This is a genomic window from Acinetobacter brisouisimilis, assembly GCF_000368265.1.
Lineage (GTDB): Bacteria > Pseudomonadota > Gammaproteobacteria > Pseudomonadales > Moraxellaceae > Acinetobacter.
This window is the reverse complement of the sequence record NZ_KB851213.1, coordinates 57,672-105,440: the sequence shown is the minus strand read 5'-3', so window position 1 is coordinate 105,440 and position 47,769 is coordinate 57,672. Positions and strand designations below refer to the sequence as shown.

Genomic DNA, 47,769 nt, shown 5'->3' with positions numbered 1-47,769 from the left:
AACGACCAGCTTTACGGTGGAACAGGTCATGATGAATTAAATGGTGGTACTGGAGATGACCAACTCTTTGGAGAGGATGGAAACGACCAGCTTTATGGCGGAGTCGGAAATGATCAGCTTTATGGTGGAGCAGGTACTGATAAATTAAATGGTGGTGCTGGAGATGACCAACTATTTGGTGGAGCTGGCGATGATCAGCTTTTAGGTAACGATGGAAATGATATTTTAGATGGTGGGTCAGGTAATGATTTGCTACAGGGTGGTGCTGGTTTAGATACTTATGTCTTTGATTTAGCGAGTGGCCTAGACATTATTGATGACTTGGATAAAAGTAATATTCAGCTTAAAGGGATTTCGTCAGATTCAGTGAAGTTAAATATTTCCGGGAGTGATTTATATATCTATTACTCATCAAATCAGTATATTACAGTCACTGATTTTATGAATAGAGATAACCTTCAAAGTATTCAATTTGATAATGCTATTTGGGATTCAAGTCGTATCAAGTCAGAAATTTTAATTAAACAATCAGGAACATCAGGAGATGATACTTTAACAGCCATCTTGAATTTTTCGAATGAACTTACTGGCAAGGAAGGGAATGATATTCTTAGCGCTGGTAATACATATAGCTATTTATATGGTGGTGAAGGAAATGATAATCTTTTTGTAACATCCTTAAAAGGTAGCCTGCTTGATGGAGGGCAAGGCTATGATCAATATGGAATTTTCTCATCCAGAAATGTTTTAATCCAAGACGTTGACTTTAGTGGAAATATTTACATTAGTGGAAAAGATAGTTATTTTAAGTTTAATGGTGATACTATTATAGAAAAAACGAATGTTAAAGATTCTGAGTTAATTAATTCATATAATCAAAGTTTTGTCTATAAATATAGTACTGAAAATAAAAATATACTGTCTATTGATTATGATATTAATAGTGGAAATTTAAAATTTAAACAAGGAAATGATACCTATTTTGAATTTAACAATATATATACTCAGGCGGATTTTCAAAAAATAGTACAGTTTGATCTAACTATAGGGTCATATACATATTCAGTTTTTAATCCAAATAATAATTCGAGTAGCACAGTTGAGTATTTAAATACACAAACAAAACTGAATACATTGATAGAGGCAGTTGCTAATGCAAAAATAACCTATTCAGCTTCAGATGATACCATATATGGAATCAGTCGACTTGGGCTAGATACTATTTATGCTGGAGACGGTAATGATCATATTGATACTGGCCTAGGTGAAAGTCTAGTTTATGCTGGAAATGGAAATGATTATATTATTAGTCAAGATATATTAGCTAAAGATGAAATATATGGTGGTTCTGGAAATGATATTATCTATAATTATAACCCAAATATAATCAATCATAATAACTATTATCCAAATGATTTTATTTATGCTGGAAATGGAAATGATCAGGTTTATATAAAATATCAATTGGCTCAAGTTTATGGTGGAGATGGGGATGATATTTTAACTGGGTCTGGTCAACTCTTTGGTGATGAAGGAAATGATACTTTAATTGCAGGTGATCAAGGAGCATATTTAGATGGTGGAGACGGTATTGATCACTTAGTTGGAGACATGGGTGATGATATATTTATAGTCGATGAATTCGATACTTATGAAGAAAATGACCCTAATGGTGGCTATGATACAATTTATATTGCACAAGATTTTGATCTGGCTTTAAATAATTTTGAAGCAGTTACCCTGTTGGGAGATCAGAATCTCAATGCTTATGGCGATGACTTTAATAATAACCTTATAGGAAATGAGGGTAATAATATCCTTGATGGTCGTATGGGAAGTGACTACATGGAAGGTGGTTTAGGGGATGACTATTATGTTGTTGATACAACGGATACAGTAATGGTTGATGAATTCGGAAATAGTTATATTCAAGAAGGTGATCAGGTTATTGAAAATGAAAATTCAGGTGTTGATACAATTGAGCGTTGGCAAGATTCTCGATATATTGCTTATGATGAAAATGGTAAACTTGTATTAAGTAATAGTCATAAGCAGCTAGAAAATAATATTGAAAATTTAGTATTAAAAGGAAATGCTAAAACAGCATTTGGTAATGATCTTGATAATATTATTATTGGCAATAACCAAGATAATTATATTGATGGTTTAGATGGTAATGATACTTATGTCTTTGCCAAAGGTGGTGGTACAGACACCTATAACTTTGAAGATAATATTGATGCTGTTAACACTATTAAACTCGAAGGTTATGCTAGTAGTGATGTATTTGCTCAGAAACAAGGGAATAGTGTTTATTTAAGCTTTAAGAATAGTAGTGATCATATTTGGCTGTATAATTATAATATTGCAGATACTGCTACGACATCATATAAAGTTGATCAAATTATTTTTGATTCAGGTACAACATGGACGACAGCAGACATTGATGCATTGGTTAATCGGGCTGCAACAAATCATGCACCTACGGTAAATGCAGCGATCCCAACAATTAATGCTAATCAAGGTGCTAACTTTAGCTATAAGTTTGCAAATAATGTGATTGTTGATCAAGATAGCTGGGATTATTTAAATTATAAAATTACTTTAACAACAAAAGACAGCTCTGGTCAGTATCAGGCATTACCATCTTGGTTGACGTTTGATGCTGCGACTCAAACCTTAATAGGTACACCTCCCTCTAGTATTTCAGGGAATTTGAGTTTCTTTTATTGGGGTACAGATATGTATGGTTATGGTACAGGTACTTCATTTACACTTAAGATCAACTTACCAAATCATGCCCCTGTTGTTGCCAACTCAATCGCCGATCAGAATTTTACAGATGCCAAGGCTTTTAGTTATACCGTTGCTTCAAATGCATTTACAGATGCCGATGGCGATACACTCAGCTATTCTGCAACCTTAGAAGATGGTAGTGCTTTACCTACATGGTTAAGTTTTAATGCAACAACACGAACTTTGAGTGGAACATCACCAGAAAATTCACCCGCTTTAAATATTAAAATCACAGCAAAAGATACATCAAATCAAACTGTTTCAGATATATTTAAGCTTAGTTTTACGATTCAAAATTTGACCATAAATGGTACAAGTAGCGCAGATACATTATATGGTGGCTCTGGCAATGATACGATTACAGGTCAGGCTGGTAATGACACTTTATATGGTCAATCTGGAAACGATACTTTAAATGGTGGTACAGGAAGTGACATTATGTATGGTGGTAAAGGTGATGACACTTATATCGTTGACAATACAGGTGATATTGTCAATGAAAACCCGAATGAAGGTATAGATACTGTTCAAAGTAGTGTGACATATACATTGGGGAATAATGTTGAAAACCTAACTTTAACAGGAACATCTGCAATTAATGCCACAGGCAATGCATTAAACAATATCTTAATTGGAAATAGTGCTGTGAATACCTTAACAGGCGGAGCAGGCGATGATTATCTTAATGGTGGAGCGGGGAATGATAAACTACTTGGTGGTACAGGAAATGATACCTACATTGTAGATAGTACAGGTGATGCCATTACTGAAAATGCTAACGAAGGTATCGATACAGTTCTGAGCTCAGTTACCTTTACTCTTGGAAATAATCTAGAAAACCTAACTTTAACAGGATCCGCTGCAATTAATGCCACAGGCAATACACTCAATAATACCTTAATTGGCAATAGCGCTAATAATATTTTAAGTGGTGGTGCTGGAAATGATATTTTAGATGGAATGGCTGGAAATGACCAATTTACTGGTGGAACTGGTTCAGATACCTTAATTTATCAATTATTATTGAATTCTGATGCATTGGGTGGCAATGGCAGTGATACATGGTCTGATTTCACAGTTGGTAATACTACAACTAATCTAAATGCAGATAAAATTGATATTGGTGATTTACTTGTGAACTATACAAGTAGTTCTAGTGCTGTAAGCTTAGAACCATTTATTAAGACAGTTGTGAGTGGCAATAATACACAACTCTATATTGATCGAGATGGTGGAGATACACTTTATAATAGTACCTTGTTATTAACATTAAATAATGTAAATACCAATCTCAATGACTTAATAAATAATCAGCAAATTATCATCTAATCTTATAAGGTCTGTAGCTATTCAAAAATAGCTACAGACCTTTTTATTACAATAATTGTTACTTTAGAGTATACCCTAAAGATACATATTTTTATCCAAGCAAACAATGTCTCTTTTAAATGTTTTTTGATCATACATAACATGTTATTTTTAAATCTATTATCTATAATAGACAAATTGGGTTGTTTTTAGTCCATTTGGAGCGAAATGCATGAAAGGTCAAAAAGTCGGCTATGTCCGAGTCAGCTCAGTCGAGCAAAATACTGGACGCCAACTTGAAGGCATCGAAACTGACCGACTGTTCATAGACAAGGCTTCAGGTAAAAATACCGACCGCCCCAAATTTCAAGAAATGTTGAACTATGTTCGGGAAGGGGACATGGTGGTGGTGCATTCCATGGATCGTTTTGCTCGAAGTCTTAAAGACTTGGTTGAAGAAGTAGACAAATTGGTTAAGCGCGGTATTGCAATTCAATTTATCAAAGAAAAAATTACCTTTACTGCCCAAGCCACGCCGATGGATAACCTGATGTTGCAATTGATGGGAGCTTTTGCTCAGTTTGAACGTGAAATTATTTTAGAACGGCAAAAAGAAGGCATCAAGCTGGCAGCGGCTCAAGGTAAATATAAAGGTCGGGTACATAAACTCAAATCTGATCAGGCGGATGCTTTACGTCAGGCTTGGGCAGAAGGTAAATATAGTTCGAAGGCTGCTTTGGGGAAGGCTTTTGGAATTAGCCGACAGGCTGTTTATCGGTATTTGGCAAAGGAGTAAAAAATGAAGCATCTGAAGAAGCGTCAAAATGAGGCTACTTCATGTCTAGGATACTAGGAGCAGTTCATTTATCTGTGCTCAAGGCCTGGTGGACATTTTCCTTCTCGTTTTAACCGTGACAAAGCACCCACGTATGGAAGTGCTTTATTATTTTGGATAATTAAAGTTGCATTAAATTTTTAGATACCTAGTCTTTGGGTAGAGCAATATATTCATCCTGCATCTCAAAGAAAAAGTCACGGGCTTCATCATGGCTACAATTGAGCCAATCCTTCCGATATTGCTCTGGAATCACAATAATCGAGCGCTTTTCATCTTCAGGCTTATGAAATTGAGACATGAAAGGATGATGATCGGCATTAATGGTTAGCATACTCATGGAACGAACTTGCTGATCATCAATCACAGCATTCTCATAAAGCGCAGCGACAGTGAAGGGCTGTCCATCTTTGCGTTTAATCCCATACCAATGTGATTTTCCCTCAATGTATTTGGGTTCGAAAATGGTTTCCACCGGAATCAGGGCAAACTGATTTTTAAACCAGGCATGTCTAAAGCTAGGTTTTTGATCTACGGTTTCAGTCCGTGCATTATAAGTATGACGACAGATTTTTAAGTCCTTTGCCCATTTGGGCACAAGACCAAATTTCACTTCACGCCATTCTACATGCCCTTGATTGGAAAAAATAAGCGGGCAGTCACCACCAGGATAGATGTCATTCTGATATTGGAAGGTGGGTTCCAGTAGATCCAGCAAATAGACTCGATCACGACTAATGGGTTCGTAGTTGGCACACATAGAACACCTCCTAATTTTTCATTATTATTCTTTAAATGTCTCATTTAAAGCTTGTTGTACAGCATCAACACGTGATTAAGGTTGCAATCAATCATCCTAAACGATCACTACGTTTAGCAACTTCTGAGATAAGTATAACCATTCCAGCAGTGATAGCGTACCTAGTAATAAGTAATAAGCCAAACCATATGTATTTCCTAAACACATAGGTTTATAAAGTCCTATTTTACATACTACGGGTTTTATAAACGTCTTTTGAGTTTGCTATTTCATATGAAAGAATCTTTATTACTTTTACACATACCCTTATTCAATAAAAACCATTTTTAATTACAAGTAATTGTTATATTTTAAACAAAATATGTTAAGTGTATAACATGAAATTATCATTACTTATTTCATCTCTCCCCAGCCAAAGTACAACTGCAAGAATGAGAATTTGGCGCTCTTTAAAGTCAAATGGTGCAGCAACTTTGAGAGATGGAGTCTACCTATTACCAGCAATACATTCTGAAAAATTCGAGTCTATTGTTAATGATCATCTTAATGAACATGGTCAAGCTTATATCTTTCAGACTGAAGCTCCTGCAACTTTAAACCTTGCTCAACTTTTTGACAGGACTGGAGAATATGAAGAACTCAGAACCGAAATTTTACAAATACAAAATACACTTGAGGAAAACAAAAAAAAGGAACATCTCAAACAGATTCGAAAACTAAGAAAAACTCTTAATTCACTGATAGAAATTGATTTTTTACCTAATACTTATCAAAGCAAAACACTCAATGAATTAACCCGATTGGAACATGCGATTGCTCGATTAGATGAATATGATGAACCTAATAATTTTGAACAGCAATTAAATGTCCTATTCAAACAGGACTTTCAAAATAAAATCTGGGCAACCAGAAAACGCCCTTGGGTTGACCGTTTGGCATCTGCATGGATCATTCAAAAATTTGTAGATCATCAGGCAAAATTTATTTGGTTAGAGCATCCCAATGATTGCCCCAATGATGCTTTAGGTTTTGATTTTGATCATGCCCAATTTACGCATATCAATAACCTTGTCACCTTTGAAGTCTTGATAAATAGCTTTGAATTACAAAACCCTGCTTTAAATAAAATCGCTGAAATTGTTCATTTTTTAGATGTTGGAGGAAATGAGCCTGCCGAAGCTTTAGGAATTGAGAAAATTTTACAAGGACTAAGAAGTACGATCACAGATGATGATCAATTACTTCATCTTTCAAACCATATTTTTGATGGTTTATATGCAGACTTTCAAAGGAGTTTAGTATGAATAATAAGCCATCTTTAGTAGAGGAACTAGAAATTGAATCTATCAGCTTTTGGCAAGCATTCAAATTTTGGTTAAAGCTCGGATTTATTAGCTTTGGCGGCCCTGCTGGGCAAATCGCTGTTATGCACCAAGAATTAGTTGAAGAAAAAAAATGGATTTCAGAACAGCGTTTTATGCATGCATTGAATTATTGCATGCTTTTACCTGGTCCAGAGGCTCAACAACTTGCAACTTATATTGGATGGTTAATGCATAAAACCAAGGGGGGCATAATTGCAGGGGTTTTATTTATTTTACCATCTCTTTTTATCCTGATAGGGCTTTCTTGGATCTATGTGATATATGTGATATATGGAAACGTCCCCATCATTGCTGGTTTATTTTATGGAATTAAACCAGCAGTTGCAGCAATTGTATTCCATGCAACTTATCGTATTGGCAGCCGTTCGTTAAAGAATAAGTTTCTATGGGGGATTGCGATTGTCGCTTTCCTCGCGATATTTATTTTTAATATACCTTTTCCTTTCATCGTTTTATGTGCAGCTATATTGGGTTATCTGGTTGGTAAGAAGCATCCTGATTTATTTATTGTAAGTACGCATCAGTCCACTCAAAAATCTTATGGACGTGCAATTATTGATGACGATACCCCTACACCTGAACATGCTATTTTTAAATGGTCTCATCTTATAAAAATAACTGTAATCGCAGCGCTTTTATGGGTAATTCCACTGGCTTCTTTAACAGCAGTTTTAGGATGGAGTCATTCTTATACTCAACTGGCTTGGTTTTTTACTAAAGCGGCATTGCTAACATTCGGTGGTGCTTATGCAGTTCTCCCTTATGTGTATCAGGGGGCGGTTGGTTTCTATCACTGGCTAACTCCAACTCAAATGATCGATGGCTTAGCTTTAGGTGAAAGTACTCCTGGTCCATTGATCATAGTGGTGGCTTTTGTAGGTTTCTTAGCTGCCTATAACCACTCACTCCTTGGTGCTGAACATCAATTTATTGCAGGTGCATTAGGTGCAATCATTGTCACGTGGTTCACCTTTATTTTCTCATTTTTCTTCATCTTAGCAGGAGCACCTATTATAGAGTCCACACACAATCAAATTAAATTCACAGCCCCTTTAACAGCCATTACCGCTGCCGTGGTAGGTGTAATTTTAAATTTGGCACTCTTTTTATGTTACCACGTGCTTTGGCCAAAGGGTTTTGAAGGAAATTTTAATTATATCTCTGCCATCATTGCTATTTTTGCTGTAGCTGCATTATTTAAGTTCAATCAAAGTGTGCTCAGAGTCATCATCGGCTCTGCCTTAGTGGGCTTAACGATTAAACTTATACTATAAAAAATGAGCATTAAAAGCATGGATAAAAAAACCATGCTTTTTTTAAATTACTCAAATATATTCTTTCAGATAAAAAATTATTAAAGAATATTTCACCAATTTAACATAATGGTCGTTAGGAGAGAAATTCAACACAAGGAACTTTCAAAGTCAGGTCAATGAAATTCACGCACGTGTGGCAGTCCTGAATAGATTTACGGAATTAGGTAGACCTCACACCCAAGTTGTCACTTAAATTCGAATGGTTTGGGGAAAACTCAGCTTTTGAATGTTTATAGAACAAAGCCTGTGTAGGTTTATTCATTTGAGCATTATATTGCTTAATAAATCCTTAACGATAGGTTTGTGCAACAAAGCCTCTTAGAATTAAAACTAATAACTTAATCAATAAATAATCAAATTTTCATTTGCATAATCAGGCTTAAATTTTTCCTGCGACTGTTGATTTTTCACAATTCTGTTTGATTTTCAACACGATGTTTGACTGTATTTGTTGTAATCTCAACATATTGCATTCTTACCTTAATAAGTATTTGATTTTAAACAAAATAATACTTGGCATACTAATTGTTATAAATCCTTCTGATTAAGGCTTATGTTCCCTTGTGCAATAGAGTGCAAAGGAATCACATGAATCAGGAGGAAAAGACTTGGTATGTCAAATTCATCGTTTCAGCATTTTGTAAGTTTGCTGTTGAGTCACGCTCAGCAGAAACCTAAACAGGTTGCAATACGGCAAAAGCAGTTCGGCTTATGGCATACATGGTCATGGCACGATGTACTTGAAATAAGTGAACACTATGCTAATGCATTGCACGGGTATGGCTTTAAAAAAAACCAATCGATTTTGCTACTGAGTCAGCTGAATATTGATGTAATTGCCATAAGTCTTGCTGTACAGGCCTTAGGAGGAAAAATTCAGTTCGTTGACACTGATCTGGATACTTTAACATCTGAACAAATTTTACAGTATTTTCAGCAATTGCGGCCAGATTACGCTGTGGTGGAACATTTAGAACAATTAATCCCATTGCAGCAATTTGAAGATTTACCGCTTTATATTTTTTATCTGCAACAGAATCATCTGACTCCGCCCGAATATGAACATATAGTTTCCAGCCATCAACTATTGGCAAAACATCAAGATCAGAATCAGATTAAATTCGAAAATCTTTTATTTGAAAACCAGCAGATTGCATTTAGTTTTGAACGATTTTCTGAGTCTGAACATTTGCAAGTGTCCTATCGTCATCAGGAATTGATTGCTCAGGCACAGCAAATGGCACAGTTATATCAGCTAGATAGTTTGGAGCAAGCATCTATTGCAAGCGCATTTGGAAATGTACAGCAAATGCGCTATGTCTGGTCAGTTTGGTTGTATGTCGGTTTTACTTTGAATCTTCCAGAGACATTGGAAACGCTTGATCAGGATCAGCAGGTGATCGCACCTACGGTGTTATTTGGAACTCAATTTGATTATGAGCAGCTGTATCACTTGATATTACAGCGACTTCCATCAGAACGATCTATTTATTCTCGAATTTTTCAGCGGATATTCAATACACAAGATCAGGGGCAAGCTCTTTCTTGGTCAGAGAAATGGGTACTAGGTTGTTTTCGCCAAGTCATTTTGGAAGAGTATGGGTTTTCTTATTTGAAAACAGCAGTTGTTATTGGTGATCCTGTTTCTGATGCGGCACAGGCATTTTATGCGGCACTGCGAATCAATTTGTGTTTTTGGGAATCTGATCCAGTTTGGCATAGTCGGTCAAATCTCGCAGAAAGATTAACGTCTATGGGTCTTGAGCCTGTAAAAATTGATGGATTAGGAGCAATTTCATGACATTGGTTGATGCTCAAGCATTATTGGAATTAAAAGAAATTGATCTGGCCTTTGGAAAGTCATCGGTTCTCAAGAACTTAAGTTTTTCCGTAAGCAAGGGAGAAATTTGTAGCTTGATTGGCCCAAATGGAGCGGGCAAAAGCTCTGTAATTAATATCATTAATGGTCTTTATCAACCTCAGCGAGGGAAAATTATTTTTTCTGGTCAAATGCTGTCGGGGTATTCGGCAACACAAGCACCACATTTAGGTATTGCACGTACCTTTCAAAATCTCGCTTTATTTAAAAATATGTCAGTTTTGGACAATGTTCTGACGGGGCGAATACTCAAAAGCCAGTCCTCTTTTTTGGCGGTATTACTTAACTTACCTCAACAGAAAAAATATGAAAATCAACAACGTGATCAGGTTGAAGTGTTGCTTAAGCTTTTAAAGCTTGAAAGATATCGGCATAGCATTGTGAGTACATTGCCTTATGGGTTGCAAAAGCGGGTCGAACTGGCAAGAGCACTTGCATCAGAGCCGAAATTATTGTTGCTAGATGAACCTATGGCTGGAATGAATCATGAGGAAAAACAGAGTATTGCCCGATTTATTCAAAAGATAAATCAACGCTTGGGCATTACGGTGTTGATGATTGAACATGATATCGGGGTGGTAATGCAGATATCTGATCATATTGTGGTGCTGGATTATGGGAAAAAAATTGCTGATGGAACTGCACAAGACATACAGGCACACCCTGAAGTATTAAGTGCATATCTCGGTTCAAATTTGCTGCATGTTGGTTGAAAACAATTAAAAAACTGAAAAGTATTTAGAGGTTGAATATGTCGTTTTTTCTGGATGTGCTTTTGGGTGGAACGCTCGCAGGGGGTGATTATTCCCTTGTCGCCATTGGCTTTGTATTGATTTATCGCGCTTCTGGCGTATTTAACTTTGCGCAAGGCGCTTTGGTGTTGTTCTCTGCATTGACCTTTGTCAACTTGGTTGAGCGTGGAGTGCCATTTGTGGTGGCATTTGCTATCACCTTATTTGTCATTTTTGTTTTGGTGCTACTGATAGATGCCTTGATTCTCAGACATTTGATTAATCGCTCGGTCATTACTTTGTTTATGGCTACGCTGGGTTTGAGTTATATCATTGAGGGTCTGGCACAAATGTTATGGGGGACACAAGTTCATGGTTTGGACTTGGGGATTTCTGACTCGCCAATTCATTTTCATGGTGTTTCACTGAGCAAATTTGATCTATTTGCAACAATAATTGCAGGTAGCTTGGTACTCATCCTGTCCTTGTTATTTAGTAAGACTCGTTTTGGTATTGCACTGCGTGCAGTGGCAGATGATCCGTTGGCTGCACAATCAGTCGGCATCAAACTTAATCATATCTGGATTTTGGTCTGGGCAGTTGCAGGTTTTGTGGCACTGGTGGCGGGGTTGCTTTGGGGCGCGCGTTTGGGGGTACAGTTTTCGTTATCTCTCGTTGTGCTTAAGGCTTTACCTGTATTGATTATTGGTGGGTTCACTTCTATTACAGGTGCGATTATCGGTGGTCTTGTAATTGGAGCAACAGAGAAACTGGCTGAGATTTATTTAGGCGGAATTATTGGTTCTGGAATTGAGAACTGGTTTCCCTATTTGCTTGCAACATTATTCCTAATGATTCGACCAACAGGTTTGTTTGGTCAGCAAAATGTTACGAGGGTCTAGCCATGTTTCTATTTTCACAGGCAAGACAATTTGTTCAAAATTATCAGGATGAAAAACGTCTTTTTATCCTCAAAGAACATCGAATTTTATTTTGGTTTACGCTCTTGGTTGCATTTTTGTTTGTGCCTTTTGTGGGTTCTGAATATTTATTTAATGCCATTTTAGTGCCTTTTCTGGTTTTAGCATTAGCAGGTTTAGGGCTAAATATCCTGACAGGTTATGCAGGACAATTATCTTTAGGTTCGGCTGCATTTATGGCAGTAGGTGCATTTGCAACTTACAACCTTGAATTGCGTATTCCTCAATTTCCATTGTTACTCAACCTTGTCTTAGGCGGTGTGATTGCAAGTATTTTTGGCATATTGGTGGGTTTGCCAAGTTTGAGAATTAAAGGTTTTTATCTCATTGTTTCTACCTTGGCTGCCCAGTTTTTTGTGCCGTGGTTATTTACTCAATACAGTTGGTTTACCCATGAGAATTCATCGGGTGTCATTACTGCACCGCCATTACAGATTGCAGGGGTTTCTTTGAATAGCCCTGTTGGTCATTATTTACTGACGCTGAGTGTCGTGGTTTTACTGACACTATTGGCGCGTAATGTCCTCAACAGTCAATATGGGCGTGCATTTCGAGCTGTGCGTGATATGGAAACTGCTGCAACAACGATTGGCATATCTGTGGGGAAAGCCAAGTTAATTGCATTTGCCTTGAGCTCATTTTATTTAGGGGTTGCAGGTTCACTTTGGGCATTTGCTTATCTTGGAACGATTGAGGCAGATGGTCTTGACCTAAGTCGTTCATTTCAAATTCTTTTTATTATTATTATCGGCGGTTTGGGAAGTCTGGCAGGGAGTTTCCTCGGGGCTGCATTTATTGTTTTATTGCCAATAGCTTTAAGCATTTTGGGGACTTTATTGTTTGGTCATAGTCTGGATCAGGCACTTTTGCAAAATCTGCAAAAAATTATTTTTGGTGGACTCATTATTTATTTCTTGATCAAAGAACCTGAGGGCTTAATTCGCCTGTTCAGTATGGCATATCAGCGAATAAGAAAATGGCCATTACGTTATTAATCCAAAAATCTAACATTTAATCTTGAGGGCAAAATGAAATTTATCAAATCTTTATGGTTTTGGTTGATACTTATAGGGCTAATTTTAGTACTAATCGTATTTTTAACCACTAACAAAAAGCAGTCAACTCAGCAGGCAGTTACAAGTCAAACTCAACCAGCAACAGCTGAATCTGCCAAACTATCCGATAGCCGCGCACAGTATTTTCCATTACAGAGTTACCGTGTCGGGCCATATGCTGCTGGTGGTACGGGATTCTTTGGCGGTTTTATTGACTATATGAAATATATTAATGCGACGGGTGGTGTAAATGGCGTCAAGCTAGTCTGGTCAGAGTGTGAAACAGAATATGTCGTTGAAAAAGGCGTTGAGTGCTATGAACGTTTGAAAAAAGGTTTAAATGGTGCGCCTGCTGCGGCAACTAACCCGCTTTCTGTGGGCATCGCATATGCCACTTTGGAGCGATCAACCAAAGATAAATTACCACTGATTACGATTAATCATGGTCGTACTGATTCTACAGATGGCAGTGTTTTCCCTTATGTATTTCCATTGCAGCTGAATCCATATAGCGAAGTTTCTGCAATTATTAACTATATTGCGCAGCAAAGTGGTGGTCTGGATCACTTGAAATCTAAAAAACTTGTGGTGCTATATCATGGTTCTCCATATGGTAAAGAAACGATTCCAGTCATTGAAATTTTATCTAAAAAATATGGTTTTAGCGTAACCAATATTGAAGTGCCACACCCTGGAAATGAACAGCAGTCACAGTGGCTGAAGATTAAACAGATTAATCCTGACTGGGTAATTTTACGTGGCTGGGGTGTGATGAATCCTGTTGCATTAAAAACAGCACAAAAAGTAGGTTATCCAACCAATAAAGTGATTGGCAATATTTGGTCAAATTCTGAAGAAGATGCAGCTCCAGCAGGAGATGCTGCAAAAGGTTTTATTTCGATTACGACTCATCCATCAGGTGCAAATTTCCCTGTGTTACAGGAAATTAAAAAATATGTCATCGATCAGGGGCAATCTGACCTTGCGGATACAAAGCGTTTTGGAACCGTTTATTATAATCTTGGGGTTGTAAACGGGATTTTAAATGTTGAAGCGGTACGCGTAGCACAGGAAAAATTTGGCCATCGCCCGTTGACGGGTGAAGAAGTTCGCTGGGGCTTTGAGCATTTAAATCTTGATAATACCCGTTTAAAAGCATTGGGTGCGTTAGGTTTGGTGCAACCACTGAAACTGTCATGTGCCGATCATGAAGGTGGTGGAGCTGTGCGCTTCCAGCAATGGGATGGTAAAGAATGGAAGGTTATCAGTGATTGGGTTCAGGCAGATCGTCAATTGTTACGCCCGATTATTGAAGAGTCTTCACATAAATATGCAAAAGAACAAGGTATTACTCCACGTAATTGTGCTGCTGAGCAATAACCTGAGACTCATGCCTGATCATATCTGATGTAGAAGTGTATGTTGTTTATCTCGTCGCCAGTTATATGGCTGTATAAACAGCATACGCTGAGGTCATTGGAATATGGCAGCGTATATCAATCATCACTTAGCTTGTAGGGGAGACTCAATGGCTACATTGCTTGATGTCAAAAATATTGAAGTGGTCTATGACAAAAGCATTCTGGCAGTTAGGCAGGTTAGCCTATCTGTTCCAGAGGGTGCAATCGTTGCATTACTTGGTGCCAATGGGGCTGGCAAAAGTACGACGTTAAAAGCGATATCGCAACTGGTTTATGCCGAAAATGGTCAGATCAATCGCGGAGATATTGTTTATCAAGGACAATCAATTCTTGGGCAAAATCCAAGTGAGGTTGTGAAAAAAGGTTTGGTGCAAGTTCTTGAAGGGCGACATATATTTGCCAATTTAACCGTAGATGAAAACCTGCGCACAGGAGGTTTTTTACATCATGCATCTGCGTCGTTATTAAAACAGCAGCTTGATAAAATTTACAGTTACTTTCCAAGGTTGCTAGAAAAAAAGAATACGCTTGCAGGCTATACCTCTGGAGGTGAACAGCAAATGCTGGCAATAGGTCGGGCGTTGATGACCAAACCACAACTTATTTTGTTAGATGAACCTTCAATGGGGCTTGCGCCAAAAATAAGTTATGAAATTTTTGAACTGATTGCTCGTTTACGTCGAGAAGAGAAATTAAGTTTTTTAGTTGCAGAACAAAATATTGAATTAGCATACAAGTATACGGATGATGCATATTTGCTTGAAAACGGTCAAGTCAACAGCTTTGGTCAAACTCAGGCACTTTATCAAACTGGTGTGATTCAGAATGTTTATCTAGGGCAGTCAACTTCCACTATATAACTTTATCAATATTAGGTTTATTTCATCGGTCTATTTTATTTTTCTTATAATGTTTTCTTGAACAATATTTCAATTTTGCTCAAGAAAAAACAAAGAAGATGCAGAATATTCTAAAAAAAAATTATTGCTCAACCCTGTATATATTACAGGGTTTTTCTATTAAAAAGAGAATGGCTTTATTTTTGAATAAATATACGATGTTTAAAAATAAACATATTGTTTGATTCCTAGCTTTAAGATTGTTTGATTTACATCATTAATTCTTATTTTTAAAAAATAAAATAATAAAAACAATAACTTAAATTTTGGCATTAGCTTTGCAATAGGTTGATTATCCAAAATAGTCACTGACTATTTTAAATAATAAACTTTTGAGTTCAGGATTATTAACAGTGAAATTTAATTTGAAAATAACAACGGCAATATTATTAGTAGCTTTTGCATCACAAGCGAAGGCAGTAGATTTGGATGCGGGTGATTATGATGTTGCTCCAGCGGGGACAAATCTAGCTTTGCTGTATTTACAATCTGCAAGTCGCGATGCGCTCTATGCAGGAAGTGACAAATTGTCAGGTGATCCTAAACTGGATTCAAATGTTGGGATTGCTCGTTTTGTGCATTATACCGATATTGCAGGTTTACGTGTTGCTCCACAAATTTTATTGCCATTTGGTGAATTAAAAGCAAAAGGTGATATTTCTGCATTGGGTTCAGCCAGTGGGCTAGGAGATATTATTTTGGCTGCCCCTGTGTGGTTGCTTAATAACCCAGAGCATAAGACTTATTTTGGGCTTACCCCTTATTTGTATTTACCAACAGGTAATTATGATAAACATGATGCTTTAAATTTTGGTGAGAACCGTTACAAACTTGATCTTCAGGCTGCATATAGTCAACGCTTGACCGATAAATGGGCGTGGGATGCGGCCGCCGATATTATTTTTTATGGTCAAAATAATGATGCCGTTGGTGGAGGAACTTTAAAGCAGAATACGGGTTATCAACTGCAAACCAATACTCGTTATTTTATTAATGATCGCTTGGATCTACGAGCAGGGCTGTCTTATACTGATGCAGGAGATACCAAGAAAAATGGTATTAAGACACAAAGTTATCAGCAAACAAAGTTTTGGGTAGGGACAGCATATTCACCAACCGCAAGCACCAATGTGATTTTAGCGTATGGGCGTGATCTTGCCGTTGAAAACGGTTTTAAAGAAAATAATCGTATTAATGTTCGATTATTAAAAGTATTTTAATCTCTTTAGGCAGGTCAAGTCAGATTGACCTGCCTAAATTAAACTTGTGTTGACCAAAAACATAACAAGATATTGAATAAATGCAGTAGAAATAAGTATAAGCCAAGAATAAAGAGCATATTAATATGCTCACAATAGGCTTTGTTGCACAAACCTATCGTTAAGGATTTATTCAGCAATATAATGCTCAAATGAATAGGCCTACACCTAAAATCTATCGTACTTCCAACTGGCAAGCGTACAACCAAGCTTTAATTCATTGAGGAAATATCTCAATTTGGTTTGATTCTAATACTCAACGGTATGCGCCACTAAAAGGTAAACAAGGCAGAAACCCCACTTATTCCGATACTGCAATTCAATGTTGCTTGATAATCAAATCTTTATTCCAGCTCTCTTTACGTATGGTTACTGGCTTTGTTCAAAGCCTGATTAAACTTTGTGGTTTGAGTTGGACAGCACCAGATTATTCGACCCTCTGTCGCAGACAAAAGACTATTGATATTGCGATTCGTTATCAGAAAAGTCGTCATGGATTACATTTACTCGTCGACTCTACTGGTTTCAAATTTTTAGGCGAAGGCGAATGGAAATGTAAGAAACATCAGGCTGAATACCATCGCCAATGGAGAAAACTACATATTGGGATCGATGCTGAAACGCTACAAATACGGGCTGTTCAACTCACTACAAACAATGTCAGTGATTCACAAGTGCTTGGCGATTTACTCAAGCAGATCCCAGAAGAAGAGCGAATTGACTCGATCTATACGGATGGGGCCTATGACACAAAATACTGCCGACAAGTGATTGCTGATCGGCAGTCACATGCAATCATTCCACCCAGAAAGAATGCTAAGCTCTGGAAAGATTCTAAAAGCAGTTCAGTAGAATGAAATGAGTTACTTCAAACCGTTAAACATTTAGGCAGAACTATATGGAAAAAATGGTCGGGCTATCATCGTCGAAGTTTGGTGGAAACCAAGATGCATTGCATCAAATTATTGGGGGAAAAATTAAGTACACGGAATTTCCAAAGTCAAGTCAATGATATTCATGCTCGAATTGTAGTATTAAATAAATTCACGGAGTTAGGTAGACTGCAGATACGGATGCAGGTGAATTTTATCGTATCGAAATAGAGGCTGCACTGAATGAATTAAAAACGATCAAACCTGAACAACTGCATAAAACAGTTTCTTGGGATGGTTGTACTTATACTGTAATGAGATTTCTATGGATGACACTCACACACCATACTTATCACCTTGGTCAAATTGATTTACTCATGCGCCAGCAAAGGATTTATCCTTATGATGTGTTGTCGACAGATGCCCTAGGTACGGTGGAGTTGATAGGATAAGTCATCGAAAAATGCATACTATAGTGGATTGCTGAATTGGCTAGTGTAATTAAGGCAGCATAAGATCATATTTTGCAGAATCAACCATGTATGCAATTTATCGATGTTTGGACAGGCGATCAATTCTGAGCCTTTGCCGTTCATCAGTGATGGTCCAAGATGCAAAATATACAGACGCTACAGCTGAAATACAACTTCCACCAGTAAGTAAAAACATAAGTAATATTTGATACTTAACAGCTTCTATAGGATCAACACCAGCCAGTATTTGTCCAGTCATAATCCCCGGTAAGGTAATAATTCCTGCTGCTGACATTTGATTGATGATTGGAATGAGCCCCTTACGAATGGAATCTCTGATATGGGGCATCAATGCTTGATGGAACTTAGCACCAAGCGCAAGCTGAGCGTCAATTGCTGCACGTCCATTCGTAACGCCTGAAAAAAATGTATCAAGCCCCAAACTGGCAGAATTTAGAATACTCCCTAATACAATTCCCACCAATGGAATAGCATAGTGAGGATCATACCAAGGCGTTGGACGTATTGCGGTCCATAATGCAAGTAATACAATCGCCATTGTTGAGAAACTCACAACAACAGCAGAAATTTGGTAAATGACCAATCCTTTAGGTCTATAAAGGGGTCTAACCGCGATTTCCCGTGCAGTAGCCGTAATCATTAAAATAATCAGGCAGAGAATAAAGAAGGGAGAATTTAGGTTGAAAGCAATTCGTAGCACAAAACCGACTAATGCTAATTGTACAACCATTCGGATTGCGGACCATAATATCTGGCGGTGAATATGCAAACCTAACACCATTGAAATAGCAGCATTTAACAGTACTAATGAGGCAGCTATTCCCAAATCAAGGGGTTGGAGATGTATCAGAGTCATAACGATCCAAATTTCCCTTTTTCTATGTGTAAAATTCGATGACTTAGATGTTTTGCAAGTTCTGTAGAATGTGTAACAAGTACAATGCCTAGTCCTTTTTGAAGCTCTTCACTGAGTAGCACCTCGACGGCTTGCATAGAAGCATGATCTAAAGCAGATGTAGGTTCATCAAGAAGGAGAACTTTGGGTTGGTTAAGCAATGAACGAACCAATGCCAATCTTTGCCTTTCTCCAGTAGAAAGGCGAGTGATATCTGTTTCGAGTAATTCTCGCGAAAGATTCAGTCGCGATAATAATTCTAAAACAGCATTTTGATCTTTGTTAAAAAAATGCTTGCCAGCTGTAGATTCCCACCATGCTGGCTCTGCTGCTTGATAAACAACCTGATGTCGCCATTCTGGTGCCAACCAACTTGATCGGTTCACGCCATTTAAAAAGACATCACCACAATTTGGCTCAAGATCTGCGATCATGCGTAGCAAAACACTTTTTCCTGAACCAGATGTGCCTAAAATGGCAATACATTCTCCTTGGGCAAGGTCAAATGTAAAAGGCCCAGCATAATCTGATTGAAGATTTTGTACTGAAAGTAATGGGCAAACTGATGTCGTAATTTTTTCTTCTCCAAAATTATGTGCTGGACAGAAATACAAGACAAAAGGGTACACCCCTTTTCTCTTGTATTTCTGTATTTTTGATTATTAGTTCGATTTATTGTTTGATAAAGTTTAGGTCAGTCCTTGACTGATTAGGCTAGAAATACTCGAAAATGGTGCAAACCAATAGCGAAAATAATACATAGCTACTAGAAAAATTAAAGCAATTGTGTCTTTTAAGTTGGAATTCTTTCAGATTACTAAGTCGGATCTTTTCAAATTTTTTGTCCTATGTCTGTACTAAGTTTCACTGTTCATACTAATGGCATCACAACTGATGGAGCCATCTTTGCAAATCTCAACCCAAAACTTTGACTCTAAACCTATCAAAGTCCTCGCAAACAAGGTTCCAGAAGTCACACTGATTTTTTGGCTCATCAAAATTATGTCAACGACAGTCTCTTCATAGATTTGACCTAACGTGATCGAATGTGATCGAATGTGATCATGGCAAGCTAAAGCAGATCATCAGAACCACTAAAAAGCCCAGCGATTAAAGCTAGGCTTCTGGATAAATTAATAAAATAATTGAATATCAATTTCTAATATGTATATTTCACTTCCGCATAGAAAGTTCGTTCAGGAAATGGATGATATAAAAAATATTTAGAATTATTTAAATTATCAATCCCAGCAGCCGCACTCCAATTATGATTTAACTGATAATTGGTGCGAACATCCATGACAAAAAAAGGTTGAAAGCCCTGATAAGTTTTAGGGAACGTATCAGTATTGTCTACCGTTGCATATTGTCGACCAATATATCTTCCAGCAGTCGTAAAACTCCATTCATGGCTAATGTGATAGGTTCCAACTAAAGTGGCACGCCAAGCTGGAATGTATGGTGTATGTTTACCCACCGAAGTTGCACCTGCAATCGTTGGAACATAACTACCGTTTTCCAAAATTGTGGCATCGACATAACTGATACTTCCAGACAAGTCTAAACGATCAATAAGTGCATTCTGTTTTGCCGCAGTAAATTCAATCCCCCGTTGGCGGGTTTTGTCTATATTTTGGGTATATGAAACAGGCGTTGCATAACCTGAAATCATTGCAGTTTGTGAAATCAAAGCATCTTTGACACGTTCCTGAAAAATAGATAAACGCATTGAGCTATCATCTGTTTCGCGAGCAAGAGCTAACTCATGCGAAAGTACATTTTCAGGCTTTAAATTTGGGTTGGCTTGCGTATAAGTTGTCCCAGTTTGTACATTTTGATAAAGCTCACCAACCGTTGGGAAACGTAGTGCTTTGCCAGATGAAGCTGTCAGTGTCCAGTTCGGTACAAATGACCATGCTACAGAGGCTTTAGGCGAAAAGCCTGTTTTGTCTTCATTAGGTTGATTGACAGAAAAGAGTTTACTGTTTGCTGTGGACAAATTATATCCATTGGTTGCCTGCCAGTCTTCATAGCGTCCCCCGATTGTCGCTTTAACTTTCGGTGTAATCATCCAGACGTCTTGTAGCCATGCAGCCGTGGTTTGGGTTTTACCTTGAGAAGCACTGGTTAATGCATCTTTTGAGCCAAGCCAATCACTGGCACTATAGGTCTGACTATTTAGTCGATACCAGTCCCCATGTAGACCACCACTTAGAGTATGAGCGGATAGCAGATCATTTTGAAAATGATACGAGCTTTTTAAATCAAGAGTTGACCAACCTGTACCACTGGCATCGGTGATTTGCCCTAGCCCACCTGATTGTGAAGTTGCATAAGGACCATTAGAAAGGCGAGTTAAATCTTGTAAATAATCAAAATGACTGGCAACAACTTCCCAATTCAATCCATCTGACGGCTTACTTTTCAGGGTGAGGCTTTGCATTAAATGCTGTTGAGAGACATCATTTCGGGAAAATTGTCCTGCAATCGTGCTGGCATTGTATGCATATCCTCCAATATTTACTTTACCAGAGGTCGCTCCATAATATGCCGATTGATCAGCAGCACTGCTGAGATAACTCATTGAATGGGCATCTGCATCATTTCGCCAAAAACCAACAACATAATTGGCACTTAAAGTCGGGCTAAAATCATAAGCCAGTTTTAATTTGACATTATCCTGAATGGTATGGGTAATATTTCCTGCACCTAAAATCTGGATTGGACTTCCAGTCCGATTTTCTCCTGCAATTGCCCCATTAATCACGGGTTGAGTGGTTGCATGAGTTGTTGATTGGCTCGTTGTCGCAAAAGTGAGGGGTTGACTTGAGCTGTCTAAATGATTGGCACTCAACCACCAAGAGAAATTACCATTACGGTCACCCAGTGTGGTACTCAGCTCACCAGAACCAAAGTGATCTTTAGTGTCATACAACTTGAAATCTTGAATCGCACCACGCATGGTTGCCGTTGCTTCGAATTTATCTGGCATACGTGTTGTGATGTCAATGACAGCACCATAGGAATTTCCTGCATAAGCAGCAGAATAAGGTCCATACAAAACATTGATTTGGCTAATTTCTTCAGGCGACACCATAAACCACTGGGGTGAACCATTGCCGTTATTGTTATTAATTAAGGTTGATAACAATACGCCATCTGCAAAAATCAAGCTTCGCGCACTAGCATTAACACCAGTTGTACGGGTTGCTATCGGTGCTTGAGTATCGCCAATGTAACGTTTTCTGACCAGAAGATCAGGTAAATATTTCACCATGTCCTCTGTATTCATGACATTGGTTGTGGTTTCGGACTCTTTTTTGGTCACTGTTGCCACACTTGCAGGAAAACTTTTCACTGTTTCCGAGTCAGAATGCACGCCTTTTTTATGAGCGGATGCACTCACGACAATTGTAGGAAGATCACTCTCAGTCTTTGATGATGTTGAATTTGCTTGTTGATCTGTAGACGCTGCCATGACAGTAGATGCTGTCATACAAGCAAGAGTTAATGCTGTTAAACGAAATAATGGCATTGATGTGCTTAAAGGCAAGTGAAACATATATATTCCAAAAAATACTTATAGAGCTATCCGCACCATGACGAAATGAAAAATTGAGAGGCAAAAAAGCCTTTCATTCATTGTTCATGATATGGAAATTAAATGAATAAACTGAATTTAAATATTTTTATGGGATAGGAGGGGCTTGCGGAGGAGGAATATAGTAATCAGCACGCCAGTAAAACTGGATCTGATATCTAGAAACAATATAAGTACTTAGCTGCTTGAGCAAAACCAGAATGAATAATAGGCAAATCCCAGAAAATAAGACCAAGAGACCTCCACTTAACCCATGCGAACACAATGGGCAGTCTTTCATGATCTTCTCTGCAATTTTTTCTGTGCTATCAGACTGTTCTTGCTTTTGAGCAAGTATATGACCTTTATGATGATATTGACTCATCTCTGCTTGAGGCATGTCCATTGTTTGCCCAGCAAGCATATGACAATGCTCAGACATTCCATAAACTGCAGGTGCCCAACCAAGATTCATGATGGTTGGTAGCAGTAAATGCCAACAAAGACAAAAGAGAGCAATTATCGCAATCCTAGTATGCTTTGTTTGTTGTTGGGAAAAAGATCGGAGCATGAGCGAGATATCGAGTTAGTCATCATCCATGTTACTAATAAGAAATAATCATTTCTGAATAGAAACAACAATATGGCATCATAAAGCCACTGTATTTAACCCAAAGCTCATCACATTTATCTTTGATACACTAGATATAAAAGTTGATCATCGAACTGCTTGAGATACGAGGGTTAAATTCTGCTGTGCAATATACATGTTCATCGGATAATTTGCATAGATTAAGTACATTAAAATAATTAATTTTTTTAGAAAATAAGTTGATGTATGAACTTTGATAGAGAGTAGTGGCAATCCAAATTCGTCAGTTACCTCTCCATTCTTGCATAGACTAATACTTTAGGTAAGATTGATAAGAGAGTCTAACCAAAAATGTGGAACAATGCTCAAATATTAGGCGTGGAACGTGAAGAATCAAGTAAAAGCCGTTGCAGTGTGCTGAGATCTGCAAAGGTCTTGTATAAAATATTGAATTAAAAAGAATAAAACAAGAGATTTCGTATAAGCAGTATTATGGTAATTTTAGAAATTCTTCAAATTAATCCGAAAAATTTAATTTCTTTGATGTCTTTAATACATTACATATGTAATGTAACAGTAGTGAAAATTGAATAAATAATGGGGGAAAGGCAATGGGTGTTTTAACACGTTTTATTATTGAAATTATTATTACATTGTTAGTGAGCGGTGCTACTGCTTTTGTGATTACAACCGTTTTAAAAGACTTATTAGTTGATTTATGTGGAGATATAGTCCGCGCAACCTTTTGGTCACGATTTACCATCATTATGTTGTTCTTAACCCCACTCATGTTTGTGATGTTTTTTGGGGTGTCCTTTGATTCTGGGGCTGCGGACCATACTGTTGTGAAAAGAGCTTTAGGTTGGAGTTTATTTGGAGTCTTTTGCGCAATGTTAACTATAGCATTTCAAATTTCAAAATTTATCCCTAGTAAGAAAGCTTTAACTTTAAGGGAAGAACCCCTTCAAGAAAAAACATTACAAGAAAACTAATATAAAGCACAGTGAAAGAGGAAGGTCTAACTTCCTCTTTTTATGGACCTTATTGTACAAAAATTTAAAAGTTGAAGCTATGTCGTAATTATTCAAATTTAGGTTAAAACTTGGGTATAGGGTCGGCCTAATTCTGTAAATTTATTTAAGACTGCTACACATACATGAATCTCATTCACTTGGCTTGAAAAGTTCCTCGCACTGAGTTTATTTCCTAATAGTTGGACTCTCATTTTTATAAAAAAGTATCATGGCAACCAATATTGTGAACTCATAATTTAACATAAAACCTCTTATGCAAATTATTAAAACGACACTATATATGTTGCTGTGAATTACTTATAGTATTGAAATATAAATTTATTTATACAAAGCTCATAAAATATTCTATTTCAAGATTTTGAGGTTCAATATGGCAGTTTATGCTAACTCTAATGTTTTGAAACACATTCCAAATTGAGATGGATGGGAAAAAGTATATGCCCTAGTGATCAAGTTCCACATTCTGGGATATATAAATGTACTAGCTGTAATAAAGAGATTACATCAAACAAAGGAGATAAGTTTCCTCCACAGAATCATCATCAGCGTGGTTCAAACTTGAGTTCTATTCGATTGAAAATCATTATTTTTACAGATACTGAAGGGAAATATTCATTAAAAAAAGGGAGTTATTGCTCCTATTTCTATGAATGATTTTTTAGATCTTTCAACATTGCTTCACACAGAATTTTATTCATACGTGTTTGATAAGCTTTGCCTTGCGCTTTAAACCATGCAAGTACATCAGCATCTACTCCATCATTCTGCATAAGTCTTTTCCATTTAAACAGCAAACTTGGTGAGATGGCATACTGTCTAAAAAATAGAAGAAATAGATGAACCTAGTTGCATGGTGAGCGCAACAAACTGTGCTTTTTCTTGACCTGAATAACGTCGACGATGTTGGGCAGATGTAATAGTTTTGATGCGTTCCATAAGACATGCCTTAACCCTAGTGCTATGACTAGGTCTTAATTGTGAAGTATCCGTTTTAATTGGGGGCTAATACAATTAGGAGAAAAATCTTATAGCTTTTGAGCTTTGGGGATCTTCGCTTATTGTGGCTACTGAAAATTAACGCTAGAGTGGTAGATGTGGTCTGACCACGAAATACAAAGCTAAAAACTGATTTATAAAAATTGAACACTTTAAAATTTTGATTGGAGTTTTGCACAATGAAAGCATTGGTTTATCACGGTCCAAGTAATGCTAAATGGGAAGAAAAAGAAGCACCAAAATTGCTCAAACCGAGTGATGCAATTGTCCGTATTGTTAAAACAACCATTTGTGGTACAGATTTACACATTCTAAAAGGTGATGTGCCGGCAGTGACTGATGGTCGAACTTTGGGACATGAAGGCATTGGGATTATTGAAGAAGTTGGCACTTCAGTTCAGCAATTTAAAAAAGGTGACAAAGTCATTATTTCTTGTATCACGGCATGTGGCTCATGCAGTTATTGCAAGAAAAGTTTATATGCTCACTGTAAAGATGGTGGCTGGATTTTAGGTCATAAAATTGATGGTACACAGGCGGAATATGTGCGCATTCCACATGCCGATAACAGTCTGTACCATTTGCCAGAAGGTCTGGATGAAGAATCAGCTTTGATGTTGAGCGATATTTTGCCGACAGGCTTTGAAATTGGTGTGTTAAATGGTCAGGTACAACCGGGGCAAACGGTTGCGATTGTCGGTGCTGGTCCAATCGGGATGGCGGCATTGCTCACAGCTCAATTCTATGCACCTGGCCGAATCATTATGGTCGATACTGATGAAAGCCGTCTCGAAACCGCAAAACGTTTTGGCGCGACCGATACCATTAATCCTGCCAAGCAGGATGTGAAGTCGGTGATTGATCAATTGACTGATGGTGTGGGTGTAGATGTGGCGATTGAATGTGTTGGGGTTGAGCCGACCTTCGCGATCTGTCAACAGATCATTGCACCAGGTGGACATATTGCCAACGTAGGTGTGCATGGTAAATCTGTAGAGCTTCATCTTGAAGATCTATGGATTAAAAACATCACGCTCACCACTGGATTGGTCAATACTTCAAGTACACCAATGTTGTTGAAAAGCTGTTGTGCCAAAACCATTGAGCCAAATAAATTGGTGACTCACCATTTCTCTTTAAATGATATTGAAGAGGCATACAAAGTGTTTGGTTATGCCGCGCAAGAAAAAGCTATGAAAGTGGTGCTTTCTAACTCTTAATACCTACCTATTTAAGTTTAAACAAGACATTCCGAAAGGGGTGTCTTTTTATTGGTGATTTTTTTGGCACTGTTGCAAATAGCCATTGATGATAAGCTGAATAGTTTTTAGCTAAAGGTTCAGTATATGAATCCCTTCTATGGTCAGAATTTTCAGGGAGAAATCATTCTTTGGGCTGTGCGTTGGTATTGTAAATATGGCATTACAGGTAGCCATCATCACTTTAAACACCCCACAAAAAATGGATTGGTGATTGTACCTCACCCCAAAAAATACTTACTAGCAGGCACTGTAAAAAGCATTTTGAAACAAGCAGGTCTGGCATGATCTGCTACAAAATCGACTTTTTAAGCCTTAGACAATGAGGTAATTAAAAATGTTATATCCCGTTGCGATTGAGAAAGGGTCAGAGACCGAAGCCTTTGGCGTTCAAGTTCCTGATATAGCTGGCTGCTTTTCTGTAGGCTATACGTTTGAAGAAGCATTAGAAAATGTGAAACAAGCGATTGTAAGCCACTTGGAGATCTTGGCGGAAGATGGCGAGGAGATCCCTTTAGCCTCAAGCATTGACCGTTTTATGAATGCCGAAGATTACAAAGGGGGGATCTGGGCAATTGTAGATGTTGATTTCAGCCACTACTTAGGTAAAGCCAAAAAATCAATGTGACTTTACCAAGCCGTTTAATTCAGCTGATTGATGAACGTCTGAAACATGACCCGCGATTTGCATCTCGTTTTGCGTTCTTGGCAGAAGGTGCAGAGAATCTGTTACGTACACACTAAATTTTATATTGATCAAAACCGCCTCATCACTTGATGGAGCTTTTTTTCACCCAAAACACTCAAAATCCCCAAACAGATCAGCCTGACCCCGCGCCGCGCAGTTGCCCATCTGCCAGTGATAATAAAACGAGGTGTTGAGGTGCTGTGGTTAAGCCTTTCAGCCAGTCTAAAAGAATTTAAAATAATTAAAAATAGAACTTTCCTGTGGATAACTTTTGTTTTTTATGTTGTTTAGCAATTAAACAAGGAATTTATAGTGATATAAAATTGGGAAATAAAAATGGACTATTCATACGGAGAACAGTCCAAATGCGTAACCTGAATAATGATTAACCCAATTAATAGCCTGTTACACGATCAACAAATTTAGGAATAGTGCCTTTCATACGATATTCATTAATATTTTGAGCAACAATTGCAGATGCAGTCTTTCGGTTTGTTGGGGCGGAAATATGGGGGAGTACAGTAACGTTTTGATTAGTCCAATGCCATGAATTTGGAGAGAGAGGTTCTTGATTAAAAACATCCAGTATGGCATGAGCTAAATGTCCACTCTCTAAGACTTGTTGCAAAGCATGATCATCAACAATAGGCCCTCGACCAAAATTAATAAACGAGGCATGCTTTTTTAAAGCTGAAAAAACATTTTTATTGATGAGGTTTTTAGTTTGAGAGGTGAGTGGTAATAGACAAATGAGAAAATCTGTCTTTGCCAGCATGTCCAGCAGACCATCATCACCATGATGACATTGAATATCAGGTATAGACTTTGCAGTCCTACTCCATCCACAGACCTTAAACCCTGCTGTACTTAACTTAGAGGCCGCAGCTCGACCAAGTTCACCTAAACCAAGGATTGAAACAGTTTTTTCTTCGGCTGGAGTGTATTCATGTTCTAACCAGTGCTTTTCGCGTTGTTGTCTTGTATAGCGTGGCATATCTCGATGTAAATATAATGTCCAAGCAAGCACAGCTTCAGCCATGGTCGCTGCGAGTTGTGGATCAACCAATCTGACCACTTTGAGCTGATGATCACTTTGCAGATCTGCCATGAGTCGTTCTACTCCAGCCCAAACGCTATGAACCCATTTTAGATTGGGTAACAGCTTAAGGTCATTAGGGGCTGGATTGGCAACAATTGCAACTTCACAGGCTTCACGTTCAGCCATATCGAGTTCATCGAGTAAAACTACATGTTCTTCAGGCATTACGGCTTGTAATGCTGAGACCCACGATTGAGCTTGTGGCCAAGAATGAGGACAAACAAATGGAAGTACATTTTTCATTAAGCAAACACTTTATTCATATTTAGAAATTTTGTCATTTCGATAGAGTTAGTTTATGTCATGCAAGATTTGATTCTATCGAATGACCAATATTAAGCTATCAAAAGCCTATACTTAAAAAAGAAAATGATCGTTTTTGCTTTTATGCTATCAATAAACTATCATTTAAATCATGAATCATGCGATTTATGAATTTTATTATTTTACTTTCAATTTTAAGTCTAAATGATTGCTTATGACCATTAGAATCTATGTAAGAGCATCTACCAAAGACCAGGATGCAGAAAGAGCCTTGGATGACTTGATCCTGTTTAGTCAAAACTATGCGGATCATTTTATTGCTTACATCGAAAACTTTTCTGGGACAAAGCTCAATCGCCCTGAGTTGAGCAAATTGCTGAATGAATCAGAGCAGGGGGATATTTTACTGGTTGAAAGTGTTGATCGCCTGTCACGGCTCTCTCAAGACGATTTTGATACGCTCAAGCAGCAAATCAAGGCAAAGGGCTTAAAGTTGATTGTGGCGGATCTGCTAACTACACACGGTATGATTCAGGATGGTATGACCAACGAGATTTTACATGTGGTGAATGCGATGCTGATTGATCTACTGGCAACGATGGCACGATTGGACAATGACAAGCGTCGGGAACGCATTAAACAGGGGTTATTGCGTTCAGGCTATAAACCTTCGGGTAAGAAAGCCAACACAGCCAAACATGAGCGAATCAAGCAGTTATTACAGGTAGAAACCATGACCCGTGAGGAAATTGCAAAAGCGGTTGGGGTAGGGGTGGCAAAGTTATCATAAAATAGAGCTATAAATCTTAAAGGGCAGCTAAGAACTATAGATGGATTGTGAGGTTGCTTAAAAAAGGTAGAATGGTTGAAGTTAATTATTTGATATTAAGGAGTGTTTTTATTCTTGAACTTGCTGTGTATTAAGTGCCGAACTTGTTCCAAGTTACTGGCAAAAGTGAAGGGTTTTAGTGAATTAGAAATTAAATGCCCTCGTTGTAAAAACATCAATTCTTATATGAGCACCCAGGAGTACCTTACCTGATTGCCTAGAGCAACTTTCTGTATCGGGTAAAGCCATCGAAATGATGGCTTTATGTTTATTTACTACTACATTCCACGATTCTAATCGCTCTGTATCAATTTCATGCTCATCAGCATTTTGCGATTTCTCCACTTCTGACTGTCAGTTTTGTGTTGTAACTTAACCGATGGCTCTAGTCCTTCTCTTTTTCAAGTCAATTTCTTATCCGTGATGCTGATTAATTAGTAAACATTGTATTATATATGGAGCAAAAATTTGCTTTGGGATTATAAAACCTTACTTCACTCACTGTTTTTATATTCTCAATGTTTACAAGCTCTAATTTCCTCAATAAAGATCAGGATAAACGATTTCGAAACAACCATGCAGCCAAGGGTAAGGTCAGGCTTGCAAGCATAAACATCGGTAAAAAATCCCATTTGACCTGAGAAAAAGTTGCCCCTTCCAGATAAACTCGCTGTACAAGATCAATACCAAAACGTAGCGGATTGGCATAGGTTGCAACTTGTAATGCATGAGGCATATTTTGTACGGGTGTTAACTGACCTGACAAAAGCATTAAAGGCATGTTTAAAAAAAAGGTAAATAACATGGCCTGCTGCATGTTAATGGAAATCGCCGAAATAGATAAACCCACACCAACAATTGCAATATTAAAGCACAACAATCCAAAATACAGTAAAACTAATGAACCATTGAATGGGATTTTAAACCAGAACAAAATAATTAGAAAAATAATGCTCGACTGTATTAACCCAACAAAAATCGGGGGAAGTGCCTTACCAATCATGATGTGTATAGGCGTATATGGTGTGACCAATAGCTGGTCAAATGTGCCTTGTTCCCGTTCTCTTGCCACCGAGAACGAAGATAACAATAAAGTCTGCATCATACTCAAAGACGCAATTAAATAAGGCATTAAGCTCCATCTGGACTGTTGATTGGGGTTATACCAAGTACGTGTTTCGATATTGATATTCGAAGTTACCCCTAAGCGCTCCTGATTGACCTGTGTCACCACACTGCTGATGTATAAGCTTGCCAGACCTGCGGTAGAGGAGTTACGCCCATCTAAAATAACTTGTATGGGAGAAACCTGCCCCTGATTGAGTTTATCTTCAAAATCAGAAGGGATAGTAATGACGGCTAAAGCCTTTCGATCATCTATTACCTGTTTAATCTGGGTGTTATTGAGCAAGGTCGCAGTTCGGTTAAAGATGCCTGAGCCATCTAGATGGTTTAAAAATTGTTGTGAGACCTGTCCTTTACTTTGATCCAAAATTGCATAATCCACATGATTAACATCATAACTGGCAGCGTAGCCAAACAGTAATGCTTGCAGAAGTGCGGGAAGAAATAAAAGCGTACGGTTGGCAGGATCACTAAAAATCGTAAGAAATTCTTTTTTCACCAGCACCATGAGGTAATTAAACCAAGTAACAAAACTTTGAATCATGTGATTACCCCAAGCGCTTTTTCAATGATAGACAAGATGCAGTCATGAACACTGCGGCATACAGCATTAAGATGCTGCACTCTTTAAACCATAAAGCCCAATCATCTCCCCCTAAAAACAGGGTTTTAATCAGTGACATAAAATGCGTTGCAGGCAATATCTGGCTAATGACCTGTACCACCAAGGGCAAATTTCGTGTATCGAAAACAAAGCCAGAGAGCATCATTGCAGGCATAAAACTGGTTAATAATGCCATTTGACTGGCTTGAAACTGGCTTTTTACTGTTCCTGAAATCATTAAACCTAACGACAAGGAAACCATTAAATATAAAAATGACGCACTAATGATCGAGAATAATGAACCACGAATTGGTACATTGAACACCCAGGATGCGGCTATTAAACACATCCCGATATCAATCATGCCAATGACGATATAGGGGATCAGTTTCGCCAGTACGATTTCTAATGGGCGAACTGGCGTTACAAACAAGGCTTCTAAAGTTCCTCGTTCCCGTTCCCTTGCAATTAGCAATCCTGTTAAAAATGCGCCAATCAACGTTAAAACCAAGACAATTAAACCAGGTACTAGAAACCATGCACTGTTCGCTGATTCATTAAACCAGATGCGTTGTTCAATACTGACCAAACCACTCGATGAATTTGGATTACGATCTGCCTGAATGGATTGAGTCGTTGCCAAGGCTGCTGAAATATAACCTTGCAATGCAGAAGCAATACTGGTCGAACGACCATTGGTGATAATTTGAATCGAGGCATTAGACGATGCACTTTGCTGAGCAAAATCAGAAGGGAACACAACCATAGCATCTATTTCTGCACGCCCCATGGCCTGTTCGGCTTGATCAACACTGCGATAAGGCATCACTGTAAGATATTTAGTCCCGTTCAATCCCGAAATTAACTGGTTACTTTGCGGCGTGATATTCTGCACGACAATGCCAACACGCCCATTACTCAAATCAAAAGATAAGCCATAACCAAACAGTAAAATCAGGATAATCGGTAAAATTAGACCGATCGCCAAACTACTTTTATCACGTAATAATTGATGACTTTCTTTACGAGTCAAAGCGATTAACCGTAAAGTGAATGCAGGTAGTTTCATCCCTTATCCTCCTGAGAATGCGCACGTGCCTGTTCTACAATGGCAATAAAGGCGCTATTCATATCATGAGCTACAAGATTACCTGCCTGTTGCCGAACTTGCTGCGGTGAACCGAGTGCCAGAACTTTACCTGCATCCTGAATCGCAATCCGATCACAATATTCAGCTTCTTCCATGAAGTGCGTGGTGATAATAATGGTCATCCCTTGATTCGCCATCTCGCCAATGGTGTACCAGAAAGAGCGCCTTGCTAAAGGATCAATCCCGCTGGTTGGTTCATCAAGAAACACGATTTCAGGTTGATGTAATAACGCGGCTGCCATAGACAAACGCTGTTTAAAACCATGTGGTAAGTCACCACTTTTAGCATGTGGATGTAACTCAAATTGCTGTAAGGCTTTATCAATCTGTTGCTTGAGTTTCTGCCCTGATAAGCCATAGGCTCCTCCAAAAAATTTTAAATTCTCTAGAACAGTTAAGTTACTGTATAAGGCAAACTTTTGTGACACATAGCCAATCTTGGCTCTTGCCTGTGCCCGTGCCGTGCGTAGATTCATATCTGCAACTTGCAAGGAACCCCCACTGGCAGGCAATAACCCACATAACATTCTAAAGGTTGTGGTTTTGCCTGCACCATTGGGGCCGAGTAAACCAAAAATTTCTCCATGTCGGACATCAAATGACGTACTGGATACAGCGGTAAAATCCCCAAAGGTACGTGCTAAATCTTTGACAATAATTGCAGGTTGTTGCTGTACAGGATAATTAATACGCTTATTTACGAAGCTGGTTTCATGATTATTTTTGAATGCATACTGCTGTTGAGCCTGATGTAAAAACCACATAAATGCATCTTCGAATTCAGGCTTCCGACTTGAAACGACAGCATCTGCTGGTAACTGTGTAGCAGGTAATTGTGGATAATCGGGTTGAGTAATAAAACGAACAGTATTGCCTTTGGGAACAGCATCAATAATATATTGAGGCTGTTCCAATAGCCGTGCCTGCAAAATTCGCGCTTTCATGTCTTTGGGTGGGTCAACTTGCCAAGTCAAACCACGAACTTGCTCACTTAAACTTTGAGGTGTCCCTTGCTGTAAGATTTTTCCTTCATGCATGACATACACTTCGGCACAGCGTTCAGCTTCATCCATATATGCTGTACTGATAATCACGCTTAAGTTTTCTTCTTGAACGAGCTGTTGAATAATCAGCCATAAGTCACGCCGAGACAGCGGATCAACGCCAACACTCGGCTCATCTAACAACAATAGTTCAGGCGAACGGACTAAAGTGCAGGCCAAGCCAAGTTTCTGTTTCATTCCGCCAGAGAGTTTGCCTGCTGGGCGCTGAGTAAATTGGCTTAAGTCGGTGATTTCCAGTAACTGTGCAAAGCGTTTTTTCCGCTGATCTTGTGGCACTGCATGTAAATCTGCATATAACTCCAGATTCTCCTGAATACTTAAATCTTCATATAAACCAAATCGCTGTGGCATATAACTGATTCGATCTTGCACCGCTTGCGGATGTTTAGTGACATCAATTCCAAGTACTTCCAGTGAACCCGCAGTAGGATGATATAATCCTGCCATCAGGCGTAAAAACGTGGTTTTTCCTGCGCCATCTGGACCGACCAAAGCCGTAAGCTGCCCTGATGGAATCTGCATATTCAGCTCTTGAAGGGCACAAACATCCGCCATCTTTTTATTTTCAGATTGAAAGACTTGCCGCAAGTTTCGTGCAATGACCACATGAGAATCACGGTTTCGCAAGGCATCCATAACATGTTTACTCAATTGGCTTTGGCAATTCTGACGGTCACGGGTTGCCCCATTTTTAACTGATCATTGGGATCACTGACATAGATCCGCACTTCATAGACCAGTGTGGTACGTATATCCTCGGTTTGTACAGTCTTAGGCGTGAATTCTGCCACAGATGAGATATAACCAATTTTTCCTGTAATCGGCTGATTAGGCTGTGAATCTCGGATGACTTGAGCGGCAGCCCCCATTTTTATTCGACTTAAATCTTGTTCATTGGCATAGACCCGTACCCATTTGGGATCGGTCAATGCCAAGGTATAAACAGTTTTTTGCGCGGTTGTCATATCGCCCACTTCCTGCAATCTGGCTCGAACAACCGCATTTGCAGGTGAACGTAATTCACTTTGAGAAATCTGATATTGGATTAAATTTAAATTTGCCTGAGTTGCTTGATATTGCGCTTTGGTGGCAGCACGCTCTTCAGCTCTAACGCCTTTTTTTAATAATTGTAGATTGGCTTCACGTTCTTTGACGCTTGCCGCAGCAATCGCTTGATTACTCTGAGCTGAATCTAATTCCTGTTTACTAATAGCCTGACCTAATGTACTGTTATTTAAAAATTTTAAGCGTTGATAGTCTTTGTTGGCTTTTTCCAGTTGTGCCTGTGCAGAGACTAGCTGAGCCTTTGCCTGAACAATTTCTTCAGGGCGATTTCCTGCTTCCTGCTCAAGAATGGTTTGTTCTTGCACATTGAGTTGAGCCTGAGCTTGCTGCTTCTGAATGTCTAAAGCATCAATCTTGAGTCGGGCCAAGATTTGACCTTGCTTAACTTTGTCACCTTCCTGCACATACAGTGCCTGGATTCGCCCGCTTTCTTCAAAGGCGAGAGACACTTGACGAATATCGACATTTCCGTAAAGTGTTAAATCCTGTTTTTTATTTTTATCTTTATAAAACAGCCAAGTAGAAATTGCTAAGATGATAATAATGATCACCATAACAGCAGCAATAATGCTCTTTTTCATGGAAATGATCCTTTGATTAAAACAAAGTTTAAATTCAATTTAAATTTAAACTATCTCAGATTTATAACAAAAGATAACATTAAAAAGTAAAGTTTGATTTAGAGTAAAAATGTCTAGAGCTAGACGAAGTGATGGTGATCTAAAAAAATCAAAAATTCTTGATGCTTTGGGTCGCTTGACGGCACTATTGCAAATAGCCATAGATGATAAGCTAAATAGTTTTTTAGCTACAGACTCAGTATATAAATCTCTTCCATAGTCGGTATTTTCAGGGCGAAATCATTCTTTGGGCTGTGCGCTGGCATTGTAAATATGGCATTAGCTATCGTGAGCTTCAGAAAATGCTTGCTGAACGTGGTGTGTATGTTGATCACACGACGATTTATCGTTAGGTTCAACGTTATGCTCCTGAAATAGAAAAACGCTTACGCTGATATTGGCGTAATCCTAAAGAGCTGAGTTCATGTCATATTAATGAAACTTATGTAAAAGTGAATGGACGATGGTCTTATCTGTATCGTGCAGTTGACCAACATGGCTATACGATTGATTTTTATCTTTCTTCTCGACGTAATACCAAATCAGCATATTGTTTTCTTGGAAAAATTTTAAATAATGTGAAGAAGTGGCAAATTCCACAAGTGATCAATACGGATAAAGCACCCACATATGGAAGTGCTTTGTCATGGTTAAAACGGGAAAGAAAATGTCCACTAGGCTTGGAGCACAAGCAGATCAAATACAAAAATAACGTGATCGAATGCGATCATGGCAAGCTAAAGCACATCATTAGGATTCAAATTGATGAAGATGGCCTAGCCATAATTAAAGATATTGAAGTCATGCGTGCACTACGTAAAGGACAAACTTCATCATTTTATTATGGTCAGCCTCAGGGTGAAGTATATCTAGTGAATAGAGTTTTTCGGTCTCTAAGTACTTTTTAAAGGGAACATCATTGACTCAAATCTCTATTTGCAACAGTGCCATAAAAATTACAATGTCTCAGGTTGCATACCCACAATACAGTAATAACTCGAACCTGTTCGTTTTGAAAGATACATAGCTTTGTCAGCTGCCTGCATTAATTCATCTACTGTTGTACCATGATCAGGAAACACTGCAATACCAATACTGATGTTTACTGTTAATAAATGCCCAAATATTTCGGCCGTTTCTTTAGTAATCTGGGTCAATATTTTATGAGCAACAATATTGATATTATCAGCAGCTTTGAACTCAGATAACAAGACAATAAACTCGTCTCCACTCTGACGAGCTACATGATCTGTATCTCGAATTGATTTTGTTAATTTCTTGGCAACCCATTTCAGCAATTCATCACCAGCATCATGGCCATAGGTATCATTCACAACTTTAAATTTATCAAGATCAATAAACATAATCGCAAACTGATGCTCATTGCGTTGTGCTAAACCAAGTGCCAATTCAGCATACTTATTCAGTAGCCTGCGATTTGGCAATCCTGTAAGCGTGTCATAGTATGCCAATTGTTTAATTTTTTCTTGGTATGCTTTAATGCTAGTCATATCTCGAAAAGATAAAACAGCACCTATTGTTTCTTGCTCATCAGAGGTTAGAGGAGTAACAACAACACTCACGGGTAATGGTGATTTATCTTTTCGATAAAAAACCTCATGCTCATTACGATATGTTTGACCAGTAAATGCAACAGAATTAATAGGACAGGGTATTGCTGAGTCTTTATCTTGGTTTGCAGGATTTGAATGAAAAAGACTGTGTGCATCATAGCCAAGGATTTCCTCCTTCTCCAATCCAAGTAATCTTGCAGCTTCCGGATTAGTTTCAGTGACAATCCCTTGTTGATTCAGGACAGCCACACCTTCGCCTAAATTATTGAGAATTTGCTCGTGCCGACGATTATGTAAGGATATTTCTCGGCGTAATTTTTGCCGAGCTGCAGCTATATAAGATAAATATCCTGCCGCTAGCAATAATAACAATAATCCACCTATATATAATAAGAATGTCGTGGCATTGCGGGTAATATTTGCAGAAGGTAGTTCTTGTTGTGGAATAAAAGAAATAATTTTCCAAAAATAATCGCGATTTTTTAAATTATTTTGACTGGTAGGAATTGTCAGAGCATGGTTTTGTGAAGATGTTTCCACCCAGTTTAATGGATAAATTGTTGTATATGTATAAAGACCTTCATCAGTAGTATAGTGTCCTGTCTGCTGATGAGACATCTGATGCCAAAGACTTGGATGTTTTTTAGCAAAACCTGCTGGATGACCAAACATGAACCCCCATTCCAATTTAGGATCAGGCGCAACTAACCAGTTTCCATCCTGATCAAGCAGCATGGTCTGACTATTTGTTTGGGTGTTCATCACTTGTCGAAAACGATCCAGCATCATATTACCGAAAAGATTAACAACAAGAATACCGTTCATTTCTCCAGTTTTTGTAAATAACGGCATGGCAAACCGAATCACAGGATCATAAGGTATTTCAATTTTGTTGTGTTCAACATTTAAATCTATTCGAGATATAAAAATATCATTTTGTTTTAGATGAGCAGCTTTCTTAAAATAATAATACCCGCTTTTATCCTGCAATTGGTCATCCGGAACGATATAGGATTTACCATTGCTAGTATCGACCCGTACAACTTCTTTACCTTTTTTATCTAGAAATCTGATGTCGTCAAATATTTTTTGTTCCTTGGAAAAAGTTAGAAATAGATCGCGCACATTGTGACGTTGTATTTCCTTATTTTCTGCAACCAAAAGTTGAACGGGGGGTGTATTGGCAATGGTTCGAACATCGGATACAACTCTCTCGAAACGGCCATCAAGTACGATACGAGCATTTTCAACTTTCGCTGCATGCGAAATTTTCAATAAATTAAGATCATCTTTTGCATCGATGTAAAGCCCGACTTTCATGGCTAAAGTAAAAAGTAATACCCCAGTAGAAAAACTGATTAAAAAAAACCTTAACGCTTGTTTCTTCATTATTTGAGATGATGATTTATTTATTTTTTTTGTTACCATTCAACAATCCCTTAATCGATTGAAAATATTTAAACTTTCAATAAATAACTGTATATCAATAACTAACAAAACTCTATTAACACATAACCATCTTGAATACCATCGATTTTGTAGATATTTTCAAAACCGTGGAACGTAATGATTCACATAAAAGCCATTGCCGTGCGTTGAGTTCTGCAAAGGTTTTGTATAAGATATTGAATTAAAAAGAATAAAACAAGAGATTTCATATAAGGTGTATTATGGTAATTTTAGAAATTCTTCATTATTCTCGCCATAAACTCTTGGGAATTTGTAGTTTATCTCTCTGATTACATTATTCGTTAAATTAAAAAACATCTGATAAAAAGTTTTAAGTATTCCTTTCTTTTTATTTCCTAATCAATAAGTTATTATTTATTCAATAATATTAAGAAGGTACAAAAAGTGGAAATTGTTATCGTATTTGTAGTTTGTATTATTTGTCTAGTATTAGGTTTTTGTATTTCAAAATTAATTTCTAGTAAAAAGAATACAGGATTAGAAATTCAAATCAAGAATTTAGAAAACCAAATATTAGAAATTCCTTTACTAAAGCAACAGTTAGAGGATTCTATATCAAAATCACATAAAAATGATATTTTACAACAACGTATAGCAACAGAATTGAATGAAAGAGAAAAAGTATTAGCTGATGTAAAATTCGAATTATCAAAAATAATAACTGAAAATAATGAGTTAAAAGAAAGTAAAAGCCAACTAGAGCAGGATTTTAGTGGGCTAAAAGCAACTTTGGAAAATTCTAGACAATCTTATATAGATCAAATAGCTATAATAGATCAACAGAATAAAGAAAAATTTGATACGTTAATAATACAAAATAATGATCTGAAAAAACAAGTTGCTTTAGAAAAAGCAACATTAGATCAAAAATCTAATGCTTATTTGGAATTATCTAAACAATTTTCAATATTAAAAACATCATTAGAAGAAAGAGAGAAAAATTTTTCTGAGCAAATTTATAATTTTAATAAGCAAAAAGAAGAATTTAGTATTCAATTTAAGGCTCTAGCAAATGATATTTTAGATGCAAAATCTATTGCGCTACAAGAAACAAGTAAGATAGGTATTTCTGCAGTTATTAACCCTTTTCAGCAATCAATAGATAATTTTAAAAAAGAAGTTCATGATATTCATCATCGTGAAACACAGCAACAAGGAGAATTAAAACAAGAACTTTTACAACTTAAAGAATTAAATAAACAAATTACGGAAGAAGCTCATCAACTAGCAACGGCATTAAAAGGTCAAAAGAAAATGCAAGGTAGTTGGGGCGAATTAATACTAGAAAATGTTCTAGAACGATCTGGTCTTCAATTAGGAAAAGACTTTAAAAGAGAAGTATCTGTAACTCAAGAAAATGGGAGATTACGACCAGATGTCGTTGTATATCTACCTCAAGGTAAACATTTAATTATTGATTCAAAAGTTTCTTTAAATGCTTATACACAATATGTTAATTCTGAAAATGAACAAGATCGTAAAATAGCTTTAATGGCTCATGTTAAAGCGGTTTCAGATCGCATCAATGAACTAGCATCTAAGGAATATCACAATATAAAAGACTTTAACTCTCCGGAACTTGTCTTTATGTTTATCCCTATAGAATCGGCTTTCGTTGAAGCATTAAAAGGGGATGAAACTATTTTTCAAAAAGCATTAGAAAAAAATATTCTAGTTGCAACTCCAACCACGTTATTAACCAGTTTAAATATAATTCGTCAATTATGGCGATTTGAAGATCAAAATAAACATACTGCTGCATTAGCAAATAAAGCAGATGATGTTTTTCAAAAATTACGTAATTTTTTAAATAGCTTCCAAGATATTAAAAAGCATTTAGATAAAGCAAATGACAGTTATCAAAAATCAGAAAATCAACTTATTAGTGGTCGTGGAAATTTAGTTAAACAAGTTAGTGATTTCAAAGCATTAGCTCCTTCAATTCAAGGAGAATTTCCTACGGAACTTTTAGAAAAAGCAAACTTAGAAATTGAATATCAACATGTCTTAGAATAAATATTCTTAACTCTCCCAAGTTACCATAGCCTTCAGAATACTGGTGAATGTTGAGAGTGAATCGTACTGGGTTTATCGGAGACTTAATATTTTGAGAGAATACTCTCAAAAATTAACCGATTTTAAAAGTAAAAAATCCCCTTATTTAACATAATGGGTGTTATACGAAATGTATTTGTTAGAAACCATTTAAAGTGTCTGTATTCTCACCAATAAAAATGTCTGGTCTATGATGTACATCAACATCATGGGCTGCACGAAACTCAAAGAATTTACATCGATCATTATCCAAAGCAGGAAGCAATGCATCCACCACAGCATCTTCTTTGTTCTGATTGGGAAAACCGGTTTTCCCCTGAAAAAATCCAATCAAGATACAGTAATCTGCTTCCAGACCTTTGGAGCCATGAAAGGTTCAGTAAGCAATATTAGAGTATGTTGACCGTACTCGCCCTTTGACGTTATCCAGCAAATAGCGATATCGTGCCAGGACGGCAATTGATGCCGTGGTATTTTCCTGTCTGATCTCTCTGATCAGTTGAACCACCTGATCTTCTAATGTCTGATTATCGGTTGTATGGCTATCCAGCAAATACACGGCTGATTGTTCAACCTGAGCTGCCGTCACGACATTTTTTTGATACTGCTCCGGGTTTTGCATCACAAAACGCCCTGCAGTTAAGGCAATACTGTTGTTGTAACGATAGGTCTTTTCCAGTTTGGTCAAGGAATGGGAGCCGACTAGATCTGAAAAACGTGTGGTGAGTTCAAGTTTTCCACCTGAGAAGCGATAAATCGACTGCCAGTCATCTCCAACCACAGTCAGAATAGGCGATGGACCTTGTTGGATTAATGCCTGCAACAGTTGCATCCGTGCCATGGAAATGTCTTGAAACTCATCCACCAAAATATGTTTCCATTGTGGGTGAAAAGCATCAGGTTGAATCAGGTCGGTTGCCTGAAGAATCATGTCATCAAAATCAATGCTGCAATCATCTTGCAGTTTCTTGCAGTAGGCTTGATGAATTTGATCCAGCAGATCAGCGTAACGCCCGGCAAAGGCGATATTTTGTTGTTGTAAGCGTTTTAAAATAGCAGCTCGGTCTAGACGTTCAACCCGAATCGCAGCCAGACTCTTGACGTAGCGCTTGGCGGTGCTACTGATCATGCCAGCTTGATTCAGCACATCAAAGATTTCCTGAGCCGATTTCTGAGTCACTGGTATCTGCTGTTGCTGCATCAATTGAGCTAAGCGCTTCTCGAGTCGATTCTCGGTCCAATCATAGTGATAGGTTTCTAATAAAGTGGTGCCGCAGCTTTGATGTAACTCACGTTTCTTTCGAATAATGGCATTGTATTCTTGTGATGGAATATCAACCCGAGTTTTCCCTTGCCGGTCAATACCAAAGTGTTCCAGATAAACCTTTGCATCCGTTAAATAAAAGTCTGGGCGATAGTCGAATCCGAGTTCAATCCGTCGTTTGGTGATATAAGGCGCTTCATACTGATACGTAATCCCATGCAGAAATAACCAGTTGGCAATCAGGAGTTCCTGATAACCTCGTACCCGTTCACCTTGCAAAGTACGATATTCATGATCACGCACATAGCGGTCATACTCCGCTTTCGTTTTAAAATCGAAGGCATTGACGGGCTGGTAACTTAATTCAATAAAGCGGCTGAGCCCATCTGGATCAGATTGGATATAGTTGCTCAGCCATTCAGTCATCCAGATTTCTAATTTGGTCGGATCTTCTGTAAAAACTGATAAATGGGTTGAGCTTTTTTCTTGCTGTAGAATACTGCGTCCTAGAGCATGGAAAGTCATGACTTCAGGACAATCTTCCGGGGCAATACCACAACTTTGACTGCGCTTTTGCAAGCGTTCTCTTAATTCTTTTGCTGCAGCATTGTTATAGGCCAGAATTAAAATCTCATGGCGACGGGCTAGGCCAGAATCAATCAAATCCAGTGCCTTTGCCACCATAACTGATGTCTTGCCTGTTCCTGCAGCGGCCAAAACCAGATTACGATCATCATTGCGAATCACTGCCAGACGTTGCTGTTCAGTGAGTGGATTTGACTCAATATGTTCAAAGAAGCTTTGGCGTTGCTGCAACTGCTGCTGTTCATATTGCTGACGGAGAACAGACTTGCCTTGATCTAAAGGCAGATAGCTCAGCATCTGATCCAGTTGTTGCAGCATTTCTGGGTGAAGCTGTTTCTGCCAAATGGACTGAGACGTCACATAATTTTGCAGTAATGGAACAAGTGTGTCCTGCAAAGTCGCTAGACTGGATTCACGTAAATATTGCTGTACGGCCAGTGTTTGAAAATTTTTCAGGGATTGAACGAGATTCTGATTTAGAGCAACTGTACTCGCCTGAACAATTTGCTCAAAGCAATCGTTTAAATCTTCCTGATTTAATAAGGAATAGTCTAAAAGTTGCCCTGCAACATGCCATGAAAATCGGGATCCCCAGAAACCTTGTTGACGCTGGGCAATCCCCTGACTCTGTTGATAGGAAAATTGACGTGTTTCCTGATTCTTATACTGAACTTCTACATAGTCTGTTGTCACAATCATCTGACGAATTGGACTAAAGAACTTACCTAAAAAACTGGTTCGAATAATTTTACGGATCACATTTTTACCTAACAACAGCAATAAGTGCATTTTTATTTACTTATGATGAAGCCATACAGTAACAGGATGTTCTGGAATATAAAACAAATATAAGACATTCATACATCAGGACTGTGAAGCAAGACAGGAGTCATGCTTAATCACCTCATATAAAAAACCTCGGCAGGATGCCGAGGTTTTTTATTATCTAAACTTTTTAAATTAGAGTCGGATGAGCATCAAGAATACGAATTAAAGTCGCTGCAGGACCAGTCGGATAGCGACGGCCTTGCTCCCAGTTTTGTAGGGTTCTCGCGCTGATATGCAAACGTGCGGCAAATTCAGCCTGAGTTAAGCCTGTTTTTTCACGTACTTCTTTAATATCTGGTAATTCAAGCTCTGTGACTCGACTTGCTTTAACCTCTTTACGTTTGATAGCTCCAGCTTCTTTAATTGAAGCAACTAGGTCATCAAATAAGTTGTTATCCATGAAATTGCTCCTTCACTAATTGACACAGGATCGAAGTTTCTTTGTCTGTCAGATTATCTTTCACAGACTTTGGATAAGCCACCAGAAAAAAGATCTGATCATCTTCGGTAACCCAATAATAGATCACACGAATACCACCACTTTTGCCTTTATTGCCCTGAGCACAACGTACTTTTCGAATTCCACCACCATTCTTAATTAAGTCGCCCTTATCAGGTTGTACCAAGAGATCTTGCTGGAGCTGACGATACTCTTCATCACTCACAAGCTCTTTGATTTGCTTGGTAAAAATACTGGTTTCAATGAATAACATAGGTTTAAGTACGTCAATGGCGTATAAGAATTTTAACAGTTATGGAATAAAAAAACGAGAGCTTTAGGCTCTCTGTTATTCATCAATTAAAATGTCCGCTTTTAGAAGATGCGCTTTTGCAGTTTTCTTAATGGGCGGTTGGACTACCACCAAAATTCTAGACACATATAACCATCTAAGCTTTAGCCTTTCTTTTTTCTATCATTTCCGATAGCCATGTAGCTGTTTGCTCAATGCTTTGATGTTTAGGGACATCAATAACTTCAGAACTTAAACCTTTTTTGATTTTTTTAACGTCAAAGTTTACCCCTTTAACATCTCTAAGTTCAGTGTGATTACGACGATTTACACGGTTTTCTATAGCCATAATACAAGCCTTTATGAAAATTGATAAAAAGAAAAAACATCCACTCAACAGCGTATAACACTCAAAGAATGAGTATTTTATTCTTGTGAATATGACTTAATTTTTTCAAAAATAGGATAAAAATCCACACCATCATCCTTCATTGTCGAGAGTAAATAAACAATGACAGCAATATGTTTTGGTACTTTCCCAACTTTTTTATAGTTTGTTATGGAATTAGGATTCATTTCCAATAATGTAGCAAATTCTTTAATTGAAAGACCTGACTTACCGATAAGTCTTTGAAATTCTTCATAAGGCATAGTAATGAGCACAAAATTTCTTGGTCTTAAATTATAACATATGCCATAATTTTACAAATAACACATAAATAATGTGTCATACACATTATTTATGTGTTATAACTTAAGTTAGTCAAAACATACTGTCTTGATCTTTATTTAAGTAAGAGAAAAATGATATGTACTCATACCCTGATACAGTTACAGCAGATTCAATAGGCCTCATGATCATAAATGACTTTTTCATTCAAAAAGCCCATGAACTTTGGCTTTTTTTGCAACTTGACCAAAGCTTTAATGATTATGAAGCAACCCTTATTTGGACTCGACGTTATTTAGAAGGAAATCCAGAAGGTGAATATAGTGATATTAGAAAAGCCTTCATCTCTTGTTTCCCAGAGAATTTCTTCAGCTTTGACGATTAAATTTATAAACTGTCGTTCCTCTTTTTTAGCATTTGAGATCCGAGAGAGTGCTATCAAAGAGGAATTATTTAGTTCTAAAAAACGAAAAAATGAAAATCAAATCAAATTAGGCTGCATTCGCATTTCAATGGCATGAGTCCAGAAGCATTTGAGGTTGCCTCATGTCTAGGATACTGGGAGCAGTTCAAAATTGAGAGTTGGAACAGAAACCGAATGAAGTACTGGATAGATAAAAGGGTTTAAGACTTCTCATTTAATACAGCGGTTATTATGGTAAATTAATTCTAAATAATAAAATTCAATAACTTAATTAAGTTTCCATAATAATTAAAAGCCTCAATTCATAAAATTATCCACAATTTCTGCGGATAAACCTTGGGATAAATTTTAACAGCATTGCAACTATATTTAGTTGCATAAAGTCAGGGTAATGTTATGGGTAAAACCGAAAAATTACTGGGAAAGTTAGCAAATGCTAAAAGTACATTTCCATATAGGGATTGAGTGGTTTTACTGACTCAACTCGGTTATGAAAAGTTTGAGATGGCAGGATCTCGTGTTCATTTCTTTAATGTTTAAACTTAACATATGATTTTGCTGCACCGCCCTCATCCTGAGAATGAAATTAAAGGTGGGGCTTTAAAAGCAGTCAAACATGCCCTCAAACAGGAGAAACTTTTATGAGCTATCTAAAATACAAAGGTTATTTAGGTACGATTGAACCTGATCTTGAGACTGGTGAGCTGTTTGGAAAATTAGCCTTTATTCGAGATCTTGTGACTTATGCAGCTGAAACCCTGAAAGCCTTAGAAATTGCATTCCAACAATCGGTAGATGGTTACTTAGAAGCTTGTGCTGAAGTAAATAAACAACCTGATCAACCTTTTAAAGGGACATTTAATGTTCGTATCAGCCCTGAACTTCACCGTAAAGCTGTTTTAGCGGCAAGTGGACACTCACTGAATGCCTTTGTGAGCGATGCTATTCAAGAAAAACTCATGCGATTAGGTGTATAAATTAAAAAGAGAATCCATGAATGGATTTAAGAAAAAAGCTCTGACATCATGTCAGGACTTTGATCCTAGATCAGTATTGTGGACATCAGGACCCTCTCATTATTTTATTGAAATAATTGAGAACAAATCTTTAATTTTTTTAAAGGATTTTAAAAGCATGAACTACTTTTCGGAGGATCCCTTCTAGGTAATGTTACCTAGGAGGAAAAATGAAAAGACTGAAATATCAGTATCAACAATCGGTAAAAGTACATTCTGATGATTATTTCTGGAAATGCCATCCAAAAATCAGAAGTGTCTTTTTTAGAAAGTTCAGCACACAACAAGAAAGAAGTTTTTATTTCATGCATCGCATTGAATATAAAGACTATCCCGTCAAAATACGTGTTGCCCGTGGTACCGGCTTACCTTATATCTGGGATGATTTTCCAACTTATGTTTATAAGTATGCTAAAAGCTGGAAGCACAATTCCAAACGGAAAAGCCAATACTATAAAGAACATCTGAAATAAGAAATGGGAGCTATGTAATTGGCTCCCATTTTTTTAAATAAGATTTGGATAAGTAGCATTGCTATCACCCTATCATTCGACAATTTTATCTGAAATATTTGCTGTCATCGAAAAATTACATGATGAGAACTATTGATTCATGATTGCAAAATACTGGATAAAACGACCACCTATTCCTGTTCGTACCATACCAGTCATTATTATTTCTAGTCCATTAGAAATAATTACATCGCTAATTTTGCTGATACCAAACGATTCATACTTACACCACGTTCTGCTGCTTCCAATGCTAATTTTTGATGAACCATTGATGGAACACGTACAGCAAAGCGTCCACTGTACTTTTTCTCTGAAAGTGCAGTTGGTAATTTTTGCTTATTACTGATCATATCTGCTACGACCTCGGCAACTAGGTCAACAATCCCTGAAAATGCTTTAGATTGATCTGCATCAAGCCAAGATAATGATGGAAATTCAGCACATAAGCCAACGTATTGATTATCTTCTACTGACCATGTAACACGGTAAGTATATCGTTTACTATCCATCGAACACCTCTCAATGCTTTAAGTTTATTAATAGCAGCTAATACTTGCTTCACCTGATATGGTTTAGCTTTGCTTTCCCACCATCCCTTGCCACAGTGTTTTTTCAATACCGCGGGTTCACTAGAATAGGGTTACAAACCTTGAGTAAACCAACAAATCAGATGTTCTTGGGATTATTCCGCATTTGTTCCACAAGTTAATCAAGACTAGCCATACACTGCTTAATATTGCCAAAGCTTTAATAGTATTAATATTGATATTACTATTCAAGGAATGACCGGTATGTTTATGCAGAAATAGTAATGAAATTTCACAAAAAGCTAGCTTTCAATAGTCATTAAGGCTTCTTTATTAACAGCGAAGATGGTTTATTTTTGCTGCTTTCTCCATATTTTGAGTTGGTAAAAATTGAGACCGAGCGTAAGCGAGCTCGAGATTTTATGGTCTTGAACAATGTGATATACATTGTTCCATCCTGTACTTTTTGGAAAGCTCGTTAAACGTTCAAAATGGGGTATTTTTGAGCTTTGTTACACGTTCAAATTAGGTGTTTTTGGGCTTTGTTACACGTTCAAATAAGCTTTTTCGAGGTTTGTTACACGTTCAAATGAGTTTTTTCAGGCTTTGTTACACGTTCATTTGTAAGTCATAGCGTACAAACGAAGTAGCTATTTCTCATATTCAAGCTGGATCAAATTTTTTATTCTGAACTTAGTAGAGGAACAGGACGTTCTGGAACATCAAACAAAAATAATAAGTTCTCGCATCAGGATCGTGAGGGATGACAGGAGTTAGCCCTAGACGGAAATATGAAAAAAGCCCCGATAGGATGTCTGGGCTTTTTTCATTTCGTGTTTTCAAGTTCAATCATTGGATCATACACTTAACAACAGAAGAATCTCGTCACATCGTGAATAACGAATCAAAAAATACTTAAGCCAACTTTTTAGACTTAGACAAGATGTCTGCATTCACGATATTATTGCGTTTACAAAGGGCACAGCATCTAATGCTCTAAGCGCTATGAATTTAAAAGCCTTCCTGATCTAACAGCTGTGCGGCTTGTTTTAAACGTTCTGAAATAGTAGGTTGGGCATCACTGATCTGCTGGATAAAATGATCAAATGCGATATCACTTAATTTAATCTGAACCTGTTCGGTCAATGCTGCTGTTTCGTCAGCTACTTGCTGAGCATGCTGAAAGTCTTTGTCATGTTCATTCATCTGCAATGTTCCTTCTCAATGCCCCTTGCTGGATTGTGCTGTATCCAATGTGA

Annotated in this window: 39 protein-coding genes and 9 pseudogenes; 26 read left to right on the top strand and 22 right to left on the bottom strand. The window is 37.6% G+C overall.

The genetic code is table 11. The features are described 5' to 3' along the window. On the top strand, positions 1–4,125 hold a 4,125-nt coding region (locus tag F975_RS00820), incomplete at its 5' end, for a putative Ig domain-containing protein (protein ID WP_004749411.1). Between the two features lie 211 nt (positions 4,126–4,336). Further along, entirely contained in the window at positions 4,337–4,900 is a 564-nt protein-coding gene (locus F975_RS00815) for a recombinase family protein (RefSeq protein ID WP_004749410.1), read from the top strand. A gap of 71 nt (positions 4,901–4,971) precedes the next feature. Here the strand turns inward: F975_RS00815 and F975_RS15885 are convergent. Together F975_RS15885 and F975_RS00810 are read right to left on the bottom strand one after the other, a co-directional pair. Further along, positions 4,972–5,046: pseudogene (locus F975_RS15885) on the bottom strand (IS6 family transposase); the annotation flags it as partial. A gap of 41 nt (positions 5,047–5,087) precedes the next feature. Continuing rightward, the gene (locus F975_RS00810) at positions 5,088–5,699 is read right to left on the bottom strand and encodes an SOS response-associated peptidase family protein (RefSeq protein ID WP_004749409.1); all 612 of its coding nucleotides are present in this window, start codon (positions 5,697–5,699) and stop codon (positions 5,088–5,090) included. Between the two features lie 377 nt (positions 5,700–6,076). On the opposite strand from F975_RS00810, the gene F975_RS00805 reads away from it, so the two are divergent. The 12 genes and pseudogenes from F975_RS00805 to F975_RS16155 all read left to right on the top strand — a co-directional run bounded on the left by F975_RS00805 (position 6,077) and on the right by F975_RS16155 (position 17,948). Then, positions 6,077–7,003 (top strand): chromate resistance protein ChrB domain-containing protein, encoded by a 927-nt coding sequence (locus F975_RS00805; RefSeq protein ID WP_004749407.1) that lies wholly within the window; start codon positions 6,077–6,079, stop codon positions 7,001–7,003. Next, the gene (gene chrA / locus F975_RS00800) at positions 7,000–8,358 is read left to right on the top strand and encodes a chromate efflux transporter (protein ID WP_004749405.1); all 1,359 of its coding nucleotides are present in this window, start codon (positions 7,000–7,002) and stop codon (positions 8,356–8,358) included. The genes F975_RS00805 and chrA overlap by 4 nt, the downstream gene beginning before the upstream one ends. 115 nt (positions 8,359–8,473) lie before the next feature. Further along, positions 8,474–8,593 (top strand): annotated as a pseudogene (locus F975_RS15670) (IS5/IS1182 family transposase); the annotation flags it as partial. A gap of 420 nt (positions 8,594–9,013) precedes the next feature. Further along, complete coding sequence (locus F975_RS00795) at positions 9,014–10,201, top strand: AMP-binding protein (RefSeq protein WP_004749404.1); 1,188 nt, start codon at positions 9,014–9,016, stop codon at positions 10,199–10,201. Beyond that, entirely contained in the window at positions 10,198–10,992 is a 795-nt protein-coding gene (locus F975_RS00790) for an ABC transporter ATP-binding protein (protein ID WP_004749403.1), read from the top strand. Before F975_RS00795 ends, F975_RS00790 begins: the two co-directional genes overlap by 4 nt. A 38-nt stretch (positions 10,993–11,030) precedes the next feature. Beyond that, positions 11,031–11,912 (top strand): branched-chain amino acid ABC transporter permease, encoded by an 882-nt coding sequence (locus F975_RS00785; RefSeq protein ID WP_004749402.1) that lies wholly within the window; start codon positions 11,031–11,033, stop codon positions 11,910–11,912. 2 nt (positions 11,913–11,914) lie between these two features. After that, positions 11,915–12,985 carry a branched-chain amino acid ABC transporter permease gene (locus tag F975_RS00780; RefSeq protein ID WP_004749401.1) on the top strand — a complete coding sequence of 357 codons (1,071 nt, stop codon included), beginning with the start codon at positions 11,915–11,917 and terminating at the stop codon, positions 12,983–12,985. A gap of 33 nt (positions 12,986–13,018) precedes the next feature. Beyond that, positions 13,019–14,425, top strand: a complete 1,407-nt coding sequence (locus tag F975_RS00775) for an ABC transporter substrate-binding protein (RefSeq protein ID WP_004749400.1) — start codon at positions 13,019–13,021, stop codon at positions 14,423–14,425. A gap of 148 nt (positions 14,426–14,573) precedes the next feature. Next, positions 14,574–15,326, top strand: a complete 753-nt coding sequence (locus F975_RS00770) for an ABC transporter ATP-binding protein (protein WP_034425419.1) — start codon at positions 14,574–14,576, stop codon at positions 15,324–15,326. Between the two features lie 392 nt (positions 15,327–15,718). Beyond that, complete coding sequence (locus F975_RS00765; RefSeq protein ID WP_004749398.1) at positions 15,719–16,585, top strand: transporter; 867 nt, start codon at positions 15,719–15,721, stop codon at positions 16,583–16,585. Between the two features lie 191 nt (positions 16,586–16,776). Further along, positions 16,777–17,727 (top strand): annotated as a pseudogene (locus tag F975_RS00760) (IS5 family transposase). Beyond that, on the top strand, positions 17,718–17,948 hold the full coding sequence (locus F975_RS16155; protein WP_131390296.1) for a DinB family protein: 231 nt from the start codon (positions 17,718–17,720) through the stop codon (positions 17,946–17,948). Before F975_RS00760 ends, F975_RS16155 begins: the two are co-directional and overlap by 10 nt. Positions 17,949–18,045: 97 nt before the next feature. On the opposite strand, the gene F975_RS00755 is transcribed toward F975_RS16155, so the two are convergent. The 4 genes from F975_RS00755 to F975_RS00740 form a co-directional block, all read right to left on the bottom strand. Beyond that, on the bottom strand, positions 18,046–18,846 hold the full coding sequence (locus F975_RS00755; protein ID WP_004749393.1) for an ABC transporter permease: 801 nt from the start codon (positions 18,844–18,846) through the stop codon (positions 18,046–18,048). Next, positions 18,843–19,514 carry an ABC transporter ATP-binding protein gene (locus F975_RS00750; RefSeq protein ID WP_004749392.1) on the bottom strand — a complete coding sequence of 224 codons (672 nt, stop codon included), beginning with the start codon at positions 19,512–19,514 and terminating at the stop codon, positions 18,843–18,845. Before F975_RS00750 ends, F975_RS00755 begins: the two co-directional genes overlap by 4 nt. 530 nt (positions 19,515–20,044) lie before the next feature. Continuing rightward, a complete protein-coding gene (locus tag F975_RS00745) occupies positions 20,045–22,447 on the bottom strand; it encodes a TonB-dependent receptor (protein ID WP_004749390.1) in 2,403 nt (800 codons plus the stop codon). Between the two features lie 127 nt (positions 22,448–22,574). Next, positions 22,575–22,940 (bottom strand): hypothetical protein, encoded by a 366-nt coding sequence (locus tag F975_RS00740; RefSeq protein WP_228127392.1) that lies wholly within the window; start codon positions 22,938–22,940, stop codon positions 22,575–22,577. 728 nt (positions 22,941–23,668) lie between these two features. Between F975_RS00740 and F975_RS00735 the strand changes: the two genes are divergently transcribed. Continuing rightward, positions 23,669–24,049 (top strand): hypothetical protein, encoded by a 381-nt coding sequence (locus F975_RS00735; protein ID WP_004749387.1) that lies wholly within the window; start codon positions 23,669–23,671, stop codon positions 24,047–24,049. Positions 24,050–24,147: 98 nt separating this feature from the next. On the opposite strand, the pseudogene F975_RS15660 reads toward F975_RS00735, so the two are convergent. Together F975_RS15660 and F975_RS15385 are read right to left on the bottom strand one after the other, a co-directional pair. Beyond that, positions 24,148–24,276, bottom strand: a pseudogene (locus F975_RS15660) (IS5/IS1182 family transposase); the annotation flags it as partial. 459 nt (positions 24,277–24,735) lie between these two features. Further along, positions 24,736–24,846: pseudogene (locus F975_RS15385) on the bottom strand (BrnA antitoxin family protein); the annotation flags it as partial. Between the two features lie 420 nt (positions 24,847–25,266). Between F975_RS15385 and F975_RS00725 the strand changes: the two are divergent. The 4 genes and pseudogenes from F975_RS00725 (at position 25,267) to F975_RS00715 (ending at position 27,090) form a co-directional block, all read left to right on the top strand. Then, positions 25,267–26,307, top strand: coding sequence for a zinc-dependent alcohol dehydrogenase family protein (locus F975_RS00725; protein WP_004749384.1), 1,041 nt, complete (start codon positions 25,267–25,269; stop codon positions 26,305–26,307). 126 nt (positions 26,308–26,433) lie between these two features. After that, positions 26,434–26,514, top strand: a pseudogene (locus F975_RS16070) (IS6 family transposase); the annotation flags it as partial. Beyond that, positions 26,512–26,634: pseudogene (locus F975_RS00720) on the top strand (type II toxin-antitoxin system HicA family toxin); the annotation flags it as partial. The pseudogenes F975_RS16070 and F975_RS00720, both read left to right, overlap by 3 nt. 49 nt (positions 26,635–26,683) lie before the next feature. Beyond that, positions 26,684–27,090, top strand: a pseudogene (locus F975_RS00715) (type II toxin-antitoxin system HicB family antitoxin). Positions 27,091–27,428: 338 nt separating this feature from the next. Here the strand turns inward: F975_RS00715 and F975_RS00710 are convergent. Then, complete coding sequence (locus tag F975_RS00710; protein WP_004749381.1) at positions 27,429–28,376, bottom strand: 2-hydroxyacid dehydrogenase; 948 nt, start codon at positions 28,374–28,376, stop codon at positions 27,429–27,431. A gap of 235 nt (positions 28,377–28,611) precedes the next feature. Here F975_RS00710 and F975_RS00705 point away from each other — a divergent pair, with 235 nt between their 5' ends. Both F975_RS00705 and F975_RS16150 read left to right on the top strand, forming a co-directional pair. Continuing rightward, the gene (locus tag F975_RS00705; RefSeq protein WP_004749380.1) at positions 28,612–29,187 is read left to right on the top strand and encodes a recombinase family protein; all 576 of its coding nucleotides are present in this window, start codon (positions 28,612–28,614) and stop codon (positions 29,185–29,187) included. A 102-nt stretch (positions 29,188–29,289) separates the two neighbouring features. Then, entirely contained in the window at positions 29,290–29,439 is a 150-nt protein-coding gene (locus F975_RS16150) for a Com family DNA-binding transcriptional regulator (RefSeq protein WP_081399802.1), read from the top strand. A 337-nt stretch (positions 29,440–29,776) separates the two neighbouring features. Here the strand turns inward: F975_RS16150 and F975_RS00700 are convergent, their stop codons facing one another. From F975_RS00700 to F975_RS00685, 4 genes are read right to left on the bottom strand one after another with little or no spacing between them, the layout of a single operon-like run. Continuing rightward, positions 29,777–30,895: an ABC transporter permease gene (locus F975_RS00700; RefSeq protein WP_004749379.1), complete on the bottom strand. Its 1,119-nt coding sequence runs from the start codon at positions 30,893–30,895 to the stop codon at positions 29,777–29,779. Positions 30,896–30,899: 4 nt separating this feature from the next. Then, on the bottom strand, positions 30,900–32,024 hold the full coding sequence (locus tag F975_RS00695) for an ABC transporter permease (protein WP_004749377.1): 1,125 nt from the start codon (positions 32,022–32,024) through the stop codon (positions 30,900–30,902). Further along, the gene (locus tag F975_RS00690) at positions 32,021–33,805 is read right to left on the bottom strand and encodes an ATP-binding cassette domain-containing protein (RefSeq protein WP_004749375.1); all 1,785 of its coding nucleotides are present in this window, start codon (positions 33,803–33,805) and stop codon (positions 32,021–32,023) included. The genes F975_RS00695 and F975_RS00690 overlap by 4 nt, the downstream gene beginning before the upstream one ends. Positions 33,806–33,816: 11 nt before the next feature. Beyond that, the gene (locus F975_RS00685; RefSeq protein ID WP_004749373.1) at positions 33,817–34,815 is read right to left on the bottom strand and encodes an HlyD family secretion protein; all 999 of its coding nucleotides are present in this window, start codon (positions 34,813–34,815) and stop codon (positions 33,817–33,819) included. 242 nt (positions 34,816–35,057) lie between these two features. On the opposite strand from F975_RS00685, the pseudogene F975_RS00680 reads away from it, so the two are divergent. Then, positions 35,058–35,762: pseudogene (locus F975_RS00680) on the top strand (IS6 family transposase). A gap of 48 nt (positions 35,763–35,810) precedes the next feature. Here F975_RS00680 and F975_RS00675 read toward each other — a convergent pair. Continuing rightward, a complete protein-coding gene (locus F975_RS00675; protein WP_004749369.1) occupies positions 35,811–37,856 on the bottom strand; it encodes a diguanylate cyclase domain-containing protein in 2,046 nt (681 codons plus the stop codon). Between the two features lie 426 nt (positions 37,857–38,282). On the opposite strand from F975_RS00675, the gene F975_RS00670 reads away from it, so the two are divergent. After that, positions 38,283–39,914, top strand: coding sequence for a DNA recombination protein RmuC (locus tag F975_RS00670; protein ID WP_004749368.1), 1,632 nt, complete (start codon positions 38,283–38,285; stop codon positions 39,912–39,914). A gap of 178 nt (positions 39,915–40,092) precedes the next feature. Here F975_RS00670 and F975_RS15260 read toward each other — a convergent pair whose 3' ends face one another. The 6 genes from F975_RS15260 to F975_RS00645 all read right to left on the bottom strand — a co-directional run bounded on the left by F975_RS15260 (position 40,093) and on the right by F975_RS00645 (position 44,012). Further along, positions 40,093–40,287, bottom strand: a complete 195-nt coding sequence (locus F975_RS15260; protein WP_051064807.1) for a hypothetical protein — start codon at positions 40,285–40,287, stop codon at positions 40,093–40,095. Between the two features lie 42 nt (positions 40,288–40,329). Then, positions 40,330–42,591 (bottom strand): UvrD-helicase domain-containing protein, encoded by a 2,262-nt coding sequence (locus tag F975_RS00665; protein ID WP_004749367.1) that lies wholly within the window; start codon positions 42,589–42,591, stop codon positions 40,330–40,332. Between the two features lie 166 nt (positions 42,592–42,757). Next, positions 42,758–43,030, bottom strand: a complete 273-nt coding sequence (nadS, locus tag F975_RS00660; RefSeq protein ID WP_004749366.1) for a NadS family protein — start codon at positions 43,028–43,030, stop codon at positions 42,758–42,760. Then, positions 43,023–43,343, bottom strand: a complete 321-nt coding sequence (locus tag F975_RS00655; RefSeq protein WP_004749365.1) for a type II toxin-antitoxin system RelE/ParE family toxin — start codon at positions 43,341–43,343, stop codon at positions 43,023–43,025. Before F975_RS00655 ends, nadS begins: the two co-directional genes overlap by 8 nt. Before the next feature lie 175 nt (positions 43,344–43,518). After that, positions 43,519–43,710, bottom strand: coding sequence for a hypothetical protein (locus F975_RS00650; protein ID WP_004749364.1), 192 nt, complete (start codon positions 43,708–43,710; stop codon positions 43,519–43,521). Positions 43,711–43,787: 77 nt separating this feature from the next. Further along, positions 43,788–44,012, bottom strand: coding sequence for a hypothetical protein (locus F975_RS00645; RefSeq protein ID WP_004749363.1), 225 nt, complete (start codon positions 44,010–44,012; stop codon positions 43,788–43,790). Positions 44,013–44,170: 158 nt separating this feature from the next. Between F975_RS00645 and F975_RS00640 the strand changes: the two genes are divergently transcribed. The 3 genes from F975_RS00640 to F975_RS00625 all read left to right on the top strand — a co-directional run bounded on the left by F975_RS00640 (position 44,171) and on the right by F975_RS00625 (position 45,944). After that, positions 44,171–44,416, top strand: coding sequence for a hypothetical protein (locus F975_RS00640; RefSeq protein ID WP_004749362.1), 246 nt, complete (start codon positions 44,171–44,173; stop codon positions 44,414–44,416). 680 nt (positions 44,417–45,096) lie between these two features. After that, a complete protein-coding gene (locus F975_RS00630; RefSeq protein WP_004749361.1) occupies positions 45,097–45,432 on the top strand; it encodes a type II toxin-antitoxin system HicB family antitoxin in 336 nt (111 codons plus the stop codon). Positions 45,433–45,641: 209 nt separating this feature from the next. Beyond that, positions 45,642–45,944, top strand: a complete 303-nt coding sequence (locus F975_RS00625; RefSeq protein WP_004749359.1) for a hypothetical protein — start codon at positions 45,642–45,644, stop codon at positions 45,942–45,944. Between the two features lie 224 nt (positions 45,945–46,168). Here F975_RS00625 and F975_RS00620 read toward each other — a convergent pair whose 3' ends face one another. Both F975_RS00620 and F975_RS00615 read right to left on the bottom strand, forming a co-directional pair. After that, the gene (locus F975_RS00620; protein WP_004749358.1) at positions 46,169–46,492 is read right to left on the bottom strand and encodes a type II toxin-antitoxin system HicB family antitoxin; all 324 of its coding nucleotides are present in this window, start codon (positions 46,490–46,492) and stop codon (positions 46,169–46,171) included. Positions 46,493–47,521: 1,029 nt separating this feature from the next. After that, the gene (locus F975_RS00615; protein WP_004749357.1) at positions 47,522–47,716 is read right to left on the bottom strand and encodes a hypothetical protein; all 195 of its coding nucleotides are present in this window, start codon (positions 47,714–47,716) and stop codon (positions 47,522–47,524) included. Between the last annotated feature and the right edge of the window lie 53 nt (positions 47,717–47,769).

What these genes read in the sequence shown, in the direction of transcription:
- F975_RS00705 (WP_004749380.1), top strand. Translation starts at nt 28,612, where the DNA reads ATGACCATTAGAATCTATGTAAGAGCATCTACCAAAGACCAGGATGCA.
- F975_RS00735 (WP_004749387.1), top strand. Translation starts at nt 23,669, where the DNA reads ATGGGTGTTTTAACACGTTTTATTATTGAAATTATTATTACATTGTTA.
- F975_RS00655 (WP_004749365.1), bottom strand. Translation starts at nt 43,343, where the DNA reads ATGTTATTCATTGAAACCAGTATTTTTACCAAGCAAATCAAAGAGCTT.
- F975_RS00785 (WP_004749402.1), top strand. Translation starts at nt 11,031, where the DNA reads ATGTCGTTTTTTCTGGATGTGCTTTTGGGTGGAACGCTCGCAGGGGGT.
- F975_RS00665 (WP_004749367.1), bottom strand. Translation starts at nt 42,591, where the DNA reads ATGCACTTATTGCTGTTGTTAGGTAAAAATGTGATCCGTAAAATTATT.
- F975_RS00700 (WP_004749379.1), bottom strand. Translation starts at nt 30,895, where the DNA reads ATGATTCAAAGTTTTGTTACTTGGTTTAATTACCTCATGGTGCTGGTG.
- F975_RS00755 (WP_004749393.1), bottom strand. Translation starts at nt 18,846, where the DNA reads ATGACTCTGATACATCTCCAACCCCTTGATTTGGGAATAGCTGCCTCA.
- F975_RS00685 (WP_004749373.1), bottom strand. Translation starts at nt 34,815, where the DNA reads ATGAAAAAGAGCATTATTGCTGCTGTTATGGTGATCATTATTATCATC.
- chrA (WP_004749405.1), top strand. Translation starts at nt 7,000, where the DNA reads ATGAATAATAAGCCATCTTTAGTAGAGGAACTAGAAATTGAATCTATC.
- F975_RS00640 (WP_004749362.1), top strand. Translation starts at nt 44,171, where the DNA reads ATGTACTCATACCCTGATACAGTTACAGCAGATTCAATAGGCCTCATG.
- F975_RS00740 (WP_228127392.1), bottom strand. Translation starts at nt 22,940, where the DNA reads ATGAATCTTGGTTGGGCACCTGCAGTTTATGGAATGTCTGAGCATTGT.
- F975_RS00630 (WP_004749361.1), top strand. Translation starts at nt 45,097, where the DNA reads ATGAGCTATCTAAAATACAAAGGTTATTTAGGTACGATTGAACCTGAT.
- F975_RS00690 (WP_004749375.1), bottom strand. Translation starts at nt 33,805, where the DNA reads ATGGATGCCTTGCGAAACCGTGATTCTCATGTGGTCATTGCACGAAAC.
- F975_RS00695 (WP_004749377.1), bottom strand. Translation starts at nt 32,024, where the DNA reads ATGAAACTACCTGCATTCACTTTACGGTTAATCGCTTTGACTCGTAAA.
- F975_RS00775 (WP_004749400.1), top strand. Translation starts at nt 13,019, where the DNA reads ATGAAATTTATCAAATCTTTATGGTTTTGGTTGATACTTATAGGGCTA.
- F975_RS00625 (WP_004749359.1), top strand. Translation starts at nt 45,642, where the DNA reads ATGAAAAGACTGAAATATCAGTATCAACAATCGGTAAAAGTACATTCT.
- F975_RS00725 (WP_004749384.1), top strand. Translation starts at nt 25,267, where the DNA reads ATGAAAGCATTGGTTTATCACGGTCCAAGTAATGCTAAATGGGAAGAA.
- F975_RS00805 (WP_004749407.1), top strand. Translation starts at nt 6,077, where the DNA reads ATGAAATTATCATTACTTATTTCATCTCTCCCCAGCCAAAGTACAACT.
- F975_RS00620 (WP_004749358.1), bottom strand. Translation starts at nt 46,492, where the DNA reads ATGGATAGTAAACGATATACTTACCGTGTTACATGGTCAGTAGAAGAT.
- F975_RS00710 (WP_004749381.1), bottom strand. Translation starts at nt 28,376, where the DNA reads ATGAAAAATGTACTTCCATTTGTTTGTCCTCATTCTTGGCCACAAGCT.
- F975_RS00780 (WP_004749401.1), top strand. Translation starts at nt 11,915, where the DNA reads ATGTTTCTATTTTCACAGGCAAGACAATTTGTTCAAAATTATCAGGAT.
- F975_RS00615 (WP_004749357.1), bottom strand. Translation starts at nt 47,716, where the DNA reads ATGAATGAACATGACAAAGACTTTCAGCATGCTCAGCAAGTAGCTGAC.
- F975_RS00815 (WP_004749410.1), top strand. Translation starts at nt 4,337, where the DNA reads ATGAAAGGTCAAAAAGTCGGCTATGTCCGAGTCAGCTCAGTCGAGCAA.
- F975_RS00770 (WP_034425419.1), top strand. Translation starts at nt 14,574, where the DNA reads ATGGCTACATTGCTTGATGTCAAAAATATTGAAGTGGTCTATGACAAA.
- F975_RS00675 (WP_004749369.1), bottom strand. Translation starts at nt 37,856, where the DNA reads ATGGTAACAAAAAAAATAAATAAATCATCATCTCAAATAATGAAGAAA.
- F975_RS00795 (WP_004749404.1), top strand. Translation starts at nt 9,014, where the DNA reads ATGTCAAATTCATCGTTTCAGCATTTTGTAAGTTTGCTGTTGAGTCAC.
- F975_RS00745 (WP_004749390.1), bottom strand. Translation starts at nt 22,447, where the DNA reads ATGTTTCACTTGCCTTTAAGCACATCAATGCCATTATTTCGTTTAACA.
- F975_RS00810 (WP_004749409.1), bottom strand. Translation starts at nt 5,699, where the DNA reads ATGTGTGCCAACTACGAACCCATTAGTCGTGATCGAGTCTATTTGCTG.
- F975_RS00650 (WP_004749364.1), bottom strand. Translation starts at nt 43,710, where the DNA reads ATGGCTATAGAAAACCGTGTAAATCGTCGTAATCACACTGAACTTAGA.
- F975_RS00645 (WP_004749363.1), bottom strand. Translation starts at nt 44,012, where the DNA reads ATGCCTTATGAAGAATTTCAAAGACTTATCGGTAAGTCAGGTCTTTCA.
- F975_RS00790 (WP_004749403.1), top strand. Translation starts at nt 10,198, where the DNA reads ATGACATTGGTTGATGCTCAAGCATTATTGGAATTAAAAGAAATTGAT.
- nadS (WP_004749366.1), bottom strand. Translation starts at nt 43,030, where the DNA reads ATGGATAACAACTTATTTGATGACCTAGTTGCTTCAATTAAAGAAGCT.